The following is a 57,671-nucleotide window of genomic DNA, read 5'->3' on the forward strand; positions in this document are numbered from 1 at the left end:
CGTTTACCGGAAAGCCGGCCAGCCGCGCCCCTGCGTCAGACCTTGACGATGTGCGTTCTGTCGTAGCCGCCGCGGCAGCCGCATTCCCGGCGTGGTCGAAAACCGGACCGGGAGAACGGCGGCGTCTCTTGTTGAAAGCTGCAGATATCATGCAGTCGAAAACGGAGGAATTTACGCACTTGCTGACCACGGAAACAGGCGGAACCGCCGCTTGGGCCGGCTTCAATATAATGGTTGCAGCAGGAGTTTTGCGCGAAGCAGCGAGCTTGACCACGCAGATCCGCGGCGAAATCATTCCCTCGGATAAGCCGGACACGCTTTCCATGGCGATCCGACGACCGGCGGGCGTTTGTCTCGGCATTGCACCATGGAATGCACCGATTATTCTCGGCACGCGGGCCATCGCTACGGCACTGGCTTGTGGCAATACAGTCATTCTCAAGGCCTCAGAGGCGTGCCCTGGGTTGCATGTTCTGATCGGACGTTGCCTTGTTGAAGCTGGTTTCCCCGAGGGGGTCGTCAACGTCATTACCAATGCGCCTCAGGACGCCGCCATGATCGTAGAAGCTTTGGTGGCAGCGCCAGAGATCAGGCGGGTCAATTTCACCGGGTCGACAAAGGTAGGCCGTATCATCGGCGAACTTTGCGGACGGCACCTGAAACCTGCATTGTTGGAACTTGGCGGCAAGGCGCCATTGATCGTACTCGATGATGCGGACATTGACGCAGCTGTGAGCGCAGCGATTTTCGGCGCGTTCGCCAATATGGGTCAGATTTGTATGTCCACCGAACGCATCATCGTCGATGAGAAAATCGCCGACGAGTTCGTTGCGAAGATGGCAGAGCGCGCAAAGCTGCTTCCGGCGGGTGACCCCCGTGGGCATGTCGTGCTGGGATCTCTCGTATCCCCTGAAGCGGCGGCCAAAATGGAGGCTTTCATTCAGGATGCTACGGACAAAGGCGCCAGGATCGTTGCTGGCGGCAACCGTAACGGCTCCGTTGTGGATGCCACGCTGCTTGATCATGTGAAGCCCGGAATGCGCAGCTTCGACGAAGAATCCTTCGGCCCGGTCAAGCCGATCATCCGTGCCAAGGATGAAGATGATGCGGTCCGGATCGCGAACGAAACCGAATATGGCCTATCGGCTTCAGTCTTTAGTCGCGACGTAAAACGCGCGATGGCGGTTGCCGAAAGGATCGAAAGCGGCATCTGTCATATCAATGGCCCAACTGTTCACGATGAGCCGCAGATGCCATTCGGTGGAGTGAAAAATTCCGGCTATGGCCGGTTTGGCGGAACGGCGGCTATTAACGAGTTCACCGATCTGCGTTGGATCACCATTGAAGATCCGAAACAACATTATCCGTTCTAAGTATAGACTTCGCGCCCAGATGACGCGACAGGCGAAACTTTAACATCGAGGATGGCGCGAAGCACTTCGCGCCAAAATCTCTATCGTGGCGATAGCCCTTTTTTAGTAAGTATTGTTAAATACAAGGAAGTCTACCTCCACGCCTACAAGACGATGTCCGAAGCCCGCGCGGGGATCGGTCGCTATCTCAACTTTTACAATACTCGATGTCCACATTCATCTCTTGACCGGCAAATGCCGGATCAGGCCTACTGCAACGCGCTGACACCGATGATGGTGGCGGCATAATCGAAGCGAAATCCACTTAGCAAAACGCCAAAAACTGTTCAGATAAACCGAGCCAGCTCTAAACTTTACGGTCCCGAAAAACTGAACCTTAGAGCGCCAGTCGTCACTGTTCGAATACGCTCGCCCTTGGCCCGATCGCGGCCATCTCGCGCTAAGGCTCGACGATGGCAATAGGTCCTGCATATGAGAACGCTTGATGAAAAGCGGTGGGCTTACCGTTGCAATCGCCTTTAAAACGAATCTGCGCGGGTAAACCGGTCGGAGCAATCGTCAGTACAATTCGCCCATCGCACTGCGTCGCATTGGTCCAATGTATGTGCCCCTCTACGACGCGGCCACCGTTTTCACTGGGTTTTTCAACAGCGTCTGTCAGACCCTCCCGGATAATCGCCGTCATTGTGGGAATTAGAGGCGCGGAACCTGGCGCTGGCATTTTACTCCAGCGATCACCGTCTTTTATCCACTGTACGTCATCGATAATTATGAGCTGCGGTCCGTTTTGGTCGGGGTTCTTGACCATTCGAAACCGGTTGGGACGCAAGCGGTCGAGATAGTATATATCAGCAACATCTTCTTGTTGAATGAAAAGTCGCACGCGCTCAGTAGATGCTGCCTCCTCCGCTTGAAATGCCGCCAGTACAATGTCTATCGGTGTTTCATGATTGCTTGTGGAAGCGGTGGGCGACGTACTTGTAGGATTCGATTCCTCGACGTGCGTTGTCCATATAGCAGGTGGGCGATAGCCTTCTGAGTCTGAGAAATCCTGAGTTGGCAATGCGTGCACCTCGCGTCTATCCGTAGGGAAATCAAATTTCCTTATCGGGGATTGTTCAAATGCACCAAGGGCACAGTTTGAAGCCGTCGCACGAGCCTGAAACGCCAGATCGAACCCACCGACGGGAGATGCGCGGCAAAGGGCAACATCGCCGCCGTGCAGCGCTGGACTGCCCGTAGCCGGAATGTAAAAATCATCGAGGTAAGCCTCGCCAATCGGCATAGTCCCGCAACTACCGTCTGATTGTAGATTGGGCCCCTGAAACGAAGCGGTCGCGGCGACCGCACAATCGCTGGGGACATTATGTGAGAGGATTGTATTGGCAATACGGGCACGCACATCCAAACCCTGCAATCCACTGGCCCGATTGTCGGCGACGGTCACGTTAATCAACGTCACTTCATTGCCACTGATGGTTCCCGTCGGCCCGACGTTTTTGGCAACAAGCACATTGGAAATTATCGCTTTACCGTCCGGCGCCACGGCAATTGCGGCACCAGTTCCAGCGGCGCTATTTGATGTGAATACGGCGTGGGAGATCTGCAACGTTCCACCCGATAGGGCAATCGCGCCACCGACGCCGCTCGCCGTGTTTTGAATGAACAAGTCGCCCGTAGATGTCATTCCGCCGCTATAGGCAAGGTTCGCGCTTAAGGCGGCACCCGATCCACCATGATTGCCTGTAAATTCATTATAGGCAGAAACAAACGTGGTTGGTGGCAGCGCTTCCAATGCCCTCACGATGACCGGCGCCTGTCCCATGTCCCGCGCCTCCTGTACAACATCGAACAATGAAACCGTCCCAAACTGGGGTCCCGCATCATTGTCACGGAAGACATTGCTTCGCAGATTGATGGTTTGCGCACCGTTGCGTCCCGCCCGTTGCGACAAAGACAGGGCAGCTCCATCACGTGTTCCCGTAAACATGGAATGCGCTATGCGAACGGGTCCCAAGGGTGGGCCAATACGTACGGCATTTCCTGATTGGTTGATAAACTGACAATCCTCAATAGTGCCGGCGTTCATGAGGACCGCCGCAGAATTTCCGACAAATCTTGAGTGTTTTATATTTAATGATCCTCCAGCGTTTACCGCATATCCTGAAGGATTGTGGGAAAAGCTGGAATCGTGAATCCATCCTTTGCCACTGATGTCGATTGGGCTCTCACTTGCTTCAACAGTCGTCAAGTCCAGTTCGGCATCACCGCTTGCATGAAGGACCGAGCCGTTCAGCCGTCCCAATCCCAAAGTACCGGGTTGAACGCGTGGGACTGGTGGAAGCACAAAACCGCGCAGCGTAATATGCCGAAGGATGATGTTTTCTTCCGTAGCGAGCATGGGGCCGGTGAGACCGTGGCCATCGAGAGTAATCTGCCCCCCTCCATCAATCGAGGTGCTATTTGTCAGCCTATAGCGGCCAGTAACGCGGATCGAGCTGTTGGGCGGACAAGAGAACCGAATTATGCCTCCTGCGGCAAGCGCTTGAGCAAGATTCACCCCGGCCCCCATCTGGGTGTCCGTAGCGCAAGCTGTTACAATGGCGTCTGCGTGAGCGTTGAAGACAGCCGGCAGCATTGCCAAGGCGGTGAGCATAGTCATTTGTCCGAGTTTCACGGTCATGGCGAAATCACCGGGTTATTCGCATCGGAAAAGTCAATATTGATTGGACCGCCCGGCCCTTTCAATGTGGCGCGACCCAAGCCATCGGCGTCCATAACCGCTCCTTCAGTTGCCCATTGAGGTTGGACGAGCCCGTTGATTGCGCCAATCGCCGGACCGTCCTCTGTCAGATTGAACTCAATCCGACGTCCCGCAGCTGTTGTGTAGGTCGCATTCCCGTGATCATCGGGATTGACACTTTCCAGTGCCAATCGGCGTTCCTCCTTAAACCGCTCAAAAGCCGGATCTGAAACATTGTGTCCTTGAACTGCAGCAGGTGGATGTGCCTCGACAATCTCCATCACCCCCCATTGCCGGCCATGCGCACAGTAACTGCCGGAGCAATCAACGATGCGCGCAGCAAGATAGAAATGCGGACCAGGGCCAGGGAAGCATATGGCGGAGCTGACAAAGAAACGTCCGTCATTCTGCGTGCTCACGCCGCTTGTGCATCCAGAGAATGAAGTTGAAAGGTGAGGCTGGATACCACAGGCGAAACCTTCAGCAACACAAGTGTTGTTCGTTCGCTCGTGCTGACGGCCAACGCCGTTAAAGCGAAACAAATCGCCCATCCGCAGTCCGGTGAGAGTCGGGATGATTGATGTTGGCATGGCCACGCCGCGATCGACGGCGCGTGAGAATCCGAGCGTGCTCAACGTCGGGCCGGTCCGAACGCCGCCAGCAGTGATCGTAAAAGCAGGTGTCTGAAAGACGAGCTCGAGACCGGCATGATGAATCATCTGACTGAAAGCTTTACGCTCCACGATGGATGACAGGATCGGCATCGGCAAGCGGTAGGGGCTGGTTGCTGCCGCAACCATATCGACCTTGGCCGACTTTGGCGGCCCATCAGGCAATAGTTGTGTTTGACCAGCCAGCAGCATGGCCCGAGCCACTTCGTGATCGGCACCACTATCAGTATTGTAGAGATTTGTGGGCGGAGGACTTCCAAATGTATCATCGCCATCGTTTTCACTCAAACGGCGAAACGGTGAGGTTCTTCGCCCTCTATTGGACGTCGCGGCAAACTTGGCTTCGGAAAGATCCAAGACAATACGCGCTGCTCTCGCGAGGCCAGCATCCCCGTGCACCTCTGCGAAATCATGCAAGTTCAAAATGGCGTTCAGACTATAGCGTGTGTATGGTCGAGCGTTGTATTCTTGAAAATCATGCGCTGCGATGTCCTGCAGCCTTGACATCAACCAATCTCGCACCTCGCTCTGATCTTCGCGTACGTCGTCGACGTGATCGTAGTTCTCGGCTTCAAGCCGCGCGATGATGTCAGCATTGGTCAAATAGCGGGAGGACTCGATCATCAGGCGATGGTTCTCGGTTTCTCGCACGCGGATATCAGCATGAGGCACAATCAAACCACCTGGATCATGCCCTGCAGCAATCAAGAAAGGAGCTGCAGCCAAGCCTGCGGCCGAAGATAAACCACTGCCAGCAATGCGAAAAAACGTAGCCAGTGCCCAGCTGAAATAATCACCGATCGCCTCAGCTAGTTCATTGTACCAGGCGTGCCGATCCGCCGTATCCTCCGGACTGCCCAATTCATCGCCGGCTGGGTCAGTACATCCGCCAAGCACCGAATAATCGTCGTCTGATGGTGCGCCACGGGCGGCCAGCAGATTTGCATACATGAAATCGATCGTTTCTGGCGTCAAGAGCCCCGGCTGTCGTCCGGAAGGCCCTCCCAGATAGAGCAGGCGGCTTAGCTCACGATCGACTACATCGAACTCACCCTTGCTGCTATCCGAGAGATTTTCGATGCAAGGTAGATCAGAGCTACCGAGCTGGCCATTCTTGCGCATTGCTTGAATGGCCTGGTTGACCTGCTGTAACATGCAATCTGGGGAGACCTCGAGCTCCACGATGACCGTCTCACCCTGCTCAGTTTCTCGAGTTTCGTGCGCACAGGCGGTGGGGCCACTCGCGCGTGCAATACGATCAGCATCCGCAAAAGCCGACAGTGTCGGTTGTACAAAGGTTCCATCTTGGTTGCGGGCACGTGATCGAACAATGCTACCTTCACAAGGTGTCCCCTGAACACCATGTCCACGCACATAGGCAAGTTTGGCAATCAGGATAGAAGTTAGGTTCTCGCCTTGGTGGTCAAAGTTTTCTGCAATCATTTCATTGCGGTAGGTCAAATAGTCATCTTCGCGGCTGCATGCATTGAATGCAATCACAGCTTCGGCGCGCGCGTCGAACGCAGCAGCCGCCGCGACCGCGTTGTTTGATGGAGCTGGAAATTGCAGCGGCTGCGCCACAGCTCCAGGCGCCAGCAGGCAACTCAACAATATACTTATGACCCTCAATCGGGCGCCATGCAACGGCATAGCCACAGACCTTTTCCAACGATCCAACAAACGAAGGGACGACGGCACAGTCTTATGTGATGAATGATGAGTTAGGCTGAGTAATTCGAAAGCGAAATTACACCACATCTTGCTAGTTGCAAAGATGATATTTCTGTAAGCAGCACATGTGAACGACAATAGCCTACCGACGGAGTCAGCGTTCACGCAGTAAAGACCAATTATGTTTTTTCTTCTGTTGCCGCTGCTTGCGCGTGCATCCTCCGCATGATCTCGTGACCTGCCGCAGCAGTCTCACTGCCCCCCTCCACGTGAACTTTCGGATATGCGATCTTAATGCCGTTTTCTTCGAAAGCCTTCTTGATCATCATATTGGCCCGCCGCTTTATGCCGAACTGCGTCCCCGGTTTGGTCATCAGTTTCGTTCGCAGGACGATTGAGTACTCTCCGAAACTATCGATACCCTGCATCTTCAACGGTTCGATCGTATCGGCCGCGAATTCTGGATCTTCTGCCAATTCCTGACCGATCTTCTTGATCAGCTTGCGGGCCAGTTCGACGTCCGAATCGTGGGTGACCCCGATTGTCATCTTCTCGATCACCCAATCGCGGCTCATGTTCTGAACAGCGCCAAGCTGGCCGAACGGCACGGTGAAGACGGGACCGCGATGGTGCCGCAGTCTTATGGAGCGCAAACTGAAGGATTCCACCGTTCCTTTGTACGATCCGCTCTGAATATACTCTCCAACGCGGAACGCGTCATCGAGCATATAGAACACCCCGCTCAAGATGTCTTTGACGAGCGTTTGCGCCCCAAAGCCGATGGCAACACCGAAGATACCGGCTCCTGCGATCAATGGCAGGATTTGTACACCCATCCCCGATAAAATTGTCAACACGGCCACGATGGCAATGAATGCGGCAAGCGCATTGCGAAATATCGGCAGTAATGTGCGCAGTCGACCCGAACGCGCCATCGCGGCAACGCTTCGGTCAGCTGGATCCACGGGCCTTAAATGAAAGTCGATCAGTGCCTTCGACAACTGCCACAGCAAGTCGGCTACGACCAGAATAATGATGGCGTTGAAAAGGCCGTTAACCAAGCGCTCGCCGAGGCCGTTCCCAGACAATGCAGCCGCACTGAATTTCCATAAATAGGCCAGCCAGAGGACCGCTGCTCCAATGACCAGCGCCCTCGCCCCTCTGGCGACAATGACATCGAATATCACGCCGATGGCACCATTACGCTTATCATTACCGGCAAAGGCTTGAGCTAAGCGGCCAGCACCGCGCAGAACGGGCGGCAGCACGAGCGCATAAATGCCGATCCACAACAGTCCCAGCATTCCGCCAACCCAGACCAGCCAGAGGGCAATCAGAAAGAGAGTTAGCAACGTTGCTTTCAAAGTCGATGGGCGAGGGCCCGGGCGACGCCATATCACTTCAATCGCGACAGGCAACAGTCCAAGACCAAGCAGAAATGACCCTATCTGTGCAACTTCTGGCGAAAAGCCAACACCGCGCATGAGGCCGACCATGGCCCAGCCGAACAAGAAAATTCCCGCGATAATGGCAATGCGTCGGCTCCAGAAGTGCGCTGCAGCGATGCTGCCTGCCTCCACTTCCCGGTCGGAAACCGTGCCATTTCGCATTTCATCAGAGAGCTGATCTGGCGACGTTGATGGCTGGATAGCAAGGAGAACAGCGGCGGGTGTGCAGAGGCTCCGAACGAAGCGGAAGGCGATAACAGCGACGAGGAGGGTCAATACAATCCTCCGCAACAATGGTGGCCATTCCAACAACAGGAATGACCCGATACTGGCTAACGAAAAGGTCAGCAAAGCGGCCAGATTGACCAAGATTGCCTGCGGAACCAAATTCTGCCGGTAAGATGATGCTTCCTTCGGAAGCCTTTGCCGAACCAGCCATTCAGCGCCGAACCCCACGGCCATCAGCACAGCTAGAATGAGGATGACCAGGCCTGGTCTGTGGTTATTGACGTCACGGGCGATTACATCTGAAGCGTTTGCCAGTTCTTGAGGAATGCGAGGCACAGCAGCAAGAAGACCGGTGATACGGCTTCGAACTGCTGTTTCCCAACTTGCAAAGGTGTCCGAAAGTGCGGGCTCAGTTTCGGACTGCGGAGCGGCTTTGCTTTCCAACCACGCCTTAACATCTGGCTCATTGAGCACCTGAAGAAGCTGCCTTACTTTCTCAGGAGGCACTTCCGAGGGAGCGTTCTGTGCCCAACCGGAATTCTGCAAAATCGACAACACGATCAATGTGACCAACGCTATAGCACAATTTCGCAGGGCTAACGCTGTTCCCATGTCAGTTCTCCGGGCCGGGAACGTCAACATCCCGCCTTATATGGGCAACGCATAAGCCTTGAGGGAAACGGCAGTAAGGCTGATAACTGCGGCACGAAAAATCATGGTGCGTCAACCCGACCTACCCTTCTTGCGTGTTCAAAGCCGTCAAAGAAAAAGCCTGAACCATTATAAGCGACAGTTTCTAGCAGACTGAAGTAACGACAAAGAAAGTGCAACAGCTATTCATTTGCGTACAGCGTTCAGTCTACATCCCGGCACATAATAATGTATTTCCGATTTTTTTATAGCTAATCATGGACGTGTCGAATTGCCTCCGGTCTGCCTGCTTCATCCGGTGGCGTGCATCGCCCAGACCAGCGACCGTTTTCAAGATAATAGAACTGCGATCGATAAAAACCTAGAAACCCTTTCTACAGCTCTGTCAGCCTCGTGCTTGCATAGCACGCCAGGGTTTTCTCTGCATCACGGCCTTTGATCGACCCCCACTTCGACAGTAAAGGCCTACTATACGAGACATTGAATTTAGAGTACAGTATTACCACTATTGAATAACTTGGTTACGTTGGCATTCTCGAGTAGAAGAGTTGGCGGATCAAAGCGCTCCTTATTGTCATCATCTTTGATGAGGCGCTTGGCATAAGCCAACTATGGGAGCTGAATCAGCATGGATCAAGGATCGGGCGCTGTGCACAAAGCAGCGGTTGGGCATCTACCTGCGTTTATTACTCCACCTGGACAGACCGATGTGCTTCTGAACATCGTGATCATCTTTCTTGTCTGCGTGGTGTTTTTAACCGGCATTCTCTACTTAAGGCTCCACGCGTTACCGGAACATATCGCGCATCGGACACATAAGGTTCAAATTCAGTTGGTTGCGGTTTTGGGGTTGATCTCGCTCTTCACCCACAATCAAATCTTCTGGATCGCAGCACTCTTGATTGCGATGACAGAGCTGCCGGATTTCCTTTCTCCGATTACATCGATGGCCAGATCTTTGCGCATCCTGGTTCGACAAGGGCTTAACGTTGCGCCGTTAACGGCCACTCAGACGAGCGCGTCTTCTACTTCCGGCACGGCGCAGACAACGGTTGCCGCACCGTCCATGACGGATACTGTCAATACCGGACCAATCACTGCAGCCGGTGAGACCGTAGAGGGAAAGCAGGAGCGACAGTAATGTTGGAGTTTTTGCTTTGCTCATTGGTCACGATATTCCCGGACTATCTGTTCCGTCGGTATCGTCAAGGGAAGCGTATCGGGCAAGAGATTACGATTTACTCCGTTTGGTTTGAGCTGAGATGGGGGATCACTGCCTGCATCATCCTTACAGTCTCCTTGATAACTATGATCTTTTACTTTCACCCCTCTACGTCTAATGCCACAGCGGCCTTCCGGACGGTAACAATCCTTCCCGAAATAAGTGGACGCGTAGATCAGGTTTACGTGACCCGAAATCAGATGGTTAAGGCTGGAGAGCCACTGTTCAAACTGGATAACAGCGAACAGGAGGCGGCACTTGAAACAGCGCAAAAGCGTATCGCCGAGCTAGATGCGGAAATGCTCGTCGCCAAAAGCGATCTCGTCGCAGCCGACGCGCGCATCAAGCAGGCTGAGGCGGCATTCCTACAGGCGAAGAATGACGTAAATACCCAAGCCGAACTGCAACGTCGCAACGTTGCTGCCCGAAACGAGGTTGAAAGGCTGCAGTCGATTGCTGATGGTAAAGCCAGCGAGCTTGCTGCAGCAGCAGCCACCAAACAGACGCTCGAAACAAAGCTCGCTACGTTGCTTCCCGCACAGAAAGCAAGTGCAGTAGCATCAGCCGAACAAGCGAACGTGGAGCTTAACAAAACCATTGTTAAGGCGGGTGTAAGTGGAACTGTTCAGCAGTTTACACTCCGGGTCGGCGAAGTCGTTAACCCACTCCTTCGACCAGCCGGGGTACTCGTTCCAGAAACTGCGGGTCGGATTGGCCTCGTTGCTGGGTTTGGGCAGATAGAAGCGCAAGTCATGAAGCCCGGTATGATTGCGGAGGCAACCTGCATAGGTAAGCCATTTACCATCATCCCGATGGTTGTAACCGAGGTGCAAGATGTGATTGCAGGTGGACAGGTCCGGGCAAGTGACCAACTCGTTGATGTAAAACAGCTTTCAACTCCCGGCACGATTACAGTTACGCTCGAACCCCTTTACGAAGGCCAGTTGGCAGATATTCCTCCGGGGAGCAGCTGCATTGCCAACGCTTACACCAGCAATCACGAGGAGCTGCATTCGGGAAAGGCTGGTACCTTTCGATCGATATTCTTACATGCCGTCGACGCGACTGCACTGGTCCATGCTATGATCTTGCGAATTCAGGCGGTAATGTTGCCGGTACGCACTCTGGTTCTTTCCGGTCATTAACATGTTCGTGTCCGCTAAGAATCCAGAAGAGCGCAACAGCTCACAGACAAAACGGGACCTGATTTACCGGTCAGAATCATGACTGTTGTTGCCAACTTGAAGATAACGTTCAAACTTTCTACGGTCCACCTGATCATATGAGTGGCCAAACCGTTGTCGATCTCTATGGCCAATATGGTCGCCTATCAGCCATCATTCACTTCACACATATTGAGAGCTGCTGGCTGTGTTTCGCCTTGCTACAGCAACTGAAATTCAGTGACGATATGTTCAGCTTCTGCATCGCCCAACAGAAAGCCACCGCCTTCGGACATACAAGGCCAGTTCAACCAGCATTCGGGCCTACCCCGTCAATGTTATCTGAATATGGGCTACGTCAATGGAACTGGCGCGAATGCGTGCAGCCTGGCGATAAGCGCGCGGTGTAAGACCAGTTTCCATCCGGAAATAGCGATTGAAGTTGGAGAGATTGTTGAAGCCTGCTTCAAAGCAGATGTCGGTCACCGGCTTTTCTGTTTCAGTTAAAAGCGTACGCGCGCGCCACACCCGTACTGAGCGGCTATAATCGGAAAAAGCCAATCCCGTCAGCCGTTTGAAGGCACGCGAAAAGGCGGATGACTCCAGCCCCACAGCCGTTGCCACATCCTGCATCTGCATTGATGGTGTGGACTGCAGCAACTGTATCGCCTTATCGATACGACGGTGCCGCTTGTCGGAATTCTCGTTGTAGGACGAGACGAAATGCGAACTGGCCAGAAGACGTTTTTCTGGAGCGGCTTCAATGGCTTCAAGGATATCGATGAACAAGCCCAATCCGCCGCGGTTCTCTTTCTCGTGCAGATCCAGAATCATACGGCCGATCCGCGTCGCAGCCGTCCCCATTATTTCCACGCCTTGCATGGAAAGCGGCTTCAAACGATGCAGCACATCGAACTCCGGACAGATGGCGCGAATTCCGATCAGCGCATCGGCGTCGAATTGCAGCACAAGATCGCGACCGGGAAGGTTCGCTGCGCCGGGGGTAATCCAGTTGTGCGGGAGGTTGGTGCCAGTGAGCACCAGATGGCCGGGGGCAAAAGCGCCGACATAATCACCGACATAAGCGAGGCCCTTGGCATCCGGGATATAATGGATTTCCCATTCGGGATGATAGTTCCAGATACAGATCGCAATCGGATAGTCATCGCGCCGAATGAGATAGGATTTCCCCTCCGGGAGTTGAATCCGTTCGCGGGTCGCCGCAAAGGCGTTTGGTGTTTGTAGCGGTTCTTTCGATGGAATTGGCATATCTGCTCAGTAAAAATACCCATATTTTGTCATAATAGTATCAGTTGATGTCGAAAAGCAATCTAGTGCTTTTGCTGATATTCTATGAAATTCCTCAAGTCAGGTGCTTATAAAAAGCGCCTCATGGGGAGGATGACAATGAAACGTGCTATTTTTGGCGCGAGCGTCGCATTGGTTGCGCTCGTCGCTGCTTCCAACAGTTTTGCCGCAGCCGTATGTGAGAAAGACCTGCGCGTTCTCGCGCAGCCACGCGACGGCCTGACCCTTCTTGAAAAAGAGGTCGATGAGTTCGAGAAGCTTTCGGGCGCTGGCTTCGAAATCAGCTATCTGAATGAAAACGACCGCCGCGCCAAGTCGCAGGCCGATGCCTCGACCGTTGGCAGCTACAACGTCTATTATGTGGACGAAGCCAATCTGGCACTGTTTGCATCGTCGGGCTGGATCGTGCCGCTTGAAGGCTACTACCCGAAGGAATATGACTACAACGATTTTGATGCCGGTATGCGCGCTGCCGCAACATATGACGGCAAGCAGTGGTTCGCTCCAATTCAGGGCGGCGGTGATCTTCTGGTCTATCGCACCGATCTTCTGGAGAAGGCGGGTATTCAACCGCCGAAGACCTGGGACGAATATAAGGCTGCGGTCGCCAAACTACACGATCCCCAGAACGGCATTTATGGTACGGCCTTGCGCGGACAGCGTGGCTCGGGCGCCAATGTCTGGCGCTGGATGCCTTTGTTCAAGGCGCTTGGCGGCGAATGGTACAAGGATGGCAAGCCGGCGTTCAATTCCGACGCGGCTGTAAAAGCGACGCAGGAATATCTCGATCTGTTCAAGTATTCCGCGCCAGGTACACAGACCGGTTCATGGGATGAATCCACTGGCGCGTTTCGCGCGGGTAAAGTGGCAATCCTGATCGAATCCGCTCCGCTGGGTGGTATGTCCGTCGATAAGGCGCAAAGCCAGGTTGCAGACAAGGTTGCCTTCTCGGTGCCGCCGACACCGCTTCCCGGCGCGGGTTATGCACATGGCTTTGCGATTGCTTCTAAAGCCAATGCAACAGATGCTGACAAGGCCTGTGCAGGACTGTTCGTAGCCTGGGCCACATCGAAGGAACAGGAAACGCGGCGTCTTGCTGCTGGTCAGCCGGGTGAACTGACCCGCACCAGCACGTTCCAGAGTCCTGAATATGCCAAGACTTTCGGCCAAAATCTTTCTGATGCCATGGCTGCCACGGGTGAGCGGACGCAGGTCACCTTCTGGCAGGACCCACGCTGGCAGGAACTGGGCAACCAGTGGGGCATCATGCTGGAAGAGCTTATCACCGGCAGCCGCACGGACATCAAGGGTGCGCTCAACGATCTTGAGGCCTTTGCCAACAAGCTTTGATCGACTGGCTGCAACACTTGAGCCCGGACACACTTGGAAAAGTGTGTCCGGTGTCGCTAACTTTTTCATTCTATGCTGTATTCCCTGTCCGCAATGAGCGGCCAAGGCAGGGGACCGCTTCTGGTCGAGGACTGTTTCATGAAACGTGGACGATCTCTGCCCTTTGTCTTTCTGGGGCCGCCCCTGATTATCCTGATGGTGCTGGCGCTTGTGCCAACCCTGTTTGCCATCAATATCTCTTTCCAGAACCGCACGCTTTCGCAGGGCATTTCGCACTATATCTGGTTCGAAAACTATGCGGCGCTCTTCAGCGATCCGCGTTTTCTGAATGCCTTATGGGTGTCGTTCAAATGGGAAGTGCTGACAGTCGCGCTGACCATGCTGGTCGGTCTCGGTTTGGGCATTGCGATGTTCGAGGCCGCAAGCGCGCGGATGCGCAATGTGCTGTGCATTCTCTTCATCATACCCGTCCTTCTGCCGCGTGTTTGTGCGGCCTTCGTGTGGAAATTTGCGTTCCATCCGCTCTATGGCGCGTTGACCTGGCCTGTGCGGGAATTGACGGGTGCGACGCCCGATGTTCTTTCCACACCATGGGGTGCCCTTCTGACGGTGGCATTCGTCGATGTCTGGCAATGGGGCTTGTTCTTTGCGGTCATCGTGCTGAAACTTTTGGAAGCGTTGCCACCGCAACCTATCGAAGCTGCACGGATCGACAAGGCGACACGCTGGGAGATCCATCGATACATCACGATACCGATGCTCAAAGTGCCACTGATAAGCCTGTTGCTCGTCAAGGCTATCGAGAGCTTGCGCTCTTTCGATCTGGTCTATGTCATGACACGAGGTGGTCCGGGCATCTCGACAGAAACGCTCGACATGTACGCCTATTCGCAAGGCTTCATTGAATCGGGAAAGATTTCCTACGCGTCCTCCATGGCGGTCATCATGATGGTCCTGACGATCGTGGTCTTCACCGTCGCATGGAAGAGGCTGAACCGATGAAGATTTCAACGCTGTTGCTACGAGGCGTTCTCTTTCTGGCGGCTGCACTTGTGGTGTTGCCGCTCCTCTGGACGCTCCTGAATGCCTTCAAGACCAACGCGGATTTGCTGGTCAGCACGCCGAAACTGATTTTCCAGCCGGTCTGGGACAATATGAGCTATGTGCTCAATCGCCGCTCGGTGGCGCGTGCGCTCACCAATTCGGTCATCATCTGCTCGTCGGCGGTGGTGATTGGTGCGCTGCTCGGTGTACCGGCGGCCTATGTTATTGCACGCTACAAGAACCGGATAACGGCCGAGGCGCAGTTCTTCGTATTGTCGCTGCGTTTCCTGCCGCCCGTGGCTGTGGCCATTCCGATGCTTGTCATCTGGCTTAGTCTTGGTCTCTATGATACCCGTCTCTCGCTGATTGTGACCTATCTGATCACGACCGCCTCAATCACGATCTGGCTTTCCGTTCCAGCATTTGAACGCGTCAGCCTCCACGTTGAAGAGGCAGCGCGTGTGGATGGTCTCGGCCGTTACGCGACCTTCTTCCGTGTCGCCTTGCCGATTGCGCGGTTCCAGATATTCGGCGCTATAGCCTTTGCTTTTGTACTGGTCTGGAACGAGTTTTTGCTGGCCATGATGCTTACCACGTCGAATGCGAAGACGCTGCCGATCATTGCTTCGGAAATGTCCCAGCTCGGGATGAATGTTCCCTGGGGCATTCTGAACGCTGCTGTCGTCTTGCTCTCTCTGCCACCGCTAATCCTCCTTGGATTGCTTGCGGGTGGTCTCAATGCCGCTTTTTCAAAGAAACAAAATCAGGACTGATCAAATGAAAGCACTCGTTCTTGAGCGCGTTGGCGAACTCAATCTGCGGGATATCGACCTGCCAACCGAAATGGGAGCGGATGATGTGCGCATCAAGCTCCATACGGTCGGCGTTTGCGGCAGCGACGTCCACTACTATACGCATGGTCGCATTGGTGATTTTGTCGTCAACGAACCGATGGTGCTCGGACACGAGGCTGCCGGCACGGTGATAGAGGTTGGAGCCAATGTCACCCATCTCAAGCCAGGTGATCGCGTCTGCATGGAGCCGGGGATTCCAGACCCGCTGTCGCGCCCGTCCAAGCTTGGCATTTACAATGTTGATCCAGCGGTCCGTTTTTGGGCCACGCCGCCGATCCACGGCGTTTTGTGCCCTGTTACGGTACATCCGGCCAATTTCACCTATAAGCTGCCGGACAATGTTTCTTTTGCCGAGGGCGCGATGGTCGAGCCTTTCGCCGTCGGTATGCAGGCCGCAACCCGCGCGCGCATTTCTCCCGGCGATACGGCGGTGGTGACCGGCTGCGGCACCATTGGCATCATGGTCGCGCTGGCAGCGCTGGCAGGCGGTTGCTCCCGCGTGTTGATTTCCGATCTGTCGGAAGCGAAATTGAAGCTTGCCGAAACCTATGCGGGCATTACCGGTATCAATCTGCGCGAAGTGAATATCGCGGATGCCGTGAATGAGGCCACCGAGAGCTGGGGTGCGGATATCGTCTTTGAATGCTCGGGCGCTCCCGCGGCAATTCGCGATCTGTTCAAGATCGTGCGTCCCGGCGGCACTGTCGTTCTGGTCGGTCTCCCGCCGGAGCCGGTGCTGTTCGATGTGTCGGGTGCGACCGCACGGGAATGCCGCATCGAGACCGTGTTCCGCTATGCCAACGTTTTCGATCGTGCTCTGGCGCTGATCGCCGCGGGCAAGGTGGATCTTAAGCCGCTGGTGTCCGGCACCTTCGCTTTCGATGATTCCATTGCGGCCTTCGAGCGTGCTGCCGAAGGCCGTCCAACAGATGTAAAACTTCAGATCATTCTCGATGCGGAGACAGATTGATGGCTACAGTTGAATGTCGGTCTATCCGCAAGGTCTATGGCACCCATGAGGTGATCGGGAATTTCAACCTGCGTATCCGCGATCATGAGTTTATCGTCTTTCTCGGGCCTTCCGGCTGTGGAAAATCAACATTGTTGCGCATGGTGGCCGGGCTGGAAGACATCACCGGCGGCGATCTTCTGATCGGGGATCAGCGCGTGAACGACCGAGACCCCGGTGATCGTGGCATCGCCATGGTGTTCCAGAACTATGCGCTTTATCCGCATATGTCGGTCCGTGAGAATATCTCATTCGGGCTGGAACGGGGGGGGGTGGGCAAGCAAGCCATCGACGAACGCCTGACGCCGGTTGTTGAGGCGCTTGGGCTGCAGCCCTATCTTGCCCGTAAACCAACGGAGCTTTCCGGTGGCCAGCAGCAGCGCGTGGCCATCGCGCGTGCCATGATCAAAACGCCGGATGTGTTCCTGTTTGATGAACCGTTGTCAAATCTCGATGCAAAATTGCGGGGCAGCCTGCGCGTTGAAATCGCGCGGCTTCACCGCGATCTCAAGACAACCAGCATCTACGTTACCCATGACCAGCTCGAAGCCATGACGCTGGCCGACCGGATCGTCCTGATGAAGGATGGCCGCATCGAGCAGATGGGTACGCCTGAGGAAATCTATCATACGCCTGCGACCTTGTTCGCAGCAGGCTTTATCGGTACGCCCAACATGAATTTTTTCCAGATGCGTGCCGCCGATGGAATGCTTGGGGACGAAACGCTTCGGCTTGCAGCGCCTTTCGCGGTTCAGCCGGAGAATGTCACGGTCGGTATCCGCCCTGGCGCGTTTCGGCTCAACGATACCGGCGGTATGATCCGAGGACAGGTGGAACGCAACGAGTTTCACGGAGAAACGCGATTGGTGACGTTGCGAACAGGACCGCACGAATTCAACATAACCGTTCCATCCGCCGTGCGCCTGACTGAAGGGCAAACGGTCGGTGTCGATATCAATCCCGCTGATCTGCACATCTTCGACACTGCGACGGAGCAACGCATTGTAGCTGCATAGGGGTCGGGAACCGCAATTGTATATAGGACTTGATCTGGGACCACCGGGTCTCAAGGGTGAAACAGAGAGTTCTTAACCTTCTGCTTTGGATTTCCAGTCAACAATTTGCGGAACTCCACTGCATAGGGTCGATAGCTGGATATTCATAAAGAATGCCCTTTTGAGGGGGAATGGATTTACTCCATTGCGACAAGTATCAGTGTTCGCCCATGCTAGATTCCGCGCGCTCCGAACAATAGTGGAACTGCGGTGAAAACCGCCAGTAGGATGTGAACCGCGCCGTTCGGATGGTGACGGAACATGAAGCCGAGCATCCATCTTGGTGGCGGCAGTATCATTCATAGCTGCCAAGATCGGTTGTTCTGCGCATACCTTCCGTGAGTGGGTGAAAAAAGCCGATGTTGACAGCGGCAAAGGAGCGGATCTTCCAAGCGATGTCGCCGAGAAGATGAAGGCCCCTGAGCGGGAGAATCGCGAGCTTCGTCAGGCCAATGAGATTTTGCGCCAGGCGTCGGCTTATTTTGCCCTGGCGGAACTCGACCGCCCACTCGAGCGATGGCTTCCTTCATCGATGAACACCGCTCAAAGTTCGGGGTCGAGCCGATCTGCATGCTACTGCCGATTGCCCCGTCCACTTACCATGACGCCATCGCCAAGCGCACGGACGTGGACCGTCTACCGGCCCGCACTCGTCGCGACGCGGCCATGAAGGTCGAGATACGCCGAGTGTTCAATGACAATTTCCAAGGCTACGGCGTGCGGAAAGTATGGCGGCAGTTGCAGCGGGAAGGCTTCGACATAGCTCGATACACTGTTTCTCGGCTTATGCGAATGATTGGGCTTCATATTCGGCCTGTTGTAACTGCAAGCGGGCGGCATGAGATTCATTGGTGGATTTGACGACAACCGCGCTCCCCACCCTTCCCAGGATGAAAGGTAAACATACCGAGAATGCGTCCTCAGCTCTCATTTTGCGGTAGCGGATAGTCGTCCGCGTTGAGGACCCAATCGGTTTTGAGCGAAAAATCCATCCGAGGCGGGCAAAAATATCCACGAGATCGTTCCGGTCTTCGCTCTGGTCGCAGGGCTCAATCCCGAATTGATGTCAGCACCCTGTCGAAATGCGCGATCTCTTCCGCCGTATTGTAGTGCACCAGCGTTGCCCGAAGCGCACCGCTATCCATGCTGAGCCCCAGCCTCGCCATCAGTCGCGGCGCGAACAGGTGACCATCGCGGATCATGATGCCAGCATCCGCCATGGCCTGAGCAATATCGGCTGGCTGCTTGCCCGGTAGGTTGAAGCAGAAAGTGGGCACACGTTCGCCAATGCGCGCCTCGTCCGCAATGCCATGGATGATGGCGTCGTGTGATTTCAGGACCCCGAGGAGAGAAAGCGACAGCGTTTTTTCATAAGCACTGATAGCTGCCATGCCAGCCACCAGATTGGCGCGGCGCGACTTTTCGGATGACGCCTCAAAGTTGCGGCCAAGCGTTTCCAGATAGTCGACTGCAGCACCCATGCCGACAGCATTTTCATAAGTGAAGGTGCCGACTTCGATCTTGTGTGGAGGCACGTCGGGGATGAAGTCTTCCTTGAATGTCGGCAAGGCCCTGAGAAGCTCGAACCGGCCCCAGAGAAAGCCCATATGCGGCGAGAAATTTTTGTATCCCGAGCAGACCAGATAGTCGCAATCCCAAGCCTGAACGTCGATCAGACCATGCGGTCCATAATGGACGGCATCCAGAAAAACTTCAGCGCCCGCAGCGTGCGCCAGTTCCGCGACGCTACGCACATCGACAAGCGAGCCGATGGAATGCGAGGCCACCGTGACGGCTACCAGGCGTGTGCGTTGGTTCAGCAGCGGCTTCAGGTCATCGACATGCAGATTGCCGTCTTCACGCATCCTCCACCAGACGCATTTCACGCCCTGACTTTCAAGCGCCAGCCAGGTCGAAATATTGGCATCATGATCCATGTCGGTAATGACAATCTCGTTGCGTTGCTCGATCATTCTGGCGATGCCCAGGCTGACCAGTCGGATAAAGGAGGTCGCATTCATGCCGAAAGAAATCTCGGCTGGATCATAGGCGTTGACGAGAATGGCAACGCTCTGGCGCGCCTCAGCTATAGCCTGATCCACCGCGCGGCTCGATGCATATCGCCCTCCCCGCTGCACCATGCGGTGCAGCATGTGGTTGCTGACCGCGTCGATAACGCCTTGAGGTACCTGCGCGCCAGCACCATTATCAAAGAAGACCGGATTGCCCGGCAGGGATAAAGCCGGAAAATGAGCGCGCACGCGGTCCACCGGAAACGCTCCGGCGCTTTCAAAAGCTGTAGGCATCGAGGTACTCCCAAACGAATGTCGGTACCGCTTTCGCGGCGAAAGCACATCCCGAAAAGTGCGAAGCGGTTTTTGGATGAGATGTGCATAAAACAAAGGGTTAGAGCGGTTACAACCACTCAACGTTCAATGAAACCGCTCTAATGCATGATCTGTTGGAGGAAAGCGGCGGCCCGCTCGCTCTTCGGCGCGGTGAAGAAATCCTGCGGCTTGGCTTCCTCGCAGATCGCGCCGTGATCCATGAAGATTACCCGATCGGCAACCCGACGGGCAAAGCCCATTTCATGGGTCACGACCAGCATGGTCATACCGTCTTCGGCGAGCGAAATCATTGTATCGAGCACTTCGCCCACCGTTTCCGGATCAAGCGCTGAAGTTGGTTCGTCGAACAACATCACCTTGGGCTGCATACAGAGCGACCGCGAAATCGCCGCGCGTTGCTGTTGGCCGCCCGAAAGCTGCGAAGGATAACGATCAGCCAGATGGCCGATGCGCACACGCTCGAGATACTTGCGGGCGAGCTCCTCGGCTTCTTTTTGCTGGATTTTCTTCACCGTCATCGGGGCGATGGTGCAGTTTTCGAGGATCGTCAGATGCGGAAACAGATTGAAATGCTGGAACACCATGCCAACCTCGCGGCGGATTGCGTCCAGCTGTGGACCCTTGCCGTTAAGCTCTATACCGTCAACGACGATCGAGCCGCTTTCGTGCTTTTCCAGTTGATTGATGCAGCGGATGGTTGTCGATTTTCCCGAGCCAGACGGCCCGCAGATCACGATGCGCTCGCCTTTCGCAACGGAGAGGCTGACATCGCGAAGCGCGTGATAATCACCGTACCACTTGTTGATGCCACGCATGATGATGGCTGGTCGGTCGGTCGATTTTTCGGAGATCTTATCGGTCATCGTAGAAACCAGTTTTGTCGGCGTTAGCGCGCAGTCTTTGCGGTAGCGCTGCGCTTTTCGAGATAGCCGACCAGACGAACCATCGGCCAGAGAAACGCGAAATAGATAATTGCGGCGCCAATCAAAGGCGTGGGGTTGGCCATCAGCGCTTGCGTGTCATTGGCCTGCTTGAGCAGGTCGGGCATGGCAACGACTGAGGCGAGCGCCGTATCCTTGAACGTCGAGATACAATTCGAGGTCAGTGGTGGCACCATCACCTTGAGCGCCTGCGGAAGAATGATTTTACGCATCGCTTGCCAGAAAGGCAGGCCCAGTGAGACGGCGGCTTCGAACTGCCCCTTTGGCACATTTTCGATGCCCGCGCGGCAGACTTCAGCCGTAAAGGCGGCGAGCACCATGGAAAGCGCCAGCGTCGCCGAGGTGAAGGAGGAAAACGAAATGCCGACGAAAGGCAGTGCGTAATAGATCAGGATCAGCACCACCAAAACGGGCAACGCCCGGAAGATATCGATATAGCCGATGGCGATATATTGAAACGGTTTGGGCGCATAGAGGCGCACAAAGCAAAGAAGCAGGCCGAAAAGACTGCCGAAGAAAATAGCGGTCACGCCCAAAAGCAGGGTATTGCCGAGCCCAAGCAGCAGGATGGGAAAGGACCGGACGAGAATGTCCCAATTGAAAAACGTTTCGATCAGACCCATGGCGTCAATCCGGAAATCCTGAGGTGGTTTGAGAGCCGGCTGCGTCAGATACTGCGACGCAGCCGTACGCGTTTACTGTGCGGATGGAACCGGCATCGGTTTGACGGTCGAAGTGCCAGCATCCGGTTCGACACCGAACCACTTCTTGTGGATGGCGGCCAAGGTGCCGTCTTCCTTCATTTTGGAAATCGCGTCATTCACCTTAGGCAGGATTTCGAGGTCCTTCTTGGCCATCATGGCGAAGCGTTCACCTGTCGGGATACGAACGAGAACCTTCAGGGCCGGCATTTTCTTGATCGCATACTGGAAGCCGGCCAGCTCACCGGCACCACCGACAATTCGACCAGTCTGCACGTCGAGCAGCAGATCCTGTTGAGCCGCATAGCTTTTGACTTCAGCAATGCCAAGCTTTTCGGCGTTTTCCTTTGCCCAGCTTTCGCCGGTGGTGCCGGCAACGACGCCGATTACCTTACCGTTGAGGTCTTCCAGTGTATTGACCGGAGAATCAGCTTTGCCGACGATTGTGCCGTCGCTGTCGTAATATGGCTGGGTGAAGGACTGCGTCTTCAGGCGTTCATTCGTGACCGAAATGGATGAGATCGCGAAATCGATACGGCCAGAACTGGTGGCCGCAAAGAGCGCCTGAAAGCCAAGGGGCTGGAATTCGACATCCATGCCAAGCCTCTTTGCAGCTTCGGTCGCGACATCGACCTCGAAGCCTTCAAAAACGCCCTTCTCGTTCTTGAATTCCCATGGCGGGTTGGCGGCATAGGAGCCGACAACAATCTTGCCGTCCGCAAAGGCGGACGAAACCATAAACGACAGTGCTGCGGCTGTCAGAATAGCGACTTTCTTAAACATGGTTCCTCTCTGGACTTCGTGTCTCTGATTATGGTCGATGGTTATCTGCGCCTGTCACCTGCATCAGACATTTCGTTTCTGCACGATGCGTTCAAGTGCGGTGAATAGGTGATCGACCGCATCGGAAGACGTAACCCAGCCTGGCGATAGCCGCATGGTACTGCCGCGTGCATCGCAATAGATTTTCTGGTCGCGCAGCGCCGATACAACCGCTGCCGGAACGACATCGGCTGGCAGGGTCAGCATTACGCTGCCGCCGCGCCGGGCATCGTCAACTGGCGAAACGAGTTTCCAACCAAGATTCTGTGCCCGCTCGATGATGGCATGGGCGCTGGCCAGATTGTTCGCCCGGATGGTGTCGACCCCCTGCTCCATCGCCCACTGGATACCTGGCAAAGACGCGACGGACGCCAGGATCGCTGGCGTCCCATGATCCAAACGTCGCGCATCACCTGCATAGGAAAACCCGTCCAGATCCCAGGAAAACGGATTTTCCTGACTGAACCAGCCGCGAAGCTCTGGCCGCAGATCAGCCAGCAACGATGGTGTGACCTGTACGATCCCAGCTCCCGAAGCACCGCACAACCATTTCAGCGACGTGGAAACGACAAAATCCGGCTCGACCCTCTTCACCGAGAATGGCAATACGCCAACGCCTTGCGTGATATCGACACCAACCAGCGTCCCCATCGCGCGGCCATGCGCACAAAGCGCCTCGACATCCACCTTATGCGAGGTGGTAGATGACACGAATGTCAGCAGCGCAACGCCGACATCGTCCTGCCAGCGGGCTATAAAATCCTCGTCGCGCACCCACGCTTCGCCGGGACGCATCGGCACGGTGTCCAGCGTGAACCCAAATCGCTTCGCTATCCCGGCCAGCATGAAATGTAGACTAGGGAAACAATCGGCGGCGACAAGCAGCCGCTTACCGCGCAGCCGCTCTTCTGGGAGGGCGCCGATGATGCTGTATAGCGCCGTGGTGACATTCTCGGCAGTCGTCAGCGAACCCGCTGGTGCATCGATCACATTCCGCCAGGCATCGATGAAAGTCTGACGCACAGCGAGCGCGGCTGGCCATTGACCATCGTCCTCCGCCGACCAAATGGCTGAGAAAGCGGATAAAGCTTCCGCCATCTTTTCCGCCTTACCGGGGAAAGTGCCGATCGAATGATAGAGGAAATAGTCAGACATCTCAGACCTCGAATATTTTGATCAAAAGATCACAGTATTCGGATGACGTCAATCCAGTCGCCTGAGCGGACCGCACAATTGTATTCAGCTCAGTACCGAAAACAAAATAAACCATTGATTCGTATAGAATTAATTCTAAAACAGAATGCGGGCAACGCCCATGTGGAAGCAGCGTCTGGAATACTATTCAACGATCAGTGTGCGCAAAAGATCCTGCGTATCGCGTATATCGGAAACCATAGCCTCGCGGGCGCGGCCAGCGTCACGCGACTTCATCGCCGCGACGATGCGGTGGTGATTCCGCGTATAAGCCTTGTCGCCCTCCGCCTTCATGCGCGGCTGCACATAGGCCGACAACATCCGCATATACGGGCCATATCGCAACCATAGCGTGTCTATCAGCTGCATGAGAACTTCCGAATGGGACGCTTTATAAATCAGATAATGAAATTCGCGGTTGCGATCGAGCATGGCGTAAACCTGCTCTTCACCAGCGCAAGCTTCGTGCAAGACGATATTGGCTTCAAGCGCGTCGATTTCTTCAGCGGTGATCGCCTGCGCAGCCAATTCGGTTGCAAGGCCTTCTACCGTGGCCCTTGCGCGGCACAAATCATCCAACCGCGCGACGCTCACTGGCGGCACCCGCGCCGAACCGTTACGGGCCACTTCGAGAGCATTCTCCGCCGCAAGCCGCCGCAACGCCTCGCGCACGGGCATATGGCTGGTATCGAATGTCTGCGACAAAGATGCGATGGTCAGCACCTGACCGGGATCGAAACGGCCAATCAGCAGCGCCTCTCGCAACTGTAGGTAGACGGCATCCTGTACGGTCACTCGGCTGGAAACGGGACCAAATCCTTCATCGAGCGACAATAAGCAGACTCCTTGATTGGTTGGCAAACAACACTCTACTCAACTTTTGCATTTCGCAGAACCAAAAACAAGCCGATATATCATTTGATCAAACGCTCAAATTTCAGTAAGGAAGGAGTATCGCAGCCCCGAGGCATAATCTGGGCAAATACAGACCAACAGAGGAATGATCAGATGGCACGTTTTGCGCGGCGGATTACGCAAACCTCTCCTAAGAGCTTCGGTATGTTCCAGAAGGCCGTAGCACTGGCATCCTCCGGCGTTGATCTCATTCATCTCGAATTGGGCCGACCTTTCCACGACACACCGGCGCATATTAAGGATGCCGCGATCAAGGCCTTGCGTGACGGTCACGTGCATTACAGCGACATGCGCGGTGAAGCGCAACTGCGCCAAGCCTTGAAGACAAAACTCGCCGACTCCAACAAAATCGACGTGAGCGCCGACGAAATTCTCATGGTCAATGGTCTCACCCAGGCATCATTCGTCGCTTTCATGGCTCTCCTTGATGAGGGCGACGAGGCGATCCTGCTGGAACCTTACTATCCGCAGCATATCAACAAGATAGAGATGACTGGTGCCCGCGTGGTGCTAGCGCCGCTCGATCCCGAGACGAATTTCAGCATCAACCGCGAATTGATCGAGCCACTGATAACGCCGCAGACCCGGATGATCGTGCTGGTCAATCCCTCCAACCCGACGGGGCGGGTTTATAGCCGCGCCGAACTGGAAATCCTGGCGGAACTGGCCATTCAACATGACCTAGTTATCGTCTCGGACGAAGTCTACGAGCAGATTCTGTTTGACGGCGCGGAACATATCTCCATCGCCGCATTGCCGGGCATGAAGGAACGCACGATTTCGATGTTCGCCTTCACCAAAGCTTATGCGATGGATGGTTGGCGGCTTGGCTATCTTGTCGCCGATGCGTCAATGATGCCGGCTTTCCTCAAGTTGACAGCCAACGAGATCACCCACGTCAACACCTTCATTCAATATGGCGCTCTGGCGGCTGTTACCGGCGCGGCGGCTATTCTTGACGAGATGGTCGCCGACGACCGCCGCAAGCGTGACCTCGTTGTCAGCCGCCTCAATCAGATGCCGGGCGTGACCTGCGAGAGCCCGCAGGGCACGATCTACGCCTTTCCAGACATCAGTGGCACTGGCCTTACCTCCCAAAAGGCGGCGGACATGATCCTTGAACAAGTCGGCGTCGTTGTGGAAGCGGGTGGCTTTTATGGCAAATCGGGTGACAACCACCTGCGGGTGTGCTTCGGCTCCGAAAGCTACGAACGGCTCGAACAGGCAATGGACCGGCTCAGCACATTCTTCAACGGGCTCTGAGTGCACCGATCTCCCAGCTGGTTGATGGCCATAGTACTTATTTCCGGTCAATATTTCTCGTGCTTATCTGACTGGCAGCAGGCTTCCCTCATCCAAGCAAGCATGATGTTGGCTGAATAAGTATTTTGGGTGGCGTTCCTTAACCGGTTTTTGCTGAGCGCTGTGATAATCAAGGAGCATGACCGAAGCCCAGCATGTTCACTTCAAAAGCCATTGTTTTCCTGCAGAAATCATCGCGCATGCGGTGTGGCTTTATTATCGGTTTCCGCTCAGCTTTCGCGACGCCGAAGACCTGCTTGCGGAGCGCGGCATGGCGGTTTTCGTTCCAGATTGTGTCGGAATGGGCGGCGAAGTTCAGCCTCAACTTCGTCAGCGGTCCCGCGGTCAGTTCTCTGACAGATGGTATCTTTATGAGATGGTGGTTTCCATCAGGGGGAAGGAAATACGCGCTCTGGCGGGCCGTCGATGCCAATGGTTACGTTCTCGACGCCCTCCCGCAAACCGCTCGTTCTGACGCCAGCACAATGTAGAGAGCATCTCCTTGTCGATCCCCATGCCTGAAATTCACGCCGATCCCGTTAAGGCGACGCCGCTATGCCCCGTCCGCACCATCACCTTTATGGTCTTAGACTTTAACGCGGTCTATCAGCGCAGCCACAATCATGGCTCGAGAGCACGGAACAGCTCCAATAACCCAGCTTTCAGTGTAGCGACATCATCGTCTTCAGCGCGCAACGCTATTTCGTTCATTGCACCGTTGAGAAGCACAGCCAGTGCTTTGGGGCCAGCCGAGAAGCGGATAGCACCTTCGCTAATCGCCTCCTCGACGCCGATCCTTAGAAGATCAAAGGAAAGTTCGCGGTCAAGCATCTCCCAGCGCTCGCGTCCGAGCACACCTGGTGCATCGATAACGAGTATACGACGGTTTTCCGGTCGGACCATAAAGTCGATCCAAGCGGTCGAACCTTTTTCCAACGCCTCGATAGAATTGGCCACATCTTTCGTAGCGATTTGGATCGCTTCTGCCGCTCCGGCGGCAAGGTCACGGCACACGGCTTCAAACAAATCGGTCTTGTCTCGATAATGATGATAGAGCGCGCCGCGTGTCACCCCCGCACCGGCTATGATCGCGTCCGTGCTGGTTTGAGCGTAACCGTCCCGGGCGAACAATGTCCGCGCGGCCGTAATCAACCGCCCTTTCGTTTGGATCGTACGCAACGCGTTCTTGGTCATAATTGCCTTTCCTTGAATATTGACAAACAGTCTGTATGTTTATAGCGTATTTTAAACATACAGATAATCTGTTTGTTTAAACCTGACAAGGAGGCCCGTCATGCGATTTTCCGATCGCTACCCGATAATCGTTACCACCAAAAAAGACGAAGCCCGCGACTTCTGGCTTAAGTATCTGCAGTTTGAGGTAACTTTCGATAGTCAATGGTTCTGCCTGCTTGCTGCAGAAAACGGCAGTGCTTCGATTGCCTTCATGACACCAGATCATCCTTCGTCACCACCTGGTCCCGAAACCTTCGGCGGAACTGGCCTGTGCTTCGAGATGGAAGTTGCCGACGCTAAGGCTGCTCACGACGAACTGATAGGAAGGGGATTACCCGTTACCTACCCGCTCACTGAAGAACTGTTCGGCCAACGCCGCTTTGGATTTGAAGACCCCTCGGGCCTATGGATCGACATTGTCGAGCAGATCGAGCCGCAAATCGGCTTCTGGGACAAATACATGGTGTGATGTGTCCCATTATTTCTATATTGTTCTGCCCTCCTTACGTGAGGCTTTGTACCCAACGAACACCACAACAAAGCTTGAAAGGATGTAAACAACCATCTCTCAGGGTCTATCGGAGTCTACCTGCCGGGTAAATCAGACCGGACGTTCAAGCTCTGTGAGGACACCTTTGAGTGACAACTCATGCCTATTCTAAATATTCTTGGACCGAACGAAGATTAGAAGGGATCGCTGATCCAATCTTCAAATGATTAACGTATTTCGTGTGATAAAAACCGCTTCGTCTTTTTCGATCTGATAAATAGTAAGACGAGCTTCAACCGGTGAATCAGAACAGGAGGAGAGATTTCGTCACGTTCTCGTGCCATTTATGGATTCTTAGCACTAGGCGTTTAGTCCCAGCATGTGATGGCGTAGAATTGTCAGCGACACAGCGGAGGGGGCTATGGCTCAAATTTTCCACGGCAGCGCCAAGACCACGCAGGCCATACGATTCCAGGAAGACAAAGGATTCGGGCGAGACGAAGCTCTAACGAACGGCAATAAAGGAGCCTGCGAAGCCGTCGAACATGGCGCCAATTGCAAAGGCCGTCAGCTTGGTCGTCACAGTGTTGATGCCAAGTGAGCGGCTGGCAATCTCGTCCGCGCGTAACGCTTCCCACGCACGCCCGATCGGCATGCAGCGCAGGCGGATCTTGATCCAGGCTGTTACCTACGCGGCTTCATCTTGATGGGGGCATGGTCATCTACAATTACATTCCGTATCGACTGGCGCTTGCTTCCTCCAATTTTGACCACAGCGCCGTCGGCGCGCTGGCGCTTTCTACGTATTCGGCTCTTGGAGCTTCGCCTATTTCGGGAAACCGTCGGGGAGCGGGGCGTCCGTCGGACTCTTTGGATGCCGTCGGCGATTTCGTTGGGCGGCGTCTCCGTTTTAGCGTTCGCACCAGCAACCTTGCTGGGCATGCAATTCGGTCGGTTGTAGCTCACGACGAACTGGAACAGAACTTTGCGCGATCACTTTCAGATCTTGCGCGTGCTTTGACCCCAGCACGCGTGATTGTCAGTCTGGAAAGTTTTCTGCGAAGCCTAAGCGGATGAATTATTGTCTGTTAATTTACGCGCCTGAAAGCCAAGCATAAACTGTGCTTACCACGCCGCAGCTTATGCTTTTTTATCTAGAAAAGTGTCTATTAATCATTAGAACCGCGGTGCGTTACTTACCGCGGCTCTATATGTTGATGTTTCAGACAGGTGATGAAAGCTTTATTTTACCTCTTCGAAGTCGGCAGGCTTCCAACTTCCATCGAACGCAGGTTTGTCGGGCCCATAGATGCGGATATAGGCAAACCAGCCACGACCGGGTACAGTCTTGATCCAGCGTCCTTCCTGACCAACTGGCGCATTTGGCCCGAAGTATAGTTCGGTCGGTTCGCTTTTGCTTACATCTTTCAACTCAAAAAGTGAGCGGAGAGCCGCCTTGCCCTGATCAGTTTGCACCTCCGAACGGGTCTGCGCATCATAGGCCGTCACAGACCAGAAGAGCTTGCCGGGGACGGGTTGCGGGATCGAGAGCTTATAGGTTTTACCGCCGTCGAGCCAAGCGCCAGCGCCGTCACGAGCGCCAAGCCAATAAAGCGACCCCGCGCCAGCCGTACGCCGGAACATGGCGGGAGATGTCACAATAGCTTGGGCAAACCAGCGGTCGCGCGCTTCCAGATCGATCCCCGCCGGCGTTTCAAACTGGGCGCTTCCAGGAACAAGCCCAACCCATTCCCACTTGCGGTCAGGCCAGGCAAGCTTGTCAGTACGCGCTGTGTCGAAGGCAGAAACCAGCATCTGGTCGCGCCCTTGACGTGCGGCCTTCTCCAAAATTGTCTTCATTCGGTCGTCCGGTTTGAACTCTTTGCCCTTTTCAATGCCAACCGCCTGAAGCAGGCCGTACATGGGTTCAAACTTCGCGACAATCGGCTCTTGTTGGATAATATCGTTCAGCTTCTGCCAGAATTGGATATTGTCCTCCCATTTGAGAGAAGTGCTGTCCAAATCCATATTGGTCGTATCAACAAATTTGAGGCGCTGCTTCGGATTGGCTAAAGGATAAATCTTGATTGCTTCAAGAGCCTTGAGCGCCTTGTCCTGATCGCCTCCGACAGGCAGCGCCCGTACGGCAAGCAAGTTTTTGTAGGTCTGTGTCTTGCCGACGAAATATCCTTTGGGAATTTTGCCCTTATAATCAGGCCCGACGATCAAATGCTTGCCGCCCTTTCCGGCATCGGGACCGGGAATACCCATGTCGAGTACCCAGCTTTGATTGTGATCGTTGACGAGACCGATATAAGCACCTGTTGGAAGCTCTACCACCATCGGCCCCTTGGATACATCGAGTGTCGCGGAGCCATATGGCGTATCGGAATTCAGCGTAAAGCCGACCTGGCGCGGTCCCGCAGCAGCGCCACCATAGGCGGCATTGTCCTCAATCCCGACGGCGCGATTACCATTGAAAATACCCTCGATGGAAACGGTTGGGTACCAGAAGCGATAGGCTACCAATGCGCGCTGCAAGTCGGCATCGTCTTGCGCGCGCTTGCTCGCCTCTGCTGTTGGATATCCATTTTCGAATTTATATGTGACTGCATCCTGCGCGAACGCGGCGGATGAGAGCGACACAGCCAGAAAGGCTGCCATAACGATGCGGTTCTTCATCTTCTTCTCCAGGGTTCGGTGTAATGGAGGTTCACTTCACTTCGGCGAAATCCTCAAGTTTCCACGATTTATCGAACCACGGCCCAAGCGGACCGTAGAGACGGAAAATCGTGAACCATGATTTACCGGGTATTGTCTGAATCCAGTTTGTGGTGTCGGCGGGCTGCTCAGGCGAGAAGACGATATCGGTGGAACCATCAGCATTCTTCTTGAGGTTCTTCTCACTCGACAAGCTCGGAAACTGCTGGTCCGTCTGCAGCATGGAGCGGGTCTGGGTGTCGTAAACCACGACTGACCAAAAATCCTTGGCCGGTACATTTGCCGGAACGTGTAGGCGATAGGCTTTGCCACCATCAAAAGGATTTCCATCCTTGTCGAAGTTTGCTGCAGCATATTGGGAACCTATCCCCGGCATCGCTACAGCCATAGCAGGCGTGTTGATCGTTGCAGCGTAATAGAAGAGCGTGCGGGCATCGAAGTTTCGTGCGCCACTTTTGGTCATCCACTCATAGCTGCCGCCAATGAATGGTGTTGTCCATTTACGGTCCGGATAGATCATCACAGCGGGATCACGAGGACGAAAGTCTATGTTTCGGGCCGCCGCATTGCCAACCGCAACTGAATCCTCAAGAATTTTCTTCAGTCTGGCGTCAGGGGCGAATGGCTTCCCCTTCTCCATGCCAATGGCGGCGAAGATGCCAGTCATATCAGGACCGTAAGCACCAGCAGGTTCTTCTTGTATGATCTGGTTGACCTCTTCGAAGAACTTGAAATTATTGGCATGGACAGTGTTCATGGCCCGGCCAGACAGATCGATGAACTTCGTTTCAGGAGGCTTGTCGCGCTTCGCCCACGGATACGTCCGCAACTTAGCCTTGAGGCTCGCCACCCCCGGTGCTGGATCGCCGTCCTTCATGAACGCGCGCCCAAACAGAAGGTTACCGAAGGTTGGCGACTGGATCACGAAGTAGCCCTTCGGCTTCTCACCTTTCCAGCCTGGGGGGACGAAGAGATATTTCCCGCCCTTGCCCTTGTCAGGCCCGGCATTGCCAAGATCGGTCACATAACGGAACCAGAAGTCATTAATGACGCCGAGAATACCGGGCGGGCTTTCAACAACAACCGGTCCGTCCTTAAGGTCCATCCAGCTCCAGAAGTAGATCGTTTCGGTGTTAGGCGTGAGGAACAACGACTTTGAATCCATCAGCGTTTCAAAAACGCCGATCGTTCCGTGCTCAGCGCCAGCCTCACGCAGACCTGTGCGGATTGCCACCATTGAAGCACCGGGAATTCCATTGAGGAAAGCCTCAATGCCGCGACTGAAATCAAGCTGATCCCAGACCTTTTGCGCGGTCTCTTCAGTTGGCACGCCGTCGTTGAACTTAAGTGTTCCTATGCGCGTTTCTACTGAATCTGGCGTTACGATCTCATCGGGTATCGGCGTCGTCATCTTGTAATCTTTGGCCAATGTCTGGCTTGATGTCAGACAGAGAATTGCCGTAGTAATCAGAAAGTACTTTCTCATGGCACGGTCCTGACAAGCTGTGGATGCAACGTTGAAATTCAGCCTATTAACGACAGTTTTTTTACCATCAAAGCCAATGTGCAGGCGGACACTCTTCTTTAGACAGGCGTGACAGCAGGCGGAGCCCATTCACCATTTTTGACCGCATCTTTTGGAACATAGGTCCGAAATGTCAGCGAAAACGGCTTTCCGTCCGGCGACGGCAGCCAGTTGGATTCCGGAATATCCTTTGATGGTTTTGGGCCAATGGCAATCTTCAAGGAACCATCTGGTTCTTTATGCAAGGCGGAATAACTATTGAAATTATATCGCTTAAGCTCATTGGGCGTGACGCGATAATCAGGCACGCCAACGAGTATGACCGACCAGTAAGCATTCACGACGTCCTGCGGTAACTTGTCCGCTGGAAAGTGGATGACATAATTGTTGGAACCATTCAGCGGTTTTTCGTCCGCATCGCGTGTCGCGACGAAATAGATCACTTCGTCTGTCGTGTTGGCCCAGATGCCTGCGTAGTTTGCCACTGTACGCAGGAGATAATTGTCACCGTAATTGCCCGTCTTGCCACCACCGACCCAGTGATTTCGGTAGGGCGCGCTTTTGGTGAATGCATAATCGATGAACTGCGGGATGGTTTTTTCGCGAAGAAGCTTGTCAACTTTCGCCCGCGCTTCGGGCGACGATGCAACATAGGTCGACACAAACCGCGCCTGCTGCTGCATTTGAGCTGCAACAGGCGAGACATCGAATGCGCTACTGATCTTGGCGTCAATATCGTCAAAAATGTCCGCGCCGATTAGATTCTTATTGTCAAACGCCGATATAAAGGGCGGGGCGTCAATGACAGGATTGCCTAACGTCGTGATCTTGAACGCCTTTTGCTTTTCTAAAGCGCCATCCGGATCGCCTTTGAGCTCAACGCGTCCAAGCATCTTCGCTTTGTTCGAGTGTAGTTCAATCCGGCTCGTGTCCTGGGACAGACTGCCCTGCCATCCAGGTTTAACCAGAGCGAACTTGCCGAATGGTTTAGACGGAAAAGTACGCTCATTGATATTGACGATCACCTCGCCCCACTCATCCAATATCTGCGCGGTATAGTATCGGTCCTTGATTTCGGGAATTTCCAGAATAACAGGCGTTCGATCATCGACCGCAAACCATGCTTCGAGATAGGCGACATCGAAATTCGGATTGACAAAGTCAGCAGAACCAAGCGGATTATATTTGATCTTGTTATATTCAAACCCGTCTGCTGCCCGGTCTGCATGTTCCTGTCGGATAACAAGGACGCGTCCAAGCAGATAGAGATAAGCATTGGCAATTGTCGCCTCGTCTTGCTCCTGCGCGCCGGCCTTTCCAAAGGCTGGAATTCCAAGCGCCGTAAGCGCAAACGTTGTGGCGCCCATTTTCAGCAGTGTACGTCGAGAATATCTCATCGCGATCTCCCGGAAGTCCTCCAGCAGAGATCAGCGCATTAACGCGTGATAATGAAGTACGTTACGGTAAAGTCGCCCTCTTCAGGTAACGGTGGCGCGGGTGAAATTGGCTCCTGTGCAAGAATGCGGCTAGCTGCGCCAATTTCAGACTGCGATCCATGATCGCCGGATCGTTGTCAGCTGTTGCATTCAATAACCCTATACGGTTCGAAGAAAGCAGCATAACAAAATGATCTCGCCAATGGCGGGACGATGACGCGTGGGTTCTCCAAGCGCGATAATGCCTGTTTTCAACAATTTTGGCGATTTTGAAACAAGACCTTCTATTAGCGGGCTTGCAAACACTTAAGTACATTATATTACTATATTTAATTGATTCTCGGAATTACCTCGTCTCTAAGGATTTCGTGTTTGGGGGGCCATCGATTGCGTGCTGACCATGTGAAGATATCAGTTTCCATTCCAAGTCTTGGCGCGAGCAAGAAAGCACTATTAAGTTCCATTTTCTTCCATCCTGCGACCTTGGCCGTCGCGATGACGGCGTTGTCGCCCTCCGCGCAAGCGTTGGCGCAATGCGCTTCACCGGCGCCGGACCCTGTTAGTGTTTCTTCCGGTAGTTGTTCGGATCCAGCTCTTACCGCACGAGAAAGCACTGGCGCTGCACCAGTGGTCGACGTTTCGGGTACGGGAAGCTACAGCGGCACCACCGTCCAGTTGACAGCTAGTGGTAGCGGTCACGGCGTGCACGTGAGTGGTAACGGTACCGCCAACTTGATCGGCACCTCCGTGGATGATGTTTCTGGGATAATCACCAACGACACAGGCGGTCATGGTCTGTACGCCGAGGATGGCGGGGTTATTGAAGGAAGCTATACCACTATCACGACGTATGGCGCCAACGCCTATGGCATCAGCGCAGTCGGAGCCAATAGCAGCATAACGCTCGCCGATAGTTCCGTGTCCACGGTCGAGGACAACGCGCATGGTGCTTACGCCGCCGGTGGTGGAACGATCACACTCACCCGTACAGACCTCGCGGTTTACGGCACGGGCGCCTCTGCCGTATTTGCCGGTGCTGGAGGGACGATCACTCTCAATGATCTCAGCACGTTCAGCTCTGGCGACAATGCTCCGGGCGCGGTCGCTTCAGGCACCAACAGCAATCTCATCCTCAATAATGGTCAAATAAACGGCTACGGAAGTGGCGACGCTGTGCTTCTCGCAACAGGTGGGGGGGCAGTCACCATGAGCGGTGGCGCTATTGCGTCCGGCGATTATTATGGCGGAACAATCAATGCCGACGCTCCGGGCATGCTTGCCCGCGGTGCCGGCAGCAGCATTCTAGCTCGCAATGGCGCGACCAGCGCCACTTATGGGTCCAACAGTCAGGGCGTATGGGCCGATGCTGGAGGCAGCATTGATTTCGCCGGTTATGGCATTTTCACCTACCAACCCAATTCGACCGGTGCAGAGGCGAGTGGCGCAGACAGTACCGTCATACTGACCAACACCATAGTCCGAACGACAGGCCCTTCAAGCGCAGGTCTGCTTGTCACCGATGCCGGGACGATCACCGTCACTGGAACAGAAGTCACAACAGGCTTCACCGTGACCGGCAGCAATCCCCCGGTCCTTCAATTCCCCGTCGCTGAGGTGGGTCTGGAGAGCCATGGCGCAGACGTGATCGGGACGGACAGCAAACTGCAAGCCAAGAATGCTACCATCACCACTATTGGCGATGGTAGCATCGGCGTTCGCGTCATTCAGGGCGCCACGGCCGTGATCACGGGTGGCACCATAACAACCAAGGGTAGTGATAGCGCCGCAGTCGGTGGCGCCGATGGCGTCCGTTCGACCGATCTTGGCAGTACGGTCACCCTGACCGGCACCAAAGTCACCACGCAAAACAATAACGCCATCGGCCTGCACGCGATGGCAGGCGGTATCATTACCGCGACGGATGCAAGCATTGCCACTATAGGCAGTGCTGCCCATGGTATCGCGGCCACCAATGGCGGTGCGCTCAACGCATCCGGCTCCGCAATCGCAGTAAATGGGTCGGGATCATCCGCTATTTACCTTGCCGGAAACGCGCCGAGCACCGTGTCGTTCACGGGCGGCAGTCTAAGTGCGGCTAATGGCGCAATCATTCTTGCCGTGGGAGGCATCGGCACCGTCTCGATCAATGGCAACACAACCATTAAGCCAGCTGCGGTCAATGGACAACTCTTGCTGGCAAAGGTGACCGAGGACGCGGTAGGTGTGTCAAGCAACCTGACGCTCAATATTGACGGCATTTCGTCGCTTACCGGTGACATTGTCGTGGACCCTTCGACGCTCACCTATAATCTCAGTAACAGCCGGTGGACCGGCAATCTTATGCTCGTCGGTTTGGGCAATACTGTCAGCGCGAGCCTGACCGGCTCGCAATGGACGGGCGACCTACTGGCCGACACTGGCAACACTGCGGATTTATCGTTAGCGCAGAACAGTCTCTGGACGGGATTGGCGCGAAACGCGACAGATATCTCGATCGATGCCAGCAGTATCTGGAATGTCACCGGCGATTCCAATGCAACCGGTGCGGTTGCGAATGCCGGTCTGATCCAGTTCCTGCCACGGACGGACGCCTATAGCACCCTGACGGTCGGCGGCTACAGTGGTAGCGCTGGCAGCCGTATCGGCTTCAACACCTATCTTGGCGCTGACAATTCGCCGAGTAACCTGTTGGTGATCAATGGCGGCCAGGCCAGCGGCACGACATCGCTACTCGTCACGAATACCGGCGGCCCCGGAGCGCAGACCGTGGCGGATGGCATCAGGCTGGTGCAGGTAACGAATGGCGGCATCACCACGACTGACGCTTTCACGCTCGGCCAGCGTGTGGCTGCGGGCGCTTACGAGTACCAGCTTTTCCGCGGCGGCAGCACGGATTCGAACGACTGGTTCCTTCGGTCCCATGCCATCGACAAACAGACGGGCCCCGCGACGGAAGAACTGGACATTCCGCTCTATCGCCCGGAAGTCCCGCTTTATGCCCCAATCCCTGCGATAGCGCGGCAAATGGGTCTGGCCACCTTGGGCACATTGCACGAGCGTGTCGGCGAGGAAGAAAACTTGCGAGGCGTTCCTGAGTCTCGGATTTATGTAAACGGCGCCTGGGGGCGGGTGTTCGGAGAGCATCTCAGCAACCGGTGGGGCGGTTCGGTGGATACCAGTGTGAAAGGCGATCTGACCGGTTTTCAGACGGGCCTCGACATTCTGCGACGGACAACGGAAAGTGGCCATCGTGACCATGCTGGCCTTTATTTTGCCTATTCGAACTACAATTCGAGCTCGGTACGCGGCTTTGCGCAAGGAATACAAGACCTGGCCGTGGGCGAACTGACGCTCAAAGGGCCATCGGTTGGAGCCTATTGGACGCATTTTGGCCCGACAGGCTGGTATCTCGATGCAGTGGTTCAGGGAAGCTGGTATGACGCGGATGCGACATCGGCTTATAATGCCGGTCTCTCAACAAACGCGACAGGCTATACGGCCTCGCTGGAAGCAGGCTATCCAATCCACTTTGGTGAAGATGATCGCTGGCTGATCGAACCGCAAGCACAGATCATCTATCAGGACGTGTCAGTTGACGGGTCCCACGATCAATATTCGAGCGTGGATTGGGATGCCAGTAAAGCCTGGACCGGACGGCTTGGAGCAAGACTGCAATATTCAGCCCGCGATGAGCGCGGAACCCTGTGGCAGCCTTATGCACGGTTCAATCTCTGGCATTCCTTCTCAGGAAATGACACGGTGTTCTTTGGGCCATCCTCACCTGCAATTGAGAACCGCTTTGGCGACACAGCGCTCGAGATCGGCGGTGGCCTCACCGCGCGTCTGAAGGAGAATGTGAGCCTCTATGGGCAAGCCAGCTACCGCTGGTCACCCGACAACGGCGGCAATCACAAAACAGCAACGGCTGGCAACTTCGGCATCCGCTTCGATTGGTGATTGTACCCTGGATTACAGATGCCAGTTGAAAGCGACCTCAAATTGCCAGTCAAGACCATTATTTCAGTGACCAATCCAGACCGAGTGGTAGCGAGGAAGGGCATGCTACGACGCGACATGCCTCTTCTGGATATAATCCTCGCCCCACTCCTTCATCGCCAGAAGCACCGGTGTCAGCGTCTCACCGAACGCCGTCAGAGTATATTCAACGCGGGGTGGGACTTCCGCGAACACTTCCCTACTGATCACACCGCTTTCTTCAAGTTCACGAAGCTGCAATGTGAGTGAGCGCTGGGTGATACCGCCGATCAAGCGCCGCAACTCACCAAATCGTTTCGTCCCATCGGAGATGGCGTTTCGCCGGATCGGCTTGGGGAACGCGTCTGGGTTTTCGAGGCGCAGTCCGGGCGAGCGAGCGGAACCGCCGCAGAATATGTGGTGGTTCCCGCTTCGAACGCAGTGCCGCTACCGGCCAATATTTCCTTTGAGATTGGCACCAGCCTGGGAATTCCTGCTCTGACGGCGCATCGATGCCTGTTTGCCGATGGAGACATAAAGGGAAAGCGTGTTCTCGTTCACGGAGGTGCGGGCGTGGTTGGGATGGCCGCGATCCTGCTTTCAAAATGGGCCGGCGCATGGGGGGCAACCACTGTGCTGGACGACAACCACGCCGAGGTTGTCAAAGCCGCGGGTGCCGATCTTGTCATCAATCTGATGCGCGAGGATGTTCCTTCCATCATTCAATCCCACACCGATCATCACGGCGTGGACCGGATTGTCGACGTCAATCTGAAAGCCAATCTGAACATTGACATGGCGTGCCACACACAAGGGGGCGTCATCAGTTCCTACCCCACGGGACAGGCAACGGATGCGATCGAGCTTCCGCTACTCAAAGCGATGATTGGCGGATGCCTCTTCCGCTTCGTCTACATCTATAATGTCGACGCCGATGCAAAGCGCATCGCTATAGAAGCAATAAATGCCTGCCTCGGGTCCGGGGCGTATAATCCCATAATCGCTATGCAGGTGCCGCTTGAACAGATCGCTGCTGCACATGAAGCATTGGAGACAGGCTCGACCGTCGGCAAAGTTCTGATCCGAATTTAATGATCACTACATGGCAGGCCTTTAAGCCTGCCCTGCCCTCTACCCCGCCGCAATGTGCTGGCCATCCAACAACTATTGATTAGGCAAAAGGACATGCTCGCTCGATGCCGATTGAATGAACGTCGCGGGGGTCAGGCGGACGCGCTTACACTTGCGTCTGGCAGTCGCTTATCGTTCTGCTAAACTGTGAGGTGGTCCCTCGCCTTCTGCGTTTCGAGAATCTCAGCGGGACCGTCCAAAACGATCTCGCCCCGGTCCATGATGTAAACATGGTCGGCGAGTTCACGACAGAAATCAAGATACTGTTCAACCAGAAGAATGGCCATGCCAGTGGTGTCCCGCAAATAGCGGATAGCCCGACCGATATCCTTGATGATAGAGGGCTGGATGCCTTCCGTCGGCTCGTCAAGCACCAGAACGCGCGGTTTCAGCACCATGGCGCGACCGATTGCCAGTTGCTGTTGCTGGCCACCCGACAGATCGCCGCCGCGACGCGACAGCATGTCCTTCAGCACTGGGAATAGATTGAATATTTCGACGGGGATAGAGCGTTCGGAACGCTTCACCAAGGCATAGCCCGTTTCGAGATTTTCCTTCACCGTCAACAGCGGGAAAATCTCGCGCCCTTGCGGAACATAAGCAATGCCCCGGCTGGCGCGTGCATAGGGCGGCAGGCCGTTCAAGTCCTCGTCCGCTAAAACCACATGTCCCCCGCTCACGGTTTGCTGACCGGCAATGGCGCGCAGCAGGCTGGTTTTGCCGACACCGTTGCGACCAAGAACACAAGTGATGCATCCCGCATCCGCCTTTAGCGACACCCCGCGCAGGGCCTGCGCCGCGCCATAGTGAAGGCTCACATTTTCAACGCTCAACATGAGCAACCTTTCTAAAGCACATCCCGAAAAGGGCGAAGCGGTTTTCAGATAAGATGTGCATAAAAACAGATAATTAGGGCGGCTACGACGATGCAGACTTCGATGAAGCCGCTCTAGCGCCCCAGATAATTCTCGATCACCTTCGGATCGGAACTGACGAAATCGATAGACCCTTCGGCAAGCACGCTGCCTTCTGCAAGACAGGTCACCTTGACGCCCAGCTCGCGGATGAAGCCCATATCGTGCTCCACCACCACGACCGAACGCGTTTTGGCGATCTCTTTCAGCAAAATGGCCGTCTGGGCGGTTTCGGCATCCGTCATGCCCGCCACCGGCTCGTCGACAAGCAAAAGCTTGGGTTCCTGCGCCAGCAGCATGCCGATTTCGAGCCATTGCTTTTGCCCGTGCGAAAGATTGGCGGCGAGTTCATCGCGGCGGGCCCATAGCCGCACCGTTTTCAATATTTCTTCGATGCGCTCGCCACCCCCCTTGTCCTGCCGGTAGAGCAATGTCGCCCACACGCCGCGCTTGCGGTCGAGCGCAAGCTCGATATTGTCCCAGACCGTATGGCTCTCGAATACGGTCGGCTTCTGGAATTTCCGGCCGATACCGATCTGGGCGATGTCGGCTTCGTCCTTTCTGGTCAGATCGATATTGCCCTCGAAGAAAACTTCGCCCTCATCCGGCTTCGTCTTGCCGGTGATGATATCCATCATCGTGGTTTTACCTGCGCCATTCGGACCAATAATGGCGCGCAACTCGCCTGGTTCGATCACAAAGGACAGCGAGTTCAGCGCCTTGAATCCATCGAACGAGACGGATACGCCGTTGAGATAGAGCAGGCTGGTGGTGCTTTCGGTCATGATATCTCTCACTCCGCAGCGGTTGCTTGCAGTTTGGCCTCATCAACGGATAGAGCTGTTGCCGGTTTGCGCGACGCCAGGAATGCGCGGAACGTGCCGACAATGCCTTTCGGCAGGAACAGGGTAACGGCGACAAAGAGCGCGCCGAGCACGAACAGCCACATTTCCGGGAAAGCGGTTGTGAAGACGCTCTTGCCGAAATTGACCAACACGGCGCCGATAACCGGCCCTACCAGCGTTGCCCGACCACCAACGGCAGTCCAGATCACAACCTCGATGGAATTTGCTGGCGTGAATTCGCCAGGGTTGATGATCCCGACCTGCGGAACATAGAGCGCGCCCGCCACTGCCGCCATCATCGCCGAAACCGTGAAGATGAAGAGTTTGTAGTTTTCCGGGCGGTAGCCCAGAAAACGCGTGCGGCTTTCGGCATCACGCACGCTGACCAGCACCTTGCCGAACTTCGATTTAACGATAGCCGAACTGAAGATCAAAGCTATAGCCAACACGAATGCGGAGGTGGCGAAAAGTGCGGCGCGCGTGCCATCCGCCTGAATGTTAAATCCCAGAATATCTTTGAAATCGGTGAGACCATTATTGCCGCCGAAACCCATCTCGTTGCGGAAGAAGGCCAACATCAGGGCATAGGTCATGGCTTGCGTAATGATCGACAGATAGACACCGGTGACGCGGGAGCGGAAGGCAAACCAGCCAAAGACGAAAGCAAGCAGGCCCGGCACCAGCAGCACCATCAGCATAGCGAACCAGAAATGATCAAAGCCTAGCCAGTACCATGGCAGCTCCTTCCAATTGAGAAACACCATGAAATCCGGCAGCTCTGGATTACCGTAGACGCCGCGCGCGCCGATCTGGCGCACCAGATACATACCCATCGCATAACCGCCAAGCGCGAAGAAGGCGGCATGGCCGAGCGAAAGAATGCCGCAGAAGCCCCAGACCAGATCGAGTGCCAGCGCCAGCATGGCATAAGTCAGATATTTGCCGAGCAGCGACACCACATAGGTCGGCACATGCAGCGGATGATCTGGTGCGGTCAACAGATTGAGCGCTGGAACGGCCATGGCGGCGAGGATCAGGATTGCAGCGGCGATAAAGACACCCCGGTCGAGTTTTCGGAACAGAAATGCCGTTGTCATGCTTCTACCGCCCTGCCCTTGAGAGCAAACAAACCGCGCGGGCGCTTCTGGATAAAGAGGATGATGAGCACAAGCACCAGGATCTTACCCAACACTGCTCCGGCATAGGGTTCTAGGAACTTGTTCAAGATGCCAAGCGAGAATGCACCTACCAGCGTACCCCACAAACTGCCGACACCGCCAAACACCACCACCATGAAGCTGTCGATAATATAGCCCTGCCCGAGATTGGGAGACACATTATCGATCTGTGACAGGGCCACGCCTGCCATCCCGGCGATGCCGGAACCAAGCGCGAAAGTGAACGCATCGACATAGGGCGTGCGAATGCCCATTGACGACGCCATACGGCGGTTTTGCGTGACAGTGCGCATTTGCAGACCGAAATTCGACCTTTTTAAAACGGCGAGCAGCGAGAAGAATACGGCCAGCGAAAACAGGATGATCCAAAGGCGGTTCCAGGTGATGGTCATGCCACCACGCTCGAAAGCGCCCGACATCCAGGACGGATTGCCGACTTCGCGATTGGTCGGTCCGAACACTGTGCGCACGGCCTGTTGCAGGATGAGTGAAATGCCCCAGGTCGCCAGCAATGTTTCAAGCGGACGCCCGTAGAGAAATCGGATGACGCCGCGCTCGATCACCAGACCGACCAGCGCGGTAAAGAGAAACGCCAATGGCAGGGCGATGGCCAGCGACCAGTCGAACAGGCCGGGATAGTTAGTGCGGATAACCTCCTGCACCATGAAAGTGACATAGGCGCCCAGCATAACCATTTCGCCATGCGCCATGTTGATGATGCCCATGACCCCAAAGGTAATGGCAAGGCCGATGGCCGCAAGCAGCAGGACGGAACCGAGCGACAATCCGTACCAGACATTCTGCCCGGCGTCCCAGTAAGCCTGCCTTTGTTCGATATGACCGACAGCCGTGTCGAGCGCGGCGATAAGTTCTGGCTGCGCACTAGCGCGAGCGGCATTCAAAACCGACAAGGTGGAACGATCGCCATTGTCCTGAAGAAACTGCGTCGCTTTAAGCTTGTCTGCAACCGGGCGGTCCGATGCCAACAAGGCCGCAGCCTGCGCCTTTTCCAGAAGAGCACGGATTGCGCTGTCGTGTTCCCTGCCCAAGGCCGCCTCTATCGGCTCAAGCGCGTCCGCATCAGGACTTGCGGCAACGATCTGTGCAGCCTTCAATCGTTCGTCCCGATTGGGACTCATCAATGTCAGCCCGCCCAAGGCTGTGCGAACCGCGCGACGGACGGAATTGTTGACCTTGACCTTTTCCATCGCAGCTTTAGTCGCTTCACCCGCTGCCTCCCCGCTGACCGGATCGGTGAGCTGAATATTCGCGCCGGATGCTTTCGTGATGAAGACGCGCCCGTCCGACTTACGTGCATAAAGATCGCCTTCGCCGAGAGCGTTCAGCACAGGCACCGCTCGCACATCGCCGGTGCTCGCAAGTGCGGAAATCTGTTCCTGCATTTGGGCAAAATTCGCCTTGCCCAGAGCATCGACAAGCCCCTGAAATTCATCCGCGCGCGCTGTCGTCGCCAGCGCGGCAAATAGGATGGACAGGACGAGCAGGACAGCTCGTATCCGGCGCTCCATAGCTGATTTCCTTCATTAGAACTGCATTCTCGATGGTTGATGCAAGGGGCGGGCCCGTTCCTCTCGCCCTCTGCGTCCCCCCGTTATCAGGAGCCGCCCTGACCACCGCACTTGCCGGTTTGGACATTGAAATTGCCGCAGGACATCGGTTTGCGCCAATCCGAAATCAGGTTCTTGGAATCCGGCAGATAGTCGGACCATTCGTCGCCGACGATCAGGCCCGGCGTCTGGCTGACGATTTCAAACTGGCCGTTGGACTGGATTTCGCCGATCAGCACCGGCTTGGTGATGTGGTGGTTCGGCATCATGGTCGAATAACCGCCCGAAAGGTTCGGTACGGACACGCCGACCAGCGCATCGATCACGGCATCCTGATCGGTGGTCCCGGCCTTTTCGACGGCCTTCAACCACATATTGAAACCAATGAACGATGCTTCCATTGGATCGTTGGTGACGCGCTTGTCGTCCTTGGTGAAGGCATGCCAGGTTTCGATAAACTTTGCGTTGGTCGGGTTATCGACGGATTCGAAATAATTCCAGGCAGCGAGATGGCCAACCAGCGGCGCGGTGTCGATACCGGCCAGCTCTTCCTCACCAACCGAGAAGGCCACAACCGGGATATCTTCCGCCTTCACACCCTGATTGGCGAGTTCCTTATAGAAGGGCACATTGGCATCGCCATTGACAGTCGAAACCACGGCGGTCTTCTTGCCTGCCCCGCCAAAACCCTTGATCGCCGCCACTTCCGTCTGCCAGTCGGAGAAACCGAACGGCGTGTAGTTGACGCGGATGTCTTCCGGCTTCACGCCTTTGGACAGTAGGTAGGCTTCCAGAATCTTGTTGGTCGTGCGCGGGTAAACATAGTCGGTGCCTTCGAGAACCCAGCGTTCGACACCTTCGTTCTCCATCAGGTAATTGACGGCAGGTATGGCCTGCTGGTTGGGCGCGGCGCCGGTATAGAACACATTGCGCTCGGATTCCTCACCTTCATATTGCACCGGATAGAAGAGAATATTGTTCAATTCCTTGAACACCGGCAGGACCGACTTGCGCGACACTGACGTCCAGCAACCGAATACGGCCGTGACCTTGTCCTGCGAAATGAGCTGGCGCGCCTTTTCCGCGAAAAGCGGCCAATCCGAAGCTGGATCGACAACGACAGCCTCAAGCTTCTTGCCCAGAAGCCCCCCCTTCTTGTTCTGCTCATCAATGAGCATCAGCATCGCGTCCTTGAGCGTCGTTTCTGAGATCGCCATCGTGCCCGACAGCGAATGGAGAATACCGACCTTGATCGTGTCTTCTTCGGCGAGTGCGCCAGAAAGGCTCGGAATGGTGAGCGCGCTTGCAAAAAGTGCGGCGAGCATCTGCGACCGGAATGTCATTGCGTGTCCCTCTCTGTTGGTTGGTCCCGATTTTTCGGGTTATCGCCAATTATTGGGGAGACGACGCCGTTTGCTTATACGTCAAATGACGTAGTTACCGGGGGTAAATATGTATTAGCGTGATGCAGCGAGCTTTCCAAAAATCGATTCCGATTTTTGGGCCGATGCATTAATAAAATTACCTGCTATCTCGCTTTGAAACGGCACAGCAAAGAGCCGGAGGGGAAATGGAGCAGCATGGCAGCGCGGCAACGCATCATCCCGGTCCGACGGGAATATAACCGCTGGGTTGCGGATGAAACGCTGGAAGATTACGCGCTGCGCTTCACCGCCAAAAGCGCGCGCCGCTTTTCGTCCAATCGCATTGCCCACACGGCCATCGGCGCGATCTCCTTCCTCGCGCTTGAGGCCATCGGTGGAGCGATCACGCTATCCTACGGCACCAGCAACGCCATAGCCGCCATTATCGTCGCAAGCCTCGTCATGCTGGCGGTCGGTCTGCCGATCAGCCGCTACGCGATACGCCACGGCGTCGACATCGATCTTCTGACGCGCGGCGCGAGCTTTGGCTATATCGGATCGACCGTCACCTCGCTCATCTACGCAACTTTCACTTTTCTGCTCTTCGCCATCGAAGCTTCCATTATGTCGGGCGCCTTGGAACTGGCCTTCGGCATCCCGATGTGGATCGGCTATGTCATCAGCGCTGCCGTGGTCATACCGCTCGTCACCTATGGCGTGCGCATGATCAGCCGCTTTCAGATCGTCACCCAGCCCTTCTGGATCGCGCTCAACATTCTGCCTTTCATCTTCATCGCACTGGCCGACTGGGGAAAGTTCGACCTCTGGCTGACCTTTTCCGGCGTTCAGGCAGGTTTTACCGGCGGCGACAGCGCGCCCTTCATGTTGGCGCAGTTCGGTGCTGCCTCGGCGGTCATTCTGGCGCTGATGGCGCAGATCGGCGAGCAGGTCGATTTCCTGCGCTTTCTTCCCCCAGAAGGCCAGCGTAAATGGCGGCACAAGCTCGCGGTCTTTCTGGCCGGTCCCGGCTGGGTCGTGCTTGGCGCGCCCAAACTGCTGGCCGGCTCGTTTCTGGTGGTGCTGACACTCAGCGCCGGTATTCCCGCCGACACCGCCGCCGATCCGGCGCATATGTATCTGACCGCTTTCGGATATATGGTCCCGTCCCATACGGCAGCCTTGCTTTTGACCGTCGCCTTCGTCGTAGTCTCGCAACTGAAGATCAATGTCATGAACGCCTACGCCGGATCGCTGGCGTGGTCGAACTTCTTTTCGCGCTTGACGCACAGTCATCCCGGGCGCGTCGTCTGGCTGGTGTTCAATGTCTGCATCGGTCTCCTTCTGATGCAGCTCGGCATCTACAAGGTGCTGGAGCAGACGCTCGGTATTTTCTCTATCGTCGCTATGGCTTGGCTCTCCACGATTTCCGCCGATCTCTTCATCAACAAGCGTCTTGACTTATCCCCGCCCGGTATCGAATTTAAACGCTCTCATCTCTGTGATATCAATCCGGTCGGAACCTGCACCATGGCCATTGCGTCATTCGCGTCATTGGCCGCCCATTTCGGTGCATTGGGCACGATGGCTGAAGCGTTCGCGCCCTTCATCGCGCTTCTATTGTCCTTCGTCGTCTCGCCGATTATCGCGTGGAAAACCAAAGGCAAATATTACCTGGCGCGCAAACCGCGCAAGTCCTGGCAGAACCAACTCGCCATGACCTGTTCGGTCTGCGAACATGATTTTGAGCAGGAGGATATGGCCTGGTGCCCCGCCTATGCGGCTCCCATTTGCTCGCTATGCTGTTCGCTCGACAGCCGTTGCCATGACCTCTGCAAGCCGAAGGCGCATCTGCGCGCACAAAGCGCCGAAGTGGTGCACGCCCTGCTGCCAACCGCAATCATCGAAAAGCTTTCAACCCGGCTCGGGCGCTATGCGATCACCGTTGCCGTTTCGGTCGCGTTTCTCGGGAGCATCCTCGCGCTCGTCGCCTATCACGCGGGTGCGGCATCGCCAGAAACCGCGCAGATCGTCAACCGCACCATTCTGATCGTGTTTTTCGTTCTGGCGCTCATCGCGGTCATCGTCTGCTGGTTCTATGTGTTGGCCCATGACAGCCGCATCGTTGCGGAAGAGGAATCCTCGCGACAAACCGCACTTCTCTTAAAGGAAATCTCCGCACACAAAAGAACTGACGCGGCGCTGCAGCAAGCCAAGGACAATGCTGAAGCCGCCAACCGCGCCAAGAGCCGCTATGTTGTCGGTCTCAGCCACGAATTGCGAACCCCACTCAATGCGGTTTTGGGTTATGCGCAGATATTGGAGCGCGACGAAACTATTCCCGCAGCGCGGCAGCCTTCGATCAAGCTGATCCGCCGCAGTGCCGATCATCTATCGGGTTTGATCGACGGACTTCTCGATATATCCAAGATCGAAACCGGCCATTTGCAGGTCTATTCCAACGAGATCAACCTGCATGATTTTCTCGACCAGATCATCGACATGTTGAAACCGCAGGCCGAAGCCAAGGGCATAGCTTTCCGCTATCGCAAAGCCGAAGCGCTGCCCCAATATGTGCGTACCGACGAAAAGCGCCTGCGCCAGATTCTTGTCAATCTGCTCACCAATGCCATCAAGTTCACCGAGACAGGCGAAGTCGCATTGGATATTGCCTATCGCAATCAGGTCGCCACGTTCAAGATCATGGATACCGGACGCGGCATTGCGGACAAGGATCTGGAACGCGTCTTCGAACCCTTCCAACGCGGCGAGGCCGATCATACCCGCCATCTGCCGGGCCTCGGTCTCGGACTGACCATTACCAAGCTACTGACCAACACGCTCGGCGGTGAGCTCTCGGTCATCAGCACCTACGGCAAGGGCTCCACGTTTCAGGTTCGATTGATGCTAGGCGCAATTGACCGCCCTATCAATCTGACCGCTCCGACGAGAAAAATACAGAACTATACCGGCCCGCGGCGCACCCTCGTCGTGGTTGACGACAATGACGATCACTGCGCACTGATGCGCGAAATCTTGACGCCACTCGATTTCGTTGTACTGACCGCCAAAAGCGGGCCGGAATGCCTGACCCTGATCGAAGGTATTCGTCCCGACCTCTATTTTATCGACATCCGCATGCCGCAGATGAGCGGCTGGGAACTGGTGGAGCGGCTGCGCGAAAGGCGCGAAATGGCCCCCATCATCATGCTCTCCGCCAATATTGGCGATGGCACGCGGCCCCACAGCCTGCCGGACAATGCTCATAGCGATACACTCGTCAAGCCGTTCGATATCCGGCAGATTCACGCGAAGCTTGCCGTGCATCTGGGCTTGGACTGGGTTTACGAAGAGAACCAAGAAAAAAAGCCAGTGTCGGTTTCCACAAGCATCAACAGCCCGGCGATTGCCGATTTGCAGGAGCTGATCCGTCTGGGCGAAATCGGCTATGTTCGTGGCATCGAAGCCAAGCTCTATTTGCTTTCACAGAACGAAAACCTCACCCCCTTCGTTGAAAAAGCACGTGAATATATTCGCGCCTTCAACATGTCGGGCTATCATGTGTTCTTGCGAAATCTGGAACAGAAAATGGATGACCTGCCATGAGCGTCCTTCCCCGCGACACGGTTCTTATTGTCGACGACTCGCCGCAGACGTTGGGCTTCCTCACCGAAGCGCTGGAGCAGGCGGGCTATTCCGTGCTGATCGCAACATCCGGCGGTGCCGCGCTCGGCATTGCAGAACGTATTACGCCGGACATGGTTCTGATGGATGCGATCATGCCCGGAATGGATGGGTTCGAGACCTGCCGCCAGCTAAAGGCAAATTCGGCCGTCTCGCAGGTGCCTATTATTTTCATGACCGGCCTGTCAGAGACCGAGCATATCGTTCATGCGCTGGAAGCGGGTGGCGTCGATTATTTGACGAAGCCTATCAATATTGATGAGCTACGGGCGCGCATAAAGGTGCACCTGACCAATGCCCGCTCCACTCAAAGCGCGCGCGTCGCGCTCGATGCAAGCGGCAGGCATTTGTTTGCTGTGGACCGTGACGGCACCATTCTCTGGTCTACGCCGCAGGCAATGCGTCTGATAGACAATGTCAGCGACAACGGGAACGGTCAGCTGCTTTTGGAGCAAAAATGCGCCGAGCAGCTTCGGGCGCGGAATGGACGAGAAATCGCCGAGAAACTACGCGAACTCGTGACGGCTAACGGGCCGATATCCCTGCAACTGGCGCATCTTGGTTCCACTGGTCCCAATGAGTTTTTGTTCCGACTAACCGTAACCAGCGAAACCGCCGAACAGGATACGCTACGCCGTCATTTTGGCCTGACGGCCCGAGAAAGCGACGTTCTGCTTTGGGTTGCACATGGAAAAACAAATCGTGACATCGGAGCTATTCTCGATCTGAGTGCCCGCACCGTGAACAAGCATCTGGAGCAAATCTACATTAAACTTGGGGTCGAGAACCGCTCGGCGGCGGCTGTGAAGGCAACCATCGTCCTTCACAGATAGAAACTTCGCACTCCCGCCTGGTTCCATTGCAATTCTTTTTTGGAAAGGGTGGCTGTAGGTCTCTATTGTCGCACCAGCCAGCATAATATTCGAATATCTCTGCGACACGCGCCGTCTCGCCGCGAATGTCGCGCATGGGGCGACCGGCGGATCGGATATCGATTTAAGCTATCAATTGAGCATGTTAGCGGATAAGCTGGGCGATTTCATTCATCTCGCGACCGCGCAGATGCCGTCAGTGCCATCCACTCCTTTTGGGCGCGCACCGCAACTAACATTATGGTTCGAGCACCATAGTAATCTTCCCCCGCACAAGGCAGTAGGATATCAATCTCCACGAGAGTTCCCGAGACGAAATGCTCGAACCTGAAAATGTCTGGTGTTTAAGGGGAAACTCCAGTCGCACGTTGCTCTTACCACTTCACTCTGAATCCCAGCGTTCCCTTATAGGAGTAACTGTCGCCGAAGTCAGCGAGGCTGGTGTTGATGGCACCTTCGCCATAGATCGAGTATTTATCGCTGTTCCAGTTGTAGCTGCCGCCAAGCCCGATACCGCCCCATAGCCGTTCACTTTCATTGGCGAAGGTGGTTCCCGCAACGTCCACTCTCGTTCCTTCGAGGAACTCATAATAGAGGTTCGCGATACCATAGACCTGTGCTCTATCTATAAGGCCATTGGCATTGTACCAGGAGTTCTGATGTTCCACGGCAACGCCAAGGCGTCCCTGCAAACTCTCACCACGGTCAAGACTAACACGCGCCCCGAAGATGTCGTTGAAGCTGTCGAAATCAACCTTCGAATAGGTCAATTGCGCCTGCGGTGTGATCGACCAGTTTTGATTAAGCGTAAAACGTTGGCCGGTTTCGCCCGAGATGGCAAAGCCGAAGCCATTGTTACCGTCGGCCAGATTGAGACCGTTCAATCCCACCGTAAATTCACTATTATTGGCGCTTAGATCGCTATCATACCAGGTCAGCTGCGCCTGACCATCAACATAAAAGCCGTTGTCACCATACCAGGTTAGCGTGCCGCCAAAGCCGTAGCCATCTGTGGACACCTCATCGTCACCGAAGATCGAATAAGTCTTCGCCTTTCCATGCGTATAGTGCACCGTAATGCCGCCGATCAGCTTTCCAGCTTCATTTTCCAGCAGCATTCCGTCCAGACCGGCTTGCAACTTGAATATGTTGTAGTCGTAGTTTTCTCCAGAAGTCGAGAACTTCGGATCGATCTTGCTATGCGACCCTTCAATGCGACCCCAGATACCTCTGCCTTCAATCAGATTGCCAGCTTCAGCCGCAGGCGCATAGGGCGACCCGACGGGATCAGCACCTTCAGCCAGCATAACATTGCCCGCATTGCTCCAATAGCGATTGCCGGTGCGCTGTTGCAGTGTCGGCAGGCTGTTCAAGCCGAGCAGAAACTGAGGATAGGCCTCATAGGCGCTGACGCCGGGCTGATAAATTGGTTCAATCGGATCATCTGGGTCAACAGGAACGTCTGGATCAACCGGGTCTGTCGGAATGCGGTTCGACCGCAGATACCAATTGCCATCGCCCGGCTGTGAGGTGCTACCTTGAAACAGCCGATAAGCATAGGCGCCACCCACCACAGCCTGTTGACCATTAAATACATAGTCGCCCGCAAGAGAAAATGCATTTGGGTCCGATGTGCCGCCAACCGTAACGATTTGAATCCCTTCGATTGTATCGTCACCGTTCCCATTAATGTTTTTGACTTTAACGGTCGTGTTGCCGGAAGTGTTGCCGTTGATAACAAGTTTATCGGTGAGCGAACTGTCATTGCCGAGAACGGTGTCGAGCGAAAGTACCCCACCCCGTCCCGTATAATTACCGGCAATGGTCATAGTACCGATGGAGCTTGGGAGACCTTGACTGCCTCCCGGTGTCTGACCTGGGGCAATTGTACCTGCATTGAGAATTGAGCCGACAATACCCGTGCCTTCCAGCGTGCCGCCTGCCAGAACATCAGTTGTAGCCGTCGATATATCCCCGTTCACCTGCAAGATACCCGTGCTTGGAAGCAAAGTGCCGGTGAAGCTCAACTGATTTTCATTCAAAATTGTTCGGCCGGCCGCCGCCTCAATAGTTCCATCACCGACTATTGCCAGTGTCGATGGCCTTGACGGTCCATCAAGATATTGCGCGTCGAACTGGTCGAAAACGTAATTATTAGACGTATGATTAAAGCGGATCAGACCCGTCCCATCGCCAAATTCTACCGACTTTGCCATCAAACGACCAGGAGCGACCGCTGCTTCTCCCACAGCGCCACCGATGCTTAACGTACCATTTCCCGTCACCTGATCGCCCAATACCAATGCACCGTCAGACACATGATCTGTGAGTGCGGTAATTTCCTGATTGAGATCATTATCATAGTACGACACGAACGTTGCTGTACCAATGCGGACAACACCATTATCCGCTATGGTCAACTGACCAGTTCCGCTTTGACCAATACGTAAAGTTCCGGCGTCGCTGGTTACTGTTGTATCACCTGACCCCAGATAGCCGTCCAGAATACCAGATTGATACCAGACCGCGTTCGCCCCCGACACGGATATAGAACCTATACCCCCGTCGATCCCGACACGCGTGTCGAGGTCAGCGCGTGTTGCATAATTCTGATAGAATTGCCCGAGATCGTTGTTGATATAGCTGTGCACCTTGCCGGTAGAAAGAATATTGACAGCACCAGTGCTGCCCGATCCGTTGCCTATCACAAGCCCCTGGGAAAACAGGGCCATAGGAGCTTCTGCATTGCTTGCCGCACCAGACCCGTCAATGTTCATAATGCCGGTACCGCCGCCACGTCCAACAGTAACCTTCCCTTTTGAAAGGGTATTGACATTATTGAGGTTGGAGTACGGACTTCCGTCGCCAAATTTGCCGCCTGCTAAAACATTGACCGTTCCATTGCTGCTTGCGCCGTCGCCGATAATGAACTCACCACGGTGCTCCAGAATAAGCAGAGTGCCGTCGATGTTCAGCGTGCCGGTACCGCCTTGTGACCCGACAAGAAAATCATTGTACACATGGGAAACGAAATTCGGGTTACAGGCGTAGCAAGAGCTGCCAGCCTGAAACGGTCCCTCGGGACGCTCACCAATATTTTTGCCGGTACCAAGCAGGTTAAAAGTGCCTACACTGCCAACTCCCTCACCGACACGAATGGCATCTGGTCCCATATAAACCTGTACGGGACCATCTGTTGAAATCGTGAGCGTGCCTGTACCCTGGTTTTTACCGATGGTCAGCGGACTGCCAAAATAAATGCTGGCAGAATTATACAGGTTGGACTGTTCGGTAATTATATCGAAAGTAACACTTCCGCTCTGGCCAGAAGCAGTGCCAATATTGGCGGCGCCTGTAACCGACCCCATCCCGCCTGGAAGATCAATTATACCCGTAGCGCTACCATTATTAACGCTTGAATCTAGACCTTGCGCGCCGTGCCCGTCGCTCCAATTATTCGGTTCAAAGAAATCATTGCTTACACCGCCCGTCCATTCGTTCGCTAAGGCAGAGGAAGGACCGACGACAGTGACAACAGCAATCGCAGCCGTCGCGAGAAGGTAGCGACGGAAAGCGTAGTTAAACCGCACCGAATTTCTCGGTAGGCAAATAACAGATGAAACAGTCAACGATTCTCTCCTCGGACGTGGCGAGCATCTCTTTTGGTCAACCTATTGAATTTGAAGAATAAGCAAATTAGCGGAAATTTAAATACCAAGAGCCAAAAAAATATGATAAAAATTAAGTATATATTCTCTCTTCCTTAAAACCGTGATTATTCTGTGCAGTATGGCTTCATACGAACCTCAAAGATAATCAAAACGACAGTATTACCAATTGTTACGAGAATCGGGTGTATTGTGTTTTGAACCCACCTGTTCTGAACTACGGAAGGAGCTCTGGATTTGGGTCCATCAATAAATTCCGGGGATTTTGAACCGCCTGTTGCACTCTGTGCCGAACGACACCGCCATTATGGCTTCGTAAACACGCCCGGTGCAGCATCGAAACCAAATAGCCTCTTTGCACCTATTGCTTTGCAGGAGTTTGCCGACGTTGCACGATGTTATCCAATTCTGTTCTTCAATTATGAGACGACCTTTCCGGTTGCCATTTCGGGTCAAATTGGAGAAGGTCACCGAAGGTTTTCGCCCAGTACGGAGCTCTACCGTCCAGCGGTACATCAGCTTTATCCCTTCATTTTAGAGAAACTGCCGGGACAGGATGCTGGTATCCTCTTGTTCGATCCAAATGGACGACAAGTGGTGCCCATGAACGAAACGACGGAGGCTCAGCCGCTATTCAACCGGGCGGGAGAACCAACAGATTTGTTGCGGCAGATCGCAGATTTTGCGGGGAAAATACACGAGGGACGACAGATGGCAGCTGCGTTTGCTGAAGCGCTTCGCAGCAAAGGTGTTCTGACACCCAGTCGGTTGGAATATAACCAGCCGGTGGGAAAAGGACAGAAAACCCACCGACTATACATGATCAACGAGCAGGCGTTTCGCGCCTTACCCTCATCTACTGTCTATGAATGGTTCCAAAACGGTTTTCTTGATGCAGCGCAGCTCGTACTGCTTTCCCAAAGGCATTGGCTTAGCTATCAGTGAGACACCGCCTCCGTTCTCGCGATTGAGGATTTCAGGAGTAACCGCCCGCCTCGGCTCCGCTCACAGCATTGGATATACGCATCGAAACGCGGACAGGTTGCCCTCCCTCATTCATAAGCTGCGTTCGAAATAGAAATTTCGGCTCCGCCATCGATGTGGGGCTAAATTCGGCTTCACGTATAAACGTTAGAAGCACCGACATCAGTTCCGTCAGCGCGAAACGTGTTCCGCCACAGACGCGCGGTCCGGTGCTGAATGAGATTGAGTTGCCGAAATTGGCACCGCCAGACGGCGGCCTCTTAATATCGAGCTGCCAGGGATCGGGGTTTATGTTTCGATTATGCTGAATCCCTACGAGGGAAATCAGTACTTGCTCGTCGGCCCCCACAATTTTATCGCCGATCCCGTCAGGCACGACTGCGCGCCGTGCTATAACAGGCGTGGATGGGAACATACGTAAAACCTCCAACACGAAATTGCGCAGCGGCTCGCATGTTTCAATATCCTCCCAGCAACATTCTTCGAGATCGGGCAGCCGACTTGATACCTTCCTCAATTCGTCTTGCGTCTCAGGCCAGCGCGACAAGGCGAACATAGCCCAACCGAGGGTCGCGGCTGTTGTTTCACTGGCAGCTGCGAAGAACATCGTCATCTCGTGTTCGAGTCTGAAACCCTCGGTCCCTTCGGCGTCCATCTTGCGGATTTTGCCAAGAAGACTTTCCTGCGGGACATCGCCTTGCCGGAAGACTTGCATACTTCGCAGCACTTTGTAACGAATATCCATAAAACTAGCGATTTCCTGGCTGGAAAAAGCGATCTTTTTGCCATGCGGCACAAACGAATATTCTGAGCCGAAACCGACAAGATAAGCGATGTGCTCCAATTCGACGCCAGAGGAATCGAGGTCGACATCGAAGAAGACCTCGAGCATGACCGCGGCGGCCAGGTTCCTGAGCACCGCATCGTCCACCGGTTGCGGCTGCTCCTCTCCTTTAGTGTTCAATTTTTGCAACGCCTTGCGGGCTAATCGTATCGAAGCTTTGACTGTTTTCTCCCGATCAAACCGCGACAAGTATGATTGAGACAGCGCCTGCCGCAAATTCCAGCCAGAACCGTTCTCCGTAAAACGGGAAGCTCCAAGCGCCTGACGAAACCACTCCATGCTCTTCAAATAATTGGCTGCATTATGCCGTAAAACATGGTGAGCACTGTCCAAATCCTGCACGACAAAGACCGGAACGCCGCCAAGTTCTAACGTGATATTCTCTCCGTTATTTGTGCGGGCGATCTCAAACAGTCTACTGGCGAAATCGGAAGCTTCCGTCATTTGCGTTGCTACCCCGCTTTGAAATACTGCAGTTGAAATTGAGGATGCAGAGCACGCAAAGCGCGTTCGAATGGAGCCACAGTGGCTTTGACCTGGATAAGAAGCTAACTCGACTGTTGTTAAACTGTCAATCAAACGAAAAAGATAATGCTAATTTAAAGCACTTTACGTTTTTGTCAGGCCTGACTAGACTTAAACAGAAAGCCAACAGACACCCGATTAGATTTCCTCATGGATTGCGAGAAGACTTCCAACACCTGATCGTGAAACCCAAGGCAACGGTTATTTCGAATGACAGCAATAGAGTTACCGAAAAAGCCTTTGATCATTGCATTGAAGCCACAACAGCGAGGAGCAATTAGCCCCGATTATAATAGTCGTGATCTGATTACACTTGAGAACGAGAATTATATCGTTCGAAACCTGCTGCCTTCAGACGTCAATGTTGATTTTCTGGCCTGGTTCGGCAAACCTGATATTCTTCGCGGCCTCAATCTGAGTGGCCTTGACTTTAATATCGACACGCTGCGTCGGTTCGTTTCCGGCTTTGATAATGTGCACAACTATATTCTGGGCATATTTGCGCGATCGGGGGGAACACTGATTGGGTTTTATACTCTCGACGTGAATTTACAGCACAAAACGGGCGTTATAACCACAGCTGTCGGCCATGATGCACATCGCGGAGCCGGTGTGATGTGGGAGACCATCGATGGTGTTCTGGATTATTTTTACGATCATAGAGACATCGAGAAAATAACCGCGCGCGTTCTCGCAAAAAACTACGCGATGTTGTTCAATCTCAAACATAATCTTCGTTTCGCTTTGGAAGCTCGCCTCAGACATGAGGCGCTGGCGCCCGACGGTCGCCGATTGGATATCCTCGTATTCGCCTCTTACAAAATCGACCCCCAAACTGGAAAACGTCACCGGGTCGACCCGCAAGCGGTTGTCGACTTAGGCACGACAGAAGGGAATTGAAATGAATTCATTGGACAAGGCCAGGGCAATCCTCGCGAAATGTCTCTTTATTCCAGAGGAGAGTATCCTCCCCGAGGCCGATATCAGTTCACTTGGAAAGATCGATAGCCTGACATTTGAGTTGATTGTTCTCGAAGTTGAAAATGTATCCGGGCGCGACATCGACCCGGTTCGTCTTCTGGAAATGCGATCCGTGGGTGATCTGGCGCGCTTGCTCGATCGATAGCTGGAACGTTACGCCTAGAATTGCAGTGGGGGGATGGGACAAACAATCTCTACGAGAGGGAGTAACTTCGTGTTTTCCAATATCTTGTATGATGAAGTGCAAAATTTTCGCCAACATCCGGACCTGAACAAAGCTTTGGTCCTTCACATCGATAGTTATCTTAATGGCTTCGCGCATCGCGAACTCATCACAAAGCTCACCTCTGAAGGCAACAAATATCTTCTTGCACTCAAGACAGTTGCGCTCTGTTTTGGTAACGGAAATTATGATAGCCTCACGAAAGCCGATTTACAAACTTTCGCACGAGCGCACGCGATTGCCTCTCCGAACCGTGTTTCCGCACTGGTCGATGTGGCGGTATATTCAGGCTACCTCACTGTCCAAAGATCGCAAAATGATTCAAGACAGAACCTGCTGACACCTACTGAGAAGCTTGAGCAATGCGCAATAGCTGGCCTGCAGCCGTACTTAGAACCGCTCAACCTACTCTTTGCAGGCATTTATGATCACCTTTCGACCGACCGTTCGGCCATCGCTGATATCTCGAATTACGTTTTGCAAATGTATTTTCAGAACTCCCCCTCACGTCAGCGAGAGTCGACACTGTCACTTTTTATCAGTCGCGCTGCGGGATACGGGATTTTCTTGACGATACTCCGCGCGTCCGCAATCTTTACTTACCACCCAAAGGTTATTGTATCACTTCCGTTTTCCCCCTTATCCCGTACCTTTGGCGTTTCTCGGAGCCATGTTCAGAAACTATTCCAAGCTGCAGAACGCGCCGGCCTCTTGCGTATGCATATACAAGGTGGAAAGCAGGTCGAGATACTGCCGCGTCTACGAAAAATCGCCCAGGACACAATAATAAGTTCACTTACGATGGCCAAGATTGCTTTCGATTGTGCGTCGAACAGCGTTCAACCTCAATTCAGGAAACCAGGATTTGAATTGGAATGAGCAATGCAATCTTTAACGTGATATCACCAACGCCATTGCCGACCACCAATCCAATACTCCCCCAACGAACCGGTGATTTTTCGTCTATAGTCGAAGCATTGGATTATGCGGCCCAAGGGGAAACCGGACTCTCGTTTTATGGTTCAACCGGTCAGCTACTGCAGACACTACGCTATAGAGATCTTCGTTCTGACGCACTGAACATAAGTGGGAAACTGAAGGCGCTCGGACTTGGGATAGGTGATACTGTCGCCATAGTCGGTGAGACCAGCCCCGAGTTCTTACGCCTTTTCTACGGCTGCCAATATGCTGGTATGTTGCCGTGCCCAATGCCTTATTCCATTTTTCTTGGGGGGCGAAGGGCCTTTGCAGTTCGTATCGCTTCGCTCGTATCGGCGTCGGCCGCCACGGTACTGTGTATTCCCGACTCTTTGGCCACACTAGCCGAATTCTGGCGTGACAGAGGCATAAAAGTCATCACCTTTACCGAACTGAACAGCTTACCCAAGCGTGATCATTGCGCGCCATTGGATTCCACGGCATTGGCTTATATTCAATTTTCATCTGGATCGACAGCTGACCCGAAGGGGATAGTTATTTCTCAAAGAGCCGTTTGCG

The 57,671-nt window shown here is 54.5% G+C and carries 40 protein-coding genes, 6 pseudogenes and 1 other annotated feature (2 of these 47 cut by a window edge); of the genes and pseudogenes, 23 read left to right on the forward strand and 23 right to left on the reverse strand.

Annotated features, from left to right (window positions below; genetic code table 11):
* Together JAU75_RS16185 and JAU75_RS16190 are read left to right on the forward strand one after the other, a co-directional pair.
* Window positions 1-1,373: the 3' portion of an aldehyde dehydrogenase gene (locus JAU75_RS16185; RefSeq protein ID WP_371836193.1), read on the forward strand. It extends 76 nt beyond the left edge of the window; the window shows 1,373 of its 1,449 coding nt (coding positions 77-1,449); its start codon lies beyond the left edge, outside the window; it ends in the stop codon at window positions 1,371-1,373.
* A gap of 114 nt (window positions 1,374-1,487) precedes the next feature.
* Window positions 1,488-1,661 (forward strand): annotated as a pseudogene (locus tag JAU75_RS16190) (integrase core domain-containing protein); the annotation flags it as partial.
* 151 nt (window positions 1,662-1,812) lie between these two features.
* On the opposite strand, the gene JAU75_RS16195 reads toward JAU75_RS16190, so the two are convergent.
* From JAU75_RS16195 to JAU75_RS16205, 3 genes are all read right to left on the reverse strand, one after another.
* Window positions 1,813-4,056 (reverse strand): hypothetical protein, encoded by a 2,244-nt coding sequence (locus tag JAU75_RS16195; RefSeq protein WP_199057526.1) that lies wholly within the window; start codon window positions 4,054-4,056, stop codon window positions 1,813-1,815.
* On the reverse strand, window positions 4,053-6,443 hold the full coding sequence (locus JAU75_RS16200; RefSeq protein ID WP_199057527.1) for a hypothetical protein: 2,391 nt from the start codon (window positions 6,441-6,443) through the stop codon (window positions 4,053-4,055). The genes JAU75_RS16195 and JAU75_RS16200 overlap by 4 nt, the downstream gene beginning before the upstream one ends.
* Window positions 6,444-6,637: 194 nt before the next feature.
* On the reverse strand, window positions 6,638-8,746 hold the full coding sequence (locus JAU75_RS16205; RefSeq protein WP_199057528.1) for a mechanosensitive ion channel family protein: 2,109 nt from the start codon (window positions 8,744-8,746) through the stop codon (window positions 6,638-6,640).
* A gap of 667 nt (window positions 8,747-9,413) precedes the next feature.
* On the opposite strand from JAU75_RS16205, the gene JAU75_RS16210 reads away from it, so the two are divergent.
* Together JAU75_RS16210 and JAU75_RS16215 are read left to right on the forward strand one after the other, a co-directional pair.
* The gene (locus tag JAU75_RS16210) at window positions 9,414-9,926 is read left to right on the forward strand and encodes a hypothetical protein (protein WP_247880514.1); all 513 of its coding nucleotides are present in this window, start codon (window positions 9,414-9,416) and stop codon (window positions 9,924-9,926) included.
* The gene (locus tag JAU75_RS16215) at window positions 9,926-11,152 is read left to right on the forward strand and encodes an HlyD family secretion protein (RefSeq protein WP_199057529.1); all 1,227 of its coding nucleotides are present in this window, start codon (window positions 9,926-9,928) and stop codon (window positions 11,150-11,152) included. Before JAU75_RS16210 ends, JAU75_RS16215 begins: the two co-directional genes overlap by 1 nt.
* Window positions 11,153-11,494: 342 nt before the next feature.
* On the opposite strand, the gene JAU75_RS16220 is transcribed toward JAU75_RS16215, so the two are convergent.
* Window positions 11,495-12,439, reverse strand: a complete 945-nt coding sequence (locus JAU75_RS16220) for an AraC family transcriptional regulator (RefSeq protein ID WP_199057530.1) — start codon at window positions 12,437-12,439, stop codon at window positions 11,495-11,497.
* 138 nt (window positions 12,440-12,577) lie between these two features.
* On the opposite strand from JAU75_RS16220, the gene JAU75_RS16225 reads away from it, so the two are divergent.
* The 6 genes and pseudogenes from JAU75_RS16225 to JAU75_RS16250 form a co-directional block, all read left to right on the forward strand.
* Window positions 12,578-13,828, forward strand: coding sequence for a sugar ABC transporter substrate-binding protein (locus JAU75_RS16225; RefSeq protein ID WP_199057531.1), 1,251 nt, complete (start codon window positions 12,578-12,580; stop codon window positions 13,826-13,828).
* A 138-nt stretch (window positions 13,829-13,966) separates the two neighbouring features.
* Window positions 13,967-14,830 carry a carbohydrate ABC transporter permease gene (locus tag JAU75_RS16230; protein WP_199057532.1) on the forward strand — a complete coding sequence of 288 codons (864 nt, stop codon included), beginning with the start codon at window positions 13,967-13,969 and terminating at the stop codon, window positions 14,828-14,830.
* A complete protein-coding gene (locus JAU75_RS16235; protein WP_199057533.1) occupies window positions 14,827-15,645 on the forward strand; it encodes a carbohydrate ABC transporter permease in 819 nt (272 codons plus the stop codon). The genes JAU75_RS16230 and JAU75_RS16235 overlap by 4 nt, the downstream gene beginning before the upstream one ends.
* A 4-nt stretch (window positions 15,646-15,649) precedes the next feature.
* A complete protein-coding gene (locus JAU75_RS16240) occupies window positions 15,650-16,696 on the forward strand; it encodes an NAD(P)-dependent alcohol dehydrogenase (protein WP_199057534.1) in 1,047 nt (348 codons plus the stop codon).
* Window positions 16,696-17,751, forward strand: a complete 1,056-nt coding sequence (locus JAU75_RS16245) for a sn-glycerol-3-phosphate ABC transporter ATP-binding protein UgpC (RefSeq protein ID WP_199057535.1) — start codon at window positions 16,696-16,698, stop codon at window positions 17,749-17,751. The genes JAU75_RS16240 and JAU75_RS16245 overlap by 1 nt, the downstream gene beginning before the upstream one ends.
* 287 nt (window positions 17,752-18,038) lie before the next feature.
* Window positions 18,039-18,594 (forward strand): annotated as a pseudogene (locus tag JAU75_RS16250) (IS3 family transposase); the annotation flags it as partial.
* Window positions 18,265-18,381, forward strand: a sequence feature (AL1L pseudoknot). (Overlaps the previous pseudogene by 117 nt.)
* Window positions 18,595-18,839: 245 nt before the next feature.
* Here JAU75_RS16250 and JAU75_RS16255 read toward each other — a convergent pair.
* The 6 genes from JAU75_RS16255 to JAU75_RS16280 all read right to left on the reverse strand — a co-directional run bounded on the left by JAU75_RS16255 (window position 18,840) and on the right by JAU75_RS16280 (window position 24,630).
* Window positions 18,840-20,096, reverse strand: a complete 1,257-nt coding sequence (locus tag JAU75_RS16255; RefSeq protein ID WP_199057536.1) for a cysteine desulfurase-like protein — start codon at window positions 20,094-20,096, stop codon at window positions 18,840-18,842.
* A gap of 140 nt (window positions 20,097-20,236) precedes the next feature.
* The gene (locus JAU75_RS16260) at window positions 20,237-21,001 is read right to left on the reverse strand and encodes an amino acid ABC transporter ATP-binding protein (RefSeq protein ID WP_199057537.1); all 765 of its coding nucleotides are present in this window, start codon (window positions 20,999-21,001) and stop codon (window positions 20,237-20,239) included.
* Window positions 21,002-21,024: 23 nt separating this feature from the next.
* On the reverse strand, window positions 21,025-21,702 hold the full coding sequence (locus tag JAU75_RS16265) for an amino acid ABC transporter permease (RefSeq protein ID WP_109366193.1): 678 nt from the start codon (window positions 21,700-21,702) through the stop codon (window positions 21,025-21,027).
* Window positions 21,703-21,774: 72 nt separating this feature from the next.
* Window positions 21,775-22,563 carry an ABC transporter substrate-binding protein gene (locus tag JAU75_RS16270; protein ID WP_199057538.1) on the reverse strand — a complete coding sequence of 263 codons (789 nt, stop codon included), beginning with the start codon at window positions 22,561-22,563 and terminating at the stop codon, window positions 21,775-21,777.
* Between the two features lie 63 nt (window positions 22,564-22,626).
* Entirely contained in the window at window positions 22,627-23,757 is a 1,131-nt protein-coding gene (locus tag JAU75_RS16275) for an aminotransferase class V-fold PLP-dependent enzyme (protein WP_199057539.1), read from the reverse strand.
* A 183-nt stretch (window positions 23,758-23,940) separates the two neighbouring features.
* Window positions 23,941-24,630 (reverse strand): GntR family transcriptional regulator, encoded by a 690-nt coding sequence (locus JAU75_RS16280; protein ID WP_199057540.1) that lies wholly within the window; start codon window positions 24,628-24,630, stop codon window positions 23,941-23,943.
* Between the two features lie 174 nt (window positions 24,631-24,804).
* Between JAU75_RS16280 and JAU75_RS16285 the strand changes: the two genes are divergently transcribed.
* Entirely contained in the window at window positions 24,805-25,974 is a 1,170-nt protein-coding gene (locus JAU75_RS16285) for an aminotransferase class I/II-fold pyridoxal phosphate-dependent enzyme (protein ID WP_199057541.1), read from the forward strand.
* 178 nt (window positions 25,975-26,152) lie between these two features.
* Window positions 26,153-26,486: pseudogene (locus tag JAU75_RS16290) on the forward strand (IS6 family transposase); the annotation flags it as partial.
* A gap of 148 nt (window positions 26,487-26,634) precedes the next feature.
* Here JAU75_RS16290 and JAU75_RS16295 read toward each other — a convergent pair.
* A complete protein-coding gene (locus JAU75_RS16295; protein WP_199057542.1) occupies window positions 26,635-27,207 on the reverse strand; it encodes a TetR/AcrR family transcriptional regulator in 573 nt (190 codons plus the stop codon).
* Between the two features lie 100 nt (window positions 27,208-27,307).
* Here JAU75_RS16295 and JAU75_RS16300 point away from each other — a divergent pair, with 100 nt between their 5' ends.
* Window positions 27,308-27,718: a VOC family protein gene (locus JAU75_RS16300; protein WP_199057543.1), complete on the forward strand. Its 411-nt coding sequence runs from the start codon at window positions 27,308-27,310 to the stop codon at window positions 27,716-27,718.
* A gap of 529 nt (window positions 27,719-28,247) precedes the next feature.
* Here JAU75_RS16300 and JAU75_RS16305 read toward each other — a convergent pair.
* The 4 genes and pseudogenes from JAU75_RS16305 to JAU75_RS16320 form a co-directional block, all read right to left on the reverse strand.
* Window positions 28,248-28,427 (reverse strand): annotated as a pseudogene (locus JAU75_RS16305) (branched-chain amino acid ABC transporter permease); the annotation flags it as partial.
* A 554-nt stretch (window positions 28,428-28,981) separates the two neighbouring features.
* A complete protein-coding gene (locus JAU75_RS16310; RefSeq protein ID WP_199057544.1) occupies window positions 28,982-30,421 on the reverse strand; it encodes a DUF1254 domain-containing protein in 1,440 nt (479 codons plus the stop codon).
* A 31-nt stretch (window positions 30,422-30,452) separates the two neighbouring features.
* Entirely contained in the window at window positions 30,453-32,075 is a 1,623-nt protein-coding gene (locus tag JAU75_RS16315; RefSeq protein WP_247880515.1) for a DUF1254 domain-containing protein, read from the reverse strand.
* Window positions 32,045-33,382, reverse strand: coding sequence for a DUF1214 domain-containing protein (locus JAU75_RS16320; protein WP_247880516.1), 1,338 nt, complete (start codon window positions 33,380-33,382; stop codon window positions 32,045-32,047). Before JAU75_RS16320 ends, JAU75_RS16315 begins: the two co-directional genes overlap by 31 nt.
* A gap of 666 nt (window positions 33,383-34,048) precedes the next feature.
* On the opposite strand from JAU75_RS16320, the gene JAU75_RS24275 reads away from it, so the two are divergent.
* A complete protein-coding gene (locus JAU75_RS24275) occupies window positions 34,049-37,378 on the forward strand; it encodes an autotransporter outer membrane beta-barrel domain-containing protein (RefSeq protein ID WP_199057545.1) in 3,330 nt (1,109 codons plus the stop codon).
* 105 nt (window positions 37,379-37,483) lie between these two features.
* Here the strand turns inward: JAU75_RS24275 and JAU75_RS16330 are convergent, their stop codons facing one another.
* The gene (locus JAU75_RS16330) at window positions 37,484-37,813 is read right to left on the reverse strand and encodes a winged helix-turn-helix transcriptional regulator (protein ID WP_199057570.1); all 330 of its coding nucleotides are present in this window, start codon (window positions 37,811-37,813) and stop codon (window positions 37,484-37,486) included.
* On the opposite strand from JAU75_RS16330, the gene JAU75_RS16335 reads away from it, so the two are divergent.
* Complete coding sequence (locus tag JAU75_RS16335; RefSeq protein WP_199057546.1) at window positions 37,814-38,488, forward strand: zinc-binding dehydrogenase; 675 nt, start codon at window positions 37,814-37,816, stop codon at window positions 38,486-38,488. It abuts the gene before it with no gap.
* A 179-nt stretch (window positions 38,489-38,667) separates the two neighbouring features.
* Here the strand turns inward: JAU75_RS16335 and urtE are convergent, their stop codons facing one another.
* The 5 genes from urtE to urtA form a co-directional block, all read right to left on the reverse strand.
* Entirely contained in the window at window positions 38,668-39,363 is a 696-nt protein-coding gene (gene urtE, locus JAU75_RS16340) for an urea ABC transporter ATP-binding subunit UrtE (protein WP_199057547.1), read from the reverse strand.
* 113 nt (window positions 39,364-39,476) lie between these two features.
* Window positions 39,477-40,226 (reverse strand): urea ABC transporter ATP-binding protein UrtD, encoded by a 750-nt coding sequence (gene urtD, locus JAU75_RS16345; RefSeq protein ID WP_199057548.1) that lies wholly within the window; start codon window positions 40,224-40,226, stop codon window positions 39,477-39,479.
* Window positions 40,227-40,234: 8 nt separating this feature from the next.
* Window positions 40,235-41,383 (reverse strand): urea ABC transporter permease subunit UrtC, encoded by a 1,149-nt coding sequence (gene urtC, locus JAU75_RS16350; protein WP_199057549.1) that lies wholly within the window; start codon window positions 41,381-41,383, stop codon window positions 40,235-40,237.
* Window positions 41,380-42,993 (reverse strand): urea ABC transporter permease subunit UrtB, encoded by a 1,614-nt coding sequence (gene urtB, locus JAU75_RS16355; RefSeq protein WP_199057550.1) that lies wholly within the window; start codon window positions 42,991-42,993, stop codon window positions 41,380-41,382. The genes urtC and urtB overlap by 4 nt, the downstream gene beginning before the upstream one ends.
* A gap of 86 nt (window positions 42,994-43,079) precedes the next feature.
* Window positions 43,080-44,357 (reverse strand): urea ABC transporter substrate-binding protein, encoded by a 1,278-nt coding sequence (urtA, locus tag JAU75_RS16360; RefSeq protein ID WP_371836194.1) that lies wholly within the window; start codon window positions 44,355-44,357, stop codon window positions 43,080-43,082.
* Window positions 44,358-44,612: 255 nt separating this feature from the next.
* Between urtA and JAU75_RS16365 the strand changes: the two genes are divergently transcribed.
* From JAU75_RS16365 to JAU75_RS24285, 3 genes and pseudogenes are all read left to right on the forward strand, one after another.
* Entirely contained in the window at window positions 44,613-47,999 is a 3,387-nt protein-coding gene (locus JAU75_RS16365) for an ATP-binding protein (protein ID WP_199057552.1), read from the forward strand.
* Window positions 47,996-48,485 (forward strand): annotated as a pseudogene (locus JAU75_RS24280) (response regulator); the annotation flags it as partial. The gene JAU75_RS16365 and the pseudogene JAU75_RS24280, both read left to right, overlap by 4 nt.
* A gap of 128 nt (window positions 48,486-48,613) precedes the next feature.
* Window positions 48,614-48,910: pseudogene (locus tag JAU75_RS24285) on the forward strand (response regulator transcription factor); the annotation flags it as partial.
* Between the two features lie 413 nt (window positions 48,911-49,323).
* Here JAU75_RS24285 and JAU75_RS16375 read toward each other — a convergent pair.
* Entirely contained in the window at window positions 49,324-52,578 is a 3,255-nt protein-coding gene (locus tag JAU75_RS16375; protein WP_247880517.1) for an autotransporter outer membrane beta-barrel domain-containing protein, read from the reverse strand.
* A gap of 276 nt (window positions 52,579-52,854) precedes the next feature.
* Here JAU75_RS16375 and JAU75_RS16380 point away from each other — a divergent pair, with 276 nt between their 5' ends.
* Window positions 52,855-53,562: a SapC family protein gene (locus tag JAU75_RS16380; protein WP_199057554.1), complete on the forward strand. Its 708-nt coding sequence runs from the start codon at window positions 52,855-52,857 to the stop codon at window positions 53,560-53,562.
* A gap of 31 nt (window positions 53,563-53,593) precedes the next feature.
* Here JAU75_RS16380 and JAU75_RS16385 read toward each other — a convergent pair whose 3' ends face one another.
* A complete protein-coding gene (locus JAU75_RS16385) occupies window positions 53,594-54,889 on the reverse strand; it encodes a cytochrome P450 (RefSeq protein ID WP_199057555.1) in 1,296 nt (431 codons plus the stop codon).
* A gap of 291 nt (window positions 54,890-55,180) precedes the next feature.
* Between JAU75_RS16385 and JAU75_RS16390 the strand changes: the two genes are divergently transcribed.
* The 4 genes from JAU75_RS16390 to JAU75_RS16405 all read left to right on the forward strand — a co-directional run.
* Window positions 55,181-55,870 carry a GNAT family N-acetyltransferase gene (locus JAU75_RS16390; protein ID WP_199057556.1) on the forward strand — a complete coding sequence of 230 codons (690 nt, stop codon included), beginning with the start codon at window positions 55,181-55,183 and terminating at the stop codon, window positions 55,868-55,870.
* Between the two features lies 1 nt (window position 55,871).
* A complete protein-coding gene (locus tag JAU75_RS16395; RefSeq protein WP_199057557.1) occupies window positions 55,872-56,096 on the forward strand; it encodes an acyl carrier protein in 225 nt (74 codons plus the stop codon).
* A 69-nt stretch (window positions 56,097-56,165) separates the two neighbouring features.
* On the forward strand, window positions 56,166-57,053 hold the full coding sequence (locus tag JAU75_RS16400; protein WP_199057558.1) for a hypothetical protein: 888 nt from the start codon (window positions 56,166-56,168) through the stop codon (window positions 57,051-57,053).
* Window positions 57,050-57,671 carry the 5' end (the start) of an AMP-binding protein gene (locus JAU75_RS16405; RefSeq protein ID WP_199057559.1) on the forward strand. 1,115 nt of this gene lie beyond the right edge of the window, so the window shows 622 of its 1,737 coding nt (coding positions 1-622); it begins with the start codon at window positions 57,050-57,052; the stop codon falls past the right edge of the window. Before JAU75_RS16400 ends, JAU75_RS16405 begins: the two co-directional genes overlap by 4 nt.

Origin of the sequence: Ochrobactrum sp. Q0168 (assembly GCF_016427605.1) — a bacterium.
In the GTDB taxonomy this organism is placed as follows: Bacteria; Pseudomonadota; Alphaproteobacteria; order Rhizobiales; family Rhizobiaceae; genus Brucella.

What these genes read in the sequence shown, in the direction of transcription:
- JAU75_RS16245 (WP_199057535.1), top strand. Translation starts at nt 16,696, where the DNA reads ATGGCTACAGTTGAATGTCGGTCTATCCGCAAGGTCTATGGCACCCAT.
- JAU75_RS16265 (WP_109366193.1), bottom strand. Translation starts at nt 21,702, where the DNA reads ATGGGTCTGATCGAAACGTTTTTCAATTGGGACATTCTCGTCCGGTCC.
- JAU75_RS16390 (WP_199057556.1), top strand. Translation starts at nt 55,181, where the DNA reads ATGACAGCAATAGAGTTACCGAAAAAGCCTTTGATCATTGCATTGAAG.
- JAU75_RS16270 (WP_199057538.1), bottom strand. Translation starts at nt 22,563, where the DNA reads ATGTTTAAGAAAGTCGCTATTCTGACAGCCGCAGCACTGTCGTTTATG.
- JAU75_RS16210 (WP_247880514.1), top strand. Translation starts at nt 9,414, where the DNA reads ATGGATCAAGGATCGGGCGCTGTGCACAAAGCAGCGGTTGGGCATCTA.
- JAU75_RS16225 (WP_199057531.1), top strand. Translation starts at nt 12,578, where the DNA reads ATGAAACGTGCTATTTTTGGCGCGAGCGTCGCATTGGTTGCGCTCGTC.
- JAU75_RS16205 (WP_199057528.1), bottom strand. Translation starts at nt 8,746, where the DNA reads ATGGGAACAGCGTTAGCCCTGCGAAATTGTGCTATAGCGTTGGTCACA.
- JAU75_RS16295 (WP_199057542.1), bottom strand. Translation starts at nt 27,207, where the DNA reads ATGACCAAGAACGCGTTGCGTACGATCCAAACGAAAGGGCGGTTGATT.
- JAU75_RS16195 (WP_199057526.1), bottom strand. Translation starts at nt 4,056, where the DNA reads ATGACCGTGAAACTCGGACAAATGACTATGCTCACCGCCTTGGCAATG.
- JAU75_RS16385 (WP_199057555.1), bottom strand. Translation starts at nt 54,889, where the DNA reads ATGACGGAAGCTTCCGATTTCGCCAGTAGACTGTTTGAGATCGCCCGC.
- urtE (WP_199057547.1), bottom strand. Translation starts at nt 39,363, where the DNA reads ATGTTGAGCGTTGAAAATGTGAGCCTTCACTATGGCGCGGCGCAGGCC.
- JAU75_RS16310 (WP_199057544.1), bottom strand. Translation starts at nt 30,421, where the DNA reads ATGAAGAACCGCATCGTTATGGCAGCCTTTCTGGCTGTGTCGCTCTCA.
- JAU75_RS16255 (WP_199057536.1), bottom strand. Translation starts at nt 20,096, where the DNA reads ATGCCTACAGCTTTTGAAAGCGCCGGAGCGTTTCCGGTGGACCGCGTG.
- urtB (WP_199057550.1), bottom strand. Translation starts at nt 42,993, where the DNA reads ATGGAGCGCCGGATACGAGCTGTCCTGCTCGTCCTGTCCATCCTATTT.
- urtD (WP_199057548.1), bottom strand. Translation starts at nt 40,226, where the DNA reads ATGACCGAAAGCACCACCAGCCTGCTCTATCTCAACGGCGTATCCGTC.
- JAU75_RS16315 (WP_247880515.1), bottom strand. Translation starts at nt 32,075, where the DNA reads ATGGGCTCCGCCTGCTGTCACGCCTGTCTAAAGAAGAGTGTCCGCCTG.
- JAU75_RS16240 (WP_199057534.1), top strand. Translation starts at nt 15,650, where the DNA reads ATGAAAGCACTCGTTCTTGAGCGCGTTGGCGAACTCAATCTGCGGGAT.
- JAU75_RS16285 (WP_199057541.1), top strand. Translation starts at nt 24,805, where the DNA reads ATGGCACGTTTTGCGCGGCGGATTACGCAAACCTCTCCTAAGAGCTTC.
- JAU75_RS16215 (WP_199057529.1), top strand. Translation starts at nt 9,926, where the DNA reads ATGTTGGAGTTTTTGCTTTGCTCATTGGTCACGATATTCCCGGACTAT.
- JAU75_RS16235 (WP_199057533.1), top strand. Translation starts at nt 14,827, where the DNA reads ATGAAGATTTCAACGCTGTTGCTACGAGGCGTTCTCTTTCTGGCGGCT.
- JAU75_RS16220 (WP_199057530.1), bottom strand. Translation starts at nt 12,439, where the DNA reads ATGCCAATTCCATCGAAAGAACCGCTACAAACACCAAACGCCTTTGCG.
- JAU75_RS16230 (WP_199057532.1), top strand. Translation starts at nt 13,967, where the DNA reads ATGAAACGTGGACGATCTCTGCCCTTTGTCTTTCTGGGGCCGCCCCTG.
- JAU75_RS16260 (WP_199057537.1), bottom strand. Translation starts at nt 21,001, where the DNA reads ATGACCGATAAGATCTCCGAAAAATCGACCGACCGACCAGCCATCATC.
- JAU75_RS16320 (WP_247880516.1), bottom strand. Translation starts at nt 33,382, where the DNA reads ATGAGATATTCTCGACGTACACTGCTGAAAATGGGCGCCACAACGTTT.
- JAU75_RS16395 (WP_199057557.1), top strand. Translation starts at nt 55,872, where the DNA reads ATGAATTCATTGGACAAGGCCAGGGCAATCCTCGCGAAATGTCTCTTT.
- JAU75_RS16275 (WP_199057539.1), bottom strand. Translation starts at nt 23,757, where the DNA reads ATGTCTGACTATTTCCTCTATCATTCGATCGGCACTTTCCCCGGTAAG.
- JAU75_RS16365 (WP_199057552.1), top strand. Translation starts at nt 44,613, where the DNA reads ATGGCAGCGCGGCAACGCATCATCCCGGTCCGACGGGAATATAACCGC.
- urtC (WP_199057549.1), bottom strand. Translation starts at nt 41,383, where the DNA reads ATGACAACGGCATTTCTGTTCCGAAAACTCGACCGGGGTGTCTTTATC.
- urtA (WP_371836194.1), bottom strand. Translation starts at nt 44,357, where the DNA reads ATGCTCGCCGCACTTTTTGCAAGCGCGCTCACCATTCCGAGCCTTTCT.
- JAU75_RS16300 (WP_199057543.1), top strand. Translation starts at nt 27,308, where the DNA reads ATGCGATTTTCCGATCGCTACCCGATAATCGTTACCACCAAAAAAGAC.